The 43,397-nt window shown below is 67.6% G+C and carries 34 protein-coding genes; 15 read left to right on the top strand and 19 right to left on the bottom strand.

What is annotated here, in order from left to right:
• Positions 1 to 53: 53 nt before the first annotated feature.
• A complete protein-coding gene (locus ACFQ7Q_RS25470) occupies positions 54 to 1,241 on the bottom strand; it encodes a DUF4190 domain-containing protein (RefSeq protein WP_383559044.1) in 1,188 nt (395 codons plus the stop codon).
• Between the two features lie 132 nt (positions 1,242 to 1,373).
• On the opposite strand from ACFQ7Q_RS25470, the gene ACFQ7Q_RS25465 reads away from it, so the two are divergent.
• A complete protein-coding gene (locus ACFQ7Q_RS25465) occupies positions 1,374 to 2,609 on the top strand; it encodes a serpin family protein (RefSeq protein WP_383559042.1) in 1,236 nt (411 codons plus the stop codon).
• On the top strand, positions 2,606 to 4,042 hold the full coding sequence (locus ACFQ7Q_RS25460; protein WP_383559040.1) for a translation initiation factor 2: 1,437 nt from the start codon (positions 2,606 to 2,608) through the stop codon (positions 4,040 to 4,042). The genes ACFQ7Q_RS25465 and ACFQ7Q_RS25460 overlap by 4 nt, the downstream gene beginning before the upstream one ends.
• Before the next feature lie 70 nt (positions 4,043 to 4,112).
• Here ACFQ7Q_RS25460 and ACFQ7Q_RS25455 read toward each other — a convergent pair whose 3' ends face one another.
• On the bottom strand, positions 4,113 to 5,687 hold the full coding sequence (locus ACFQ7Q_RS25455) for a S8 family serine peptidase (protein WP_383559038.1): 1,575 nt from the start codon (positions 5,685 to 5,687) through the stop codon (positions 4,113 to 4,115).
• A 178-nt stretch (positions 5,688 to 5,865) separates the two neighbouring features.
• Between ACFQ7Q_RS25455 and ACFQ7Q_RS25450 the strand changes: the two genes are divergently transcribed.
• Entirely contained in the window at positions 5,866 to 7,008 is a 1,143-nt protein-coding gene (locus ACFQ7Q_RS25450; protein ID WP_383559036.1) for a threonine synthase, read from the top strand.
• Here ACFQ7Q_RS25450 and ACFQ7Q_RS25445 read toward each other — a convergent pair.
• Positions 6,980 to 7,468: a cupin domain-containing protein gene (locus ACFQ7Q_RS25445; RefSeq protein WP_383559045.1), complete on the bottom strand. Its 489-nt coding sequence runs from the start codon at positions 7,466 to 7,468 to the stop codon at positions 6,980 to 6,982. The genes ACFQ7Q_RS25450 and ACFQ7Q_RS25445 overlap by 29 nt on opposite strands.
• Positions 7,469 to 7,597: 129 nt before the next feature.
• Between ACFQ7Q_RS25445 and ACFQ7Q_RS25440 the strand changes: the two genes are divergently transcribed.
• Positions 7,598 to 8,029 carry an ester cyclase gene (locus ACFQ7Q_RS25440; protein WP_383559034.1) on the top strand — a complete coding sequence of 144 codons (432 nt, stop codon included), beginning with the start codon at positions 7,598 to 7,600 and terminating at the stop codon, positions 8,027 to 8,029.
• Between the two features lie 45 nt (positions 8,030 to 8,074).
• Here ACFQ7Q_RS25440 and ACFQ7Q_RS25435 read toward each other — a convergent pair whose 3' ends face one another.
• On the bottom strand, positions 8,075 to 8,383 hold the full coding sequence (locus ACFQ7Q_RS25435; RefSeq protein WP_383559032.1) for a hypothetical protein: 309 nt from the start codon (positions 8,381 to 8,383) through the stop codon (positions 8,075 to 8,077).
• A gap of 311 nt (positions 8,384 to 8,694) precedes the next feature.
• Between ACFQ7Q_RS25435 and ACFQ7Q_RS25430 the strand changes: the two genes are divergently transcribed.
• Together ACFQ7Q_RS25430 and ACFQ7Q_RS25425 are read left to right on the top strand one after the other, a co-directional pair.
• Positions 8,695 to 8,946 carry a hypothetical protein gene (locus ACFQ7Q_RS25430; protein ID WP_383559030.1) on the top strand — a complete coding sequence of 84 codons (252 nt, stop codon included), beginning with the start codon at positions 8,695 to 8,697 and terminating at the stop codon, positions 8,944 to 8,946.
• The gene (locus ACFQ7Q_RS25425; RefSeq protein WP_383559029.1) at positions 8,946 to 9,338 is read left to right on the top strand and encodes a DNA-binding protein; all 393 of its coding nucleotides are present in this window, start codon (positions 8,946 to 8,948) and stop codon (positions 9,336 to 9,338) included. The genes ACFQ7Q_RS25430 and ACFQ7Q_RS25425 overlap by 1 nt, the downstream gene beginning before the upstream one ends.
• Positions 9,339 to 9,599: 261 nt before the next feature.
• On the opposite strand, the gene ACFQ7Q_RS25420 is transcribed toward ACFQ7Q_RS25425, so the two are convergent.
• The 10 genes from ACFQ7Q_RS25420 to ychF form a co-directional block, all read right to left on the bottom strand.
• Complete coding sequence (locus ACFQ7Q_RS25420; protein ID WP_383559027.1) at positions 9,600 to 10,730, bottom strand: tyrosine-type recombinase/integrase; 1,131 nt, start codon at positions 10,728 to 10,730, stop codon at positions 9,600 to 9,602.
• Between the two features lie 479 nt (positions 10,731 to 11,209).
• The gene (locus ACFQ7Q_RS25415) at positions 11,210 to 11,692 is read right to left on the bottom strand and encodes a transposase (RefSeq protein WP_383559025.1); all 483 of its coding nucleotides are present in this window, start codon (positions 11,690 to 11,692) and stop codon (positions 11,210 to 11,212) included.
• A gap of 111 nt (positions 11,693 to 11,803) precedes the next feature.
• Positions 11,804 to 17,401, bottom strand: coding sequence for a hypothetical protein (locus ACFQ7Q_RS25410; RefSeq protein WP_383559024.1), 5,598 nt, complete (start codon positions 17,399 to 17,401; stop codon positions 11,804 to 11,806).
• Complete coding sequence (locus tag ACFQ7Q_RS25405; protein WP_383559022.1) at positions 17,398 to 19,047, bottom strand: hypothetical protein; 1,650 nt, start codon at positions 19,045 to 19,047, stop codon at positions 17,398 to 17,400. Before ACFQ7Q_RS25405 ends, ACFQ7Q_RS25410 begins: the two co-directional genes overlap by 4 nt.
• On the bottom strand, positions 19,038 to 23,324 hold the full coding sequence (locus ACFQ7Q_RS25400; protein WP_383559021.1) for a protein kinase: 4,287 nt from the start codon (positions 23,322 to 23,324) through the stop codon (positions 19,038 to 19,040). Before ACFQ7Q_RS25400 ends, ACFQ7Q_RS25405 begins: the two co-directional genes overlap by 10 nt.
• Positions 23,324 to 24,748, bottom strand: coding sequence for a restriction endonuclease subunit S (locus ACFQ7Q_RS25395; protein WP_383559019.1), 1,425 nt, complete (start codon positions 24,746 to 24,748; stop codon positions 23,324 to 23,326). Before ACFQ7Q_RS25395 ends, ACFQ7Q_RS25400 begins: the two co-directional genes overlap by 1 nt.
• A complete protein-coding gene (locus ACFQ7Q_RS25390; protein ID WP_383559017.1) occupies positions 24,745 to 25,386 on the bottom strand; it encodes a hypothetical protein in 642 nt (213 codons plus the stop codon). Before ACFQ7Q_RS25390 ends, ACFQ7Q_RS25395 begins: the two co-directional genes overlap by 4 nt.
• On the bottom strand, positions 25,383 to 26,675 hold the full coding sequence (locus ACFQ7Q_RS25385; protein WP_383559015.1) for an AAA family ATPase: 1,293 nt from the start codon (positions 26,673 to 26,675) through the stop codon (positions 25,383 to 25,385). The genes ACFQ7Q_RS25390 and ACFQ7Q_RS25385 overlap by 4 nt, the downstream gene beginning before the upstream one ends.
• Complete coding sequence (locus ACFQ7Q_RS25380; RefSeq protein ID WP_383559013.1) at positions 26,672 to 28,831, bottom strand: restriction endonuclease subunit M; 2,160 nt, start codon at positions 28,829 to 28,831, stop codon at positions 26,672 to 26,674. Before ACFQ7Q_RS25380 ends, ACFQ7Q_RS25385 begins: the two co-directional genes overlap by 4 nt.
• 777 nt (positions 28,832 to 29,608) lie before the next feature.
• Positions 29,609 to 30,697 (bottom strand): redox-regulated ATPase YchF, encoded by a 1,089-nt coding sequence (gene ychF, locus ACFQ7Q_RS25375; RefSeq protein ID WP_383559011.1) that lies wholly within the window; start codon positions 30,695 to 30,697, stop codon positions 29,609 to 29,611.
• 172 nt (positions 30,698 to 30,869) lie between these two features.
• On the opposite strand from ychF, the gene ACFQ7Q_RS25370 reads away from it, so the two are divergent.
• Positions 30,870 to 31,475 (top strand): DUF6542 domain-containing protein, encoded by a 606-nt coding sequence (locus tag ACFQ7Q_RS25370; RefSeq protein ID WP_383559009.1) that lies wholly within the window; start codon positions 30,870 to 30,872, stop codon positions 31,473 to 31,475.
• Positions 31,476 to 31,576: 101 nt separating this feature from the next.
• Here ACFQ7Q_RS25370 and ppgK read toward each other — a convergent pair whose 3' ends face one another.
• On the bottom strand, positions 31,577 to 32,320 hold the full coding sequence (ppgK, locus tag ACFQ7Q_RS25365; RefSeq protein WP_383559007.1) for a polyphosphate--glucose phosphotransferase: 744 nt from the start codon (positions 32,318 to 32,320) through the stop codon (positions 31,577 to 31,579).
• 66 nt (positions 32,321 to 32,386) lie between these two features.
• Positions 32,387 to 33,415: a 4-hydroxy-3-methylbut-2-enyl diphosphate reductase gene (locus ACFQ7Q_RS25360; protein WP_383559005.1), complete on the bottom strand. Its 1,029-nt coding sequence runs from the start codon at positions 33,413 to 33,415 to the stop codon at positions 32,387 to 32,389.
• 81 nt (positions 33,416 to 33,496) lie between these two features.
• Between ACFQ7Q_RS25360 and ACFQ7Q_RS25355 the strand changes: the two genes are divergently transcribed.
• The 4 genes from ACFQ7Q_RS25355 to ACFQ7Q_RS25340 all read left to right on the top strand — a co-directional run bounded on the left by ACFQ7Q_RS25355 (position 33,497) and on the right by ACFQ7Q_RS25340 (position 37,178).
• Positions 33,497 to 34,840, top strand: coding sequence for an APC family permease (locus ACFQ7Q_RS25355; protein WP_383559004.1), 1,344 nt, complete (start codon positions 33,497 to 33,499; stop codon positions 34,838 to 34,840).
• A 108-nt stretch (positions 34,841 to 34,948) separates the two neighbouring features.
• The gene (gene xseA / locus ACFQ7Q_RS25350; RefSeq protein ID WP_383559001.1) at positions 34,949 to 36,169 is read left to right on the top strand and encodes an exodeoxyribonuclease VII large subunit; all 1,221 of its coding nucleotides are present in this window, start codon (positions 34,949 to 34,951) and stop codon (positions 36,167 to 36,169) included.
• Between the two features lie 10 nt (positions 36,170 to 36,179).
• Positions 36,180 to 36,413: an exodeoxyribonuclease VII small subunit gene (locus tag ACFQ7Q_RS25345; RefSeq protein WP_362364016.1), complete on the top strand. Its 234-nt coding sequence runs from the start codon at positions 36,180 to 36,182 to the stop codon at positions 36,411 to 36,413.
• 174 nt (positions 36,414 to 36,587) lie between these two features.
• Positions 36,588 to 37,178 (top strand): malonic semialdehyde reductase, encoded by a 591-nt coding sequence (locus ACFQ7Q_RS25340; RefSeq protein WP_383558999.1) that lies wholly within the window; start codon positions 36,588 to 36,590, stop codon positions 37,176 to 37,178.
• Positions 37,179 to 37,289: 111 nt separating this feature from the next.
• Here ACFQ7Q_RS25340 and ACFQ7Q_RS25335 read toward each other — a convergent pair whose 3' ends face one another.
• Entirely contained in the window at positions 37,290 to 37,823 is a 534-nt protein-coding gene (locus ACFQ7Q_RS25335; RefSeq protein WP_383558997.1) for a DUF4245 domain-containing protein, read from the bottom strand.
• A 117-nt stretch (positions 37,824 to 37,940) separates the two neighbouring features.
• Between ACFQ7Q_RS25335 and glpX the strand changes: the two genes are divergently transcribed.
• Positions 37,941 to 38,972: a class II fructose-bisphosphatase gene (gene glpX / locus ACFQ7Q_RS25330; RefSeq protein ID WP_383558995.1), complete on the top strand. Its 1,032-nt coding sequence runs from the start codon at positions 37,941 to 37,943 to the stop codon at positions 38,970 to 38,972.
• Positions 38,973 to 39,182: 210 nt separating this feature from the next.
• On the opposite strand, the gene ACFQ7Q_RS25325 is transcribed toward glpX, so the two are convergent.
• Complete coding sequence (locus tag ACFQ7Q_RS25325) at positions 39,183 to 39,554, bottom strand: WhiB family transcriptional regulator (RefSeq protein WP_383558994.1); 372 nt, start codon at positions 39,552 to 39,554, stop codon at positions 39,183 to 39,185.
• Between the two features lie 229 nt (positions 39,555 to 39,783).
• Positions 39,784 to 40,482, bottom strand: coding sequence for a DUF1707 domain-containing protein (locus ACFQ7Q_RS25320; RefSeq protein WP_383558992.1), 699 nt, complete (start codon positions 40,480 to 40,482; stop codon positions 39,784 to 39,786).
• Positions 40,483 to 40,573: 91 nt separating this feature from the next.
• Between ACFQ7Q_RS25320 and ACFQ7Q_RS25315 the strand changes: the two genes are divergently transcribed.
• From ACFQ7Q_RS25315 to ACFQ7Q_RS25305, 3 genes are all read left to right on the top strand, one after another.
• Positions 40,574 to 40,939, top strand: coding sequence for a DUF1304 domain-containing protein (locus ACFQ7Q_RS25315; RefSeq protein WP_383558990.1), 366 nt, complete (start codon positions 40,574 to 40,576; stop codon positions 40,937 to 40,939).
• A complete protein-coding gene (locus ACFQ7Q_RS25310) occupies positions 40,936 to 41,502 on the top strand; it encodes a TetR/AcrR family transcriptional regulator (RefSeq protein ID WP_383558988.1) in 567 nt (188 codons plus the stop codon). The genes ACFQ7Q_RS25315 and ACFQ7Q_RS25310 overlap by 4 nt, the downstream gene beginning before the upstream one ends.
• Before the next feature lie 162 nt (positions 41,503 to 41,664).
• Positions 41,665 to 43,332 carry a fumarate hydratase gene (locus tag ACFQ7Q_RS25305; protein ID WP_383558986.1) on the top strand — a complete coding sequence of 556 codons (1,668 nt, stop codon included), beginning with the start codon at positions 41,665 to 41,667 and terminating at the stop codon, positions 43,330 to 43,332.
• The last annotated feature ends 65 nt before the right edge of the window (positions 43,333 to 43,397 follow it).

Genomic DNA, 43,397 nt, shown 5'->3' with positions numbered 1-43,397 from the left:
GGTCTCCCGAAGGAGGCCCGGCCCCGCCGACGTGCGCCCGACCGGCCCGCGTGTCAGGTGGTCCGGCTGTTCCCCGCGGGACCGGCGAGCCCCAGGGCCGCCCGCGCGTCCGCGCCGACGTCCTCGGGCAGGGCCTCGAAGGCCACCTCGTACATCTCCCAGTAGGCGTCCGCGTCCGCGGACCGGGCCAGCTTGTCCCACTGCTTCGCGGCCGCGTCGAGCTCCTTGCCCAGGTCGGCGACCGGCTTCACGGCCGTACCGGACCAGCGGTGGCTCCTGAGCCCCTCGCTCGCGTCCACGATCGACGTGTGGACCCGCGCCGCCCACGCCTTGTTGGCCGCGAAGTCCCCGTCGGCGTCCTCGTCCGGCTCCTCGAAGACGGCGTTCTCCATGGGGTTGAGGTTCTGCAGGTAGTACAGCTGGTCGGGGTCGAGGGTGGTCTCGTCGGCGCGCAGGGAGCCCTTCAGCGGCTCACCGTCCTCGACGGCGAGCGTGCAGGTCACGGAACGGTCGCCGGTACGCCAGCTCTGCCGGCTCGGGATGTAGTAGTAGTCCCAGACGTGCTCGGGAATCGCCCAGTTGTCCATGGCGTACGCGCTGCTGATCTCGGCACAGCGCTCCTCCGCGAGCTTGTCCAGCCGGTCCTCCCCCGGCCACTTGTCGAAGCCGGTGACCTTGTAGCCGCCGACGACCTCACCGTCGTGCGGCTTCGCGCAGTCGACGATCGCGACGTCGGTCGTGTACGACTCCAGCTTGCCGTCGACCTCGAAGCACTCGCCCTTGCGCAGCGAGAACGCGGACTTCGAGCTCGCCGCCTCGTCCATGCCCTCCTTGAAGCTCTTCCACGTCTCGCCGAAGCCTCCGGTGACCAGGCCGAGGACCATCAGGAGACAGCTGAGGGAGGACAGGACGACGCCGGCTATCGCGAGGCCCTTGCCGGTCTGGTTCTTCCTCTTGATCTGCGGAAGGGCGATCAGGCCGAAGATCAGGCCCAGGGGCGGGATGCAGCAGACGATGCCGGAGACCAGGGAGGCGATGGCCAGGCCGTTGGTGGTGGGCGGCGGCGCTCCGTACGGGCCGGGAGCCGCGCCGGGACCGTAGGGCGCGTACGGGCCGTAGGGGCCGGGAGCGGCGTACGGACCCGCCGCGGGCGGGACGGCTCCCATCGGGTTCGACGGCTCGGGTGCGGGCCAACCGCGCCGGGGCGGCTGAGAATCCTGGGGCGGCTGGGAGGGCTCCACGACTACGGTGCTCCTGTTGGGGCGGGTGCGGGACAGCTGGAACGGCGCGAACGGCCGGAAACAGCCGGAAACAGCCGGCACAGACATGCGAACGGGCGCGCGCATCGTACGTGGTCCGAGGGCGGGGGCGGTATGCGGTCGGCATCCACGGCAATACGGGCGGAGACGGTACGAGCGGTCAACCGGCTCACATCACGGTGGGCGGGCACGCTCGGCACCGGGAGCGATGTCCTGTCCGCGGCGGGAGTCTGGCCGCTGCTGGCCTTTCTGGCGGACGGCGCGGAGGGCCCGGCGCGGGAGGAGCTGGAGGACGCCCTCGGCATCCGCGCGGACGAGGCGGCGGAGGCGGCACGAGGGCTGCTCGGGGCCCTGGGAGCGATGCGGGGGTCGGCCGCGGCGATCGGGCTCTGGACGAGCCCCGAGGTGGAGCTGCGCGAGCGGTGGGTGAGCGGCCTTCCGGAGGCCGCCCTCGGCCGCTTCACCGGTGACGCCGACGCGGACCGCGCGGCTCTGGACGCATGGGCCGAGGAGCGTACGGGCGGGCTGATCCCGGCCATGCCGGTCGGCCTGGACGAGGAGACCCGGCTGGTCCTCGCCGCCGCCCAGGCCGTACGGACACGATGGCTCCAGCCCTTCGAGGACGGTGAACTGGCGCCCGAGTCCGGCCCGTGGGCGGGGCGGTACCTGAACGGCCTGCGGCGCCGCACCTCGCTCCTCGACCGGGTCGGGGTCGCCCGGACGGCCTCCGGTCCTCTGACGGTCCTCAAGGTGCTCGGTGACACCGGCGTCGATGTCCACCTCCTCCTCGGAGAGGAGGAGACGGAGCCGGGCTCGGTCCTGAAGGCCGGGATCGACGTCCTGTCGGGCGCGTCCAAGGCCGTGCCGGGCGACCTGCTCCCCCTCGGGGAGCAGGGACCCGGCCTGAACGTCCGCAACGCGCGCAGCTACGACCGCGCGCCGACGCTGTGCGTCACGACGTCCCCGTTCTCCCTCACCGCCGACCACGACCTGCTGAAGTCCCCCGAGGTGTTCGGCCTCACGTCGGCTACGGACCGCCGCCGTGGTCACTTCCCGGGCATCAGCGCGTTCCCGCTCGCGATCGCCGAAGCCCGCCAGTCGGGCATGGCCCGTTTCGACGCGGAGGGCTTCGAGGCGGCGTCGGTCTCCGCGATGGGCGCGGTCGCGGGCGGGGCCGCACCGCCTCCCCCGCCGTACGTGGTCCGGCGCATCGACGTCGACTTCGACCGCCCCTTCGGCTTCCTGACCGTGCACCGCACCTCGCGGCTGGTCCTGACGGCGGGCTGGGTCGCCGAGCCCGTGGACCATGTCTTCGAGGACGAAGAGGACGACGAGGGGTTCGAGGCGTGAGCGCGACCCTCCAGGGACTGGCCGCCAACCCGACCGCGCCCGTGGACGTGCTCCTGCGGCTGCTCGACTCCGGGGACGGGGCCGTCCACTCGTCCTTGTGCCGGGGTCGACGGGAGATCCCCGACGAGGTCGTGGCGGCGATCCTCGCCCACCCGAACCCCCGCACTCGCGGAGGACTGGCACGCAATCCGTACGTCTCCGGGGAGCTGCGCGGCCGGGTCGTGGACGACGAGTTCTGGCTCGTACGGTCGGGCCTGGCGAGCGGCCCCGGTGAGGACACGTGGCCGCGGCACCTGCCGGACCATGTGATCGACCGGATGTACGCGACCTACGACGGCCAGGAGCTGGATCAGCTGATCACCTCGCGCCAGGCTCCGCGCCGTACCCTCCTCCGGTACGCCACGCACCCCTCGGCCACACTCCGCCGGTACGGCATCAACATGTGGCGACGGCTCTCCGAGGAGCGCCGGGCGGCGCTCCTCGCCGACCCCGACCCGGAGATCCGGGCGTCCGCCGCGAGGCGTCTGGAGGAGGACGACGCGGAGGAGATGGAGCGGCGGCTGCGAGCCATGCCCGGGACCCGTTCGCACGCCCACAGCCACATCCTCGTGAACTGCCGGCTCTCGCGGGCGGTCGTCGACGAGCTGCTGCTCGAACGCGGGGACGACGACCTGTGGTGCCTCGCGCACAACTACAGCACTCCCCCGGACGTCGTCGCCCACGTCGCCCGCGTCGGCGACCCCAAGGCCCGGCTGGAGGTCGCCGGACGCGAGGATCTCCCCCGCGACCTGGTGGACCTCCTCGCGCGCGATCCCGACCCGGAGGTCCGTACCGCCGTCTCGATGCGTCCCGAACTGACCGAGGACGAACGCGCGGCCGTCGACTACGTCGTCCCCCCGCTCACGGACTTCCGGCTGGGAGAGGACCCGTACGGTGCGCCGCTCTCCCACGCCCGGTCCGCCCATCCCCTGCTGCGCCGCCGCGTCGCCCGCAACCCGGACCTCCCCGCCGATCTCGTCGCCCTCCTCGCGGCCGACGACGACCTCGGCGTACGGGTGCTCCTGGCGCAGTTCCATCCCGGAGCGCCGCCGGAGCTGCTGCTCCGGTGCTACCTGGAGTACACGGGGTGGTACCGCGACCGGCTGCTCGAACTGCCGCGGTTCCCGGCCGTCGGCCTCGGCCCCCGTTTCGCGGCCGCCGAGGACCCCGCCGAACGCCTGCTGGCCGCACGCGACCCGGAGCTGGACCCGGTCGTCGCCGACGCGCTCACCTGCGACGAGGATCCGAGGATCCGTGCGGCGGCGGCCCGGAACCCGGCTCTTCCGCAAACGCGGCTTCATCAACTCCTTGAAGACGAGGAGTTGTCGAAGGACGCGGCCGCCAACCCGGCGCTTCCCCCGGAGACGATGTACCGGCTCCTCGGGGAGGCATGACGAAGGGGCGGCCGCCCGTCGGCGACCGCCCCCTCACTGCTCACGTTCTACTGTGCGGAAGGACTCCCGTTCAGAACTGCAGCGCCCAGGAGTCGATCTTCCCGGTGTCGAGGCGCGCGTTGTCGCTGACCCGGAGCTTCCACGTGCCGTTGGCGACCTCGGAGGAGGCGTTCACCGTGTACGTGGTGTTGATGTTGTCGGAGCTGCCGCCGGTGCCGTACCCCTTCAGCGTGTACGCCGTGCCGTCGGGAGCGATCAGCTGGACCTGAAGGTCACCGATGTAGGTGTGAACGATGTTCACGGGCACCTGGAGGGCGGAGGGCGCGTTGCCCGTGACACCGCTGACGGTGACCGGGGACTCGACGGTCGTGTTGTCGGCGATGGCGAAGTCCGCGGTGTTCTCGAACTTCTTGCCGGGCGGCGGGGTCGTGCCGCCGCCACCGACGAAGAGGAGGCGGTTCGGCGAACCGGTGCCGGGGCTGCCGACGACGTTCGGCGTGGCGGCGTTGGTCAGCGCCGTCGACACCTGGGCCGGGGTGGCCGACGGGTTGTCCGCGAGGTAGACGGCGGCCGCGCCGGCGACGTGCGGGGTGGCCATCGACGTACCCGAGATGGTGTTGGTGGCGGTGTCGTTCGTGTTCCAGGACGAGGTGATCGAGGAGCCCGGGGCGAAGATGTCCAGCGCACTGCCGTAGTTGGAGAAGCTGGAGCGGGCGTCGGTGTTGGTCGTGGAGCCGACCGTGATCGCCTCGGTGACGCGCGCCGGCGAGTAGTTGGAGGCGTTGGAGTTGTCGTTGCCCGCGGCGACGGCGTAGGTGACGCCGGACGCGATGGAGTTGCGCACGGCCTGGTCGAGGGCGGTGTCGACCCCGCCGCCCAGGCTCATGTTGGCGACGGCCGGCTTGACGGCGTTCTGCGTGACCCAGTCGATGCCGGCGACGACCTGCGCGGTCGTGCCGGAGCCCTGGTTGTTGAGCACGCGGACACCGACGATCTTGGCCTTCTTGGCGACACCGTAGGAGGATCCCGCGACGGTGCCCGCGACGTGCGTGCCGTGACCGTGGCCGTCCTGGGCGACGTTGTCGTTGTCGATGGCGTCGTAGCCGTTGAAGGCCCGGCCGCCGAAGTCGCTGTGGGAGATGCGGACGCCGGTGTCGATGATGTACGCCGTCACGCCCTGGCCCGCGCTGTCCGGGTAGGTGTAGCTCTGGTTCAGCGGAAGGGCCCGCTGGTCGACCCGGTCCAGGCCCCAGGAGGGCGGGTTCGGCTGCGTGCCGGAGACCTTGAAGACGCGGTTCTGCACGACGGACTTGACCGCGGGGTCGGCGGCGAGCTTCCTGGCCTGCGCCTCGCTCAGCTCGACGTTGTAGCCGTTCAGCGCCGACGTGTACGTCCTCTTGATCGTCGCGCCGTGCTTGGCCGCGACCGCCCGGCCCTTCGAGGTCTCCGCCTGGGCGGACTCGTCGAGGGTGACGATGTAGCTGCCCTCGATCGTCCCGGGGGCCCCGGCGTTGACGATCACGCCTTCGGCGGCGGCCTCGGCCGCGGTGGCCGGGAGGGTGGAGGCGGTGCCGAGGGCCAGGGCGGCGACGGCTATGGCGCTGGCGGCGACGAGTCTGCGCCGCGAGTCACGCATCACGGACATGTGAGGGATCCTCCTCATTGGTGGTGCGCTGCTGTGGGGGTACGGCAGGGACATGTCAAGAAGACGCGGAAGGTCCACGTCGATTCGAAAGTCCGGCTGCCGAGCGAAAGATTGACGGATCCATAGGAATCACACAAGGCCTGCGAGCGCCCCGTCACATGCGCGACACACCGCTGCCATGCTGATGACCATGACCACGTATTCCTGCCCCCGATGCCGAGTCCAGGCCCCCGCCGATGCCCTCACCTGGTGTTGTCCACAGTGCCGCGGCCCCTGGGACCTGGAGTTCGCCAGTGCACCCGTGTCACTCAAGTCCCTGGCGTCACGCGTGAATTCATTGTGGCGTTACGAAGAGGCGCTGCCACTGGCGACCGAGATCCCGCATGTGACCCTCGGCGAGGGGCGCACGCCCCTGGTCCCGCTCACCGATGCGGTTTCGGCCAAACTCGACTTCCTCATGCCGACGTTGTCCTTCAAGGACCGGGGCGCGGTCATGCTCGCCGAGCTGGCCCGGCGCCTCGCGCAGGGCGGCGGCCTGCGCCGCGTCGTCGCCGACAGCAGCGGCAACGCGGGCACGGCGATCGCCGCGTACTGCGCGCGGGCGGGCCTCGACTGTGTGGTCTACGTACCGGACGGCACGTCCCCCAAGAAGCTGGAGCAGATCAGGGCGCACGGCGCACGGCTGACCGTCGTCCCCGGCGACCGCGAGGCGACGGCGCGGGCGGCCCGGGAGGCCGCCGACGAGCCGGGCACGTTCTACGCCTCGCACGTCCACAACCCGCACTTCCTGCACGGCACCAAGACCTACGTGTACGAGCTCTGGGAGGAGCTCGGCGGCGTGCTCCCGGACACGGTCGTGGTCCCGGTCGGCAACGGCACCCTGCTCCTGGGCGCCGCGCTGGCCATCGAGGAGCTGTACGGCCACGGGCTCGTCGACACCCGCCCGGCCCTGGTCGCCGTACAGGCCGAGGCGGTGTCCCCGCTGGCCGCCGCGTTCCACGCCGGCGCGGAGGAGCTGACGGAACCGGCACCCGTACGCCCAACCCTCGCCGAGGGCATCGCGATCCCGAACCCGCCCCGCGCCCGCCAGATCCTGCGCGCGGTCCGCGAGACGGGCGGCACGTTCCTGACGGTGACGGAGGATCAGATCCACGCGGCCCAGCTGGACCTGGCGCGCCGGGGCCTCTTCGTGGAGTCGACGGGCGTGGCCTGCTGGGCCGCCGTGCGCGCGACGGCCCCGCGCCCGGGCCTGACCGTCGTGCCGCTGTGCGGGGCGGGCGCGAAGACGGGGCTCAGTCCGTCCAGTACGTATCGTGCTTGAGGAAGAACTCGGCCCGCTCGTCGTCGGTCATCCGCGCGACCGTCGACACCTTCTCGAAGTACTCCTCACGGGGCGCGCCCGGCGCGAAGAGCAGGAGCATGGAGGCGGGCGCGTCGGAGTCGTTGCGGAAGGCGTGCAGCCCACCCGTCGGGACGTACAGGAAGTCGCCCTTCTCGGCGTCGACCCACTGAGCGCCGTCGTAGAGCCGAACCGTTCCGTCCAGGACGAAGAACGTCTCGGAGATCGTCTTGTGGAAGTGCGTGGCGGGGCCGCCGGCCTTGGGGGTCATGTCGACCCGGTAGAGCCCGAACTCGCCGCTGGTGGAGGCGGTGGTGGCCAGGTAGTGCGTCCGGGTCCCGTTGGCGGCGGTGAGGTCGGCGGGCGTGCCTGCCGGGCGGAAGGCGGCGCTGACCTCGCCTTTCTCGCCGTGGTAGCGGGGTTCTGGGTACGACACGGGGATGTCTCCGTTCGCTGCGCGTCTCAGGGGGCGTCGTCGACTCTCGATCATGATCCCCCGGTGAGAAAATAGAGGAACCGGACAACACCGGACTCCCGCACATCACCCGGATCCGAACCACGGAGGTGGATCATGGGAGAGGCACGCGCGGTCATGGACCGTCTCACCGAGGCGATGACGACGCCGGACCCGGACACCAAGGTGATCGCCGACCTCTATGCCGAGGACGCCGTCGCCATCACCCCTGACGTGGGCGAGGTACGGGGACGCGACGCGATCGTCGAGTACCTGCGCACGATGACGGACTCGGTCCCGGAGGCCACGTACACGTCCCTGCACAAGTACGAGATCGGCGACACCGCGATCGACGAGGGCATCTTCAGCGGCCGGAACACGGGTCCGATCCTGCTCCCGACCGGCGAGACGCTGCCGCCGACGGGCAAGGAGGTCAGCATCCGCGGGGTGGACATCGCGACGGTCAGGAACGGCCGGATCGAGAGCTACCGCCTGTACTACGACCAGATGCAGTTCCTGGACCAGCTGGGGCTGCTGCCGGATGCCTGAAGGCGTCCGGCGCGGTGAGCCCGCGTGCGCGCAACCGCCTTGGCGTCAGACCCGGTTCGAGAGGTAGTGGTGCAACACGGGGCCCAGTTGCGCCAGCCACTGGTGGAGTTGGGCCTTGCGCTTGGCGTCGACCCGGCACTCGTACATCATCCCGCTGGGGTGGACGACGGCCACCATGAGGATCGCGCCACCGTGCGGGGAGGGGGCGTGGTGCACGGTGGAGACGGCGGCCCAAGGGAAGTCCATGACCTGGCCGTTGATCTCCAGGGACACCCCGGACGGGTCCACGATCACGGAGTTGCGCCGGTCGTGCGCCACGAACTCCGGCGGCGGCGCCCCGTACGGCCCGGGCACGGGCGCCCCGTACGAAAAGGGCGGGGGACCACCGTACGAAGCCTGGGGCGCTCCGTACGAAGGCGGTGCCGGCACCTGGGGCGCTCCGTACGGGGGCGGTATCGGTGTCGGGGGGCCGAACCCGGGCGGTGTTGTCATGTCCCCAGTATGGCCACCCGTCCCCACCCGCCCCCGATCAGCCCGTCCGCTCCGGTGCGGGGCCGAACGACTGGAAGGAGCAGCGGCCCGACGGGCGTCCTCTGCGGATCGATCGAACCGCGCGGGAGCCATTCACACTCCCCAGCCTTACGACCGCCGGTAGGATAGGCACCATGAGCGGTAGCAGGAAGTATTCGATCAGCCTGCCCGAGGAGCTCGCCGAGGCCGTACGCGCCCACGTCGGGCACGGCGGTTTCTCCGCCTATGTCGCCGAGGCTCTCGAACAGCGAGTCGCCATGGACAAGCTGCGGGAGATCGTCGCCGACTTCGAGACGGACAACGAAGAACTCACCCGCGAGGAGATCGAGGCCGCCCGCGCGCTGCTGCGCCACGACCACCGACAAGCCGGCGGGGCCGCCGCCTGATGCCTGGCACCGTACTGCTCGACAGCGAAGGACTCTCGAAGCTCTACCGCAAGGACCGCACCGTTGTGACCCTGGTCCAGGCGGCGTCGGAGGAGGGCGTCCGCGTCGCCACCAGCGCCATGACCACCATCGAGGCCGACTACGAGCGCATCCACCCGGCTCGCATCAAGTGGGTCCTCTCCCGCGTCGACGTCCGCGACGTCACCAAGGAGATCGCCGACCAGGCCGCCGCCCTCCTTCGCACCCATCACCTCCACGGCCACAAGCACGCCATCGATGCCGCTCTCGCCGCCATCGCCCGCAACGCGCCTCAGCCGGTCACGGTCCTCACCTCCGACCCGGAGGACCTGACACTCCTGTGCGGCCCTTCCGTGGAGGTCGTCAAGGTCTGAGACCACGTGACCGCCACCCCGGCCGGCAGAGCATTGCCACCGCATCGCGGGATCGAGGACTCCCTGCGGACATACACCTGTGCCCGACCCGCCTATCGGCGAGTCGGGCACAGGTGTCGACATACCGTCAGACGTTGAAGCGGAACCTGTAGCGCAGAGCTCCCACCTGCGGAAACGCGCGTTCTACGGTGGGCATCCCAGCACCATCCCAGCACGGGCGTTCTATCCCAGCACCACTCAGGCCAGCCAGTCCTGGTACGCCTACACAGCCTGGTTGCCGACGCTCGGGCTCACCTCGTCCAACGGCAGGGACACTACCTCCGAGGTCACGGGCCTCATGGCATGCTGCAAGACTTCCCGGCAGCGCTCCCACGAGCCTGGCAGCAGATGCCCATAGATGTCCACCGTCGTCTTGACCGAACGGTGTCCGAGCCAGCGTGACACCTCGTGGATCGGCACACCATTGGCCAGGGCGGTAGACGCGAAGAAGTGTCGCAGGCTACGAGGCGAGTACTTGGCCTTGCCGTCCAGGTCCACCAGGTCGGCAAGGAGGCATGCCTTCTTGAACTGGTAGCCGTAGGACGCGATGGACGGCATCACTCCGGCGCCAGGCTGGCGCGGAGCGAAGAAGGTCTCGAGTCGTATCCGTTTGCCCTTCTGCCCAGTGAAGATCACAGGCACTGGCTTCCACCTGCGGAGATGAGTGTCAATCTCCTGCTCGACGAACAGGGCGGTGGGAACGTCTCGGCACTCCTTCTCCAGCCGATGCTTGAGGGGGACGAAGGGTGTCTGGCAGCCCATAAGGTGCGCCTTGGCACTGACCTGCCATCGGATCCTGACGAAGCCAGACCGCCTGCACTCGTTGGAGAAGGCCAGGGCCTCGCTTGGTCGCTGGCCTGTGCCGGCCTGAAGGTACACAGCGAGGCGGAACGGTGGTGTGATGTGCGCAGCGATCAAGTCCACCTCGGCTGGCGTCGGCACTGCGTCCTCGTCCACTGCCACAACATCCCTACGGGATATCCGGATGCCTCGGGCAGGGTTCTCCGTGATCCGCTTGTCTACGACGGCCGCCTCCATGATGGCGGCCACCATCACCATGCGGTCGTTCACCGTCGAAGCAGCCAGCCCTGCACCGCCCCGGTAGATGTCCTGGACGAACCTCTCAAAGTCCCGCCGCGCCAACCCAGCCAGCGGCTTACGACCAAGGCTCGGCACGAGATTGTTGCGAACGAACCCTTCGTAGTTACAGCGGGTCGCCTCAGCGACAACTCGTCGCTCGAGCCACTCCTCGGACCAGACCTCCAAAGACACAGCGCTGCGGGCAGGATCGACGGACAGGCGAGTCTGCTTATCTTGCTCCACGGCGGCAGCGAACGCGTCCGCACCGTCCAAGCCGATCCTCCGCGGAAACGACTTCTCCCGCTGCCGCCCCCGTCTGCCGCCCGACTCCCGATACCTCACAGTCCACGCATGGCCGCACCTTGGGCGCAAGCAGGGGTAGTTCCCGTCTCGGGCATCCCGCTTGCACCTCTGAAAAACGCTCGCCATCCGCCACCCCGATCTCCCGGACCCCTGCCCTTCAAATCGTGACCACCGCTGCACGCGTGAGCAAGAAGGACGCCACCAATCCACCCTTTTCGACGAACATGCACCTGTGCATATTGATCAGAAACCTATTGGTTTCGCCCGTCAAGGATGTGGCGGACATACGGGGGATTTGAAGTAGCCAGTGAAGAGGCGCGGTTGCCCCTGTCGGCCGTGGAGGAACCTGCAGGTCTCGGTGGCGAGTTCAGCCTGATTTCAGTCCCGTGGGTGTGAGGAAGATTGCGCCTAAGATCGGCGTTGACCAGCTCGTCGAGGTTCAGCTCGGGTCAATACGAGGGTAGGAAGTGCAGTTCGACCTGTTCCTTGTGGCCGACGAGCCAGGACCAGACGGCCTTCGAGCAGTGAGCCGGGTGCCAGTCGACGATCAGGTCCACCTTGCGGTCAAAGTGGCCGCCGAACCGGGCGAGGAAGCGGCACGTGGCCTTCGCCCAGAAGGTCTCGGTGAAGACGATCAAGTGCATACGGCCCTTGGCGCTGATCGCGAACATCGCGTTCACAGAAAACCGGATGCCGGTGCGGCGGACCACCGGCGTCGCGCCTTCGGCGCCCCAGGTGCGGCCGGTGACCTGGTCCGAGCGGATCCCGACCGGGTCACCAAAGAGGACTTCGGCGTTGTCCGCCTTCGCTCTGGCCCGGATCGCCGGCCAGGTCCCTCGCACCAGACGCGAACGGCCTCCGGATCTTGTTCGACGGCCCGCTTGTCCCGCCGCGAGAACCTCAGACCCCCACCGCTTGAGGTACTTGCCCACACCGGGCCGGTGAAGCGGACCCGGACCTGCTTCACTGACCGCCGTTTCGAGCGACCCTAGGGGTAGAACTGAGGAGCAGAGTCAGCAAAGTATAGAGCTCATCAAGCTGATCTACTTCCCTTCCGTGGCTGTTTTGGTTGCCCCTCCGTGCCTGGTGATGCGGGGACGGAATCGCATGCGGACTGCTCCATGACTGAACGCCGCATCAGTCGACCTGCTGGACCAGATGTACGCCTCACCAGGAGTGAGTCTTGCCATCGCCTCTGCGTTCAGACCGGACAGCGAGGCGTTGGCTTTCTGAACGTGCTTAAGCCACGCCGGAGAAGTGAACTTGTGCAAAATGATGTGGTTCGAGAGCTCAATGAGTTGGACAGGTACTGATGGGGGGTCCTGGCTAGCGACCAGAATACTCATTCCTTTGTGTCGCATTTCACGTACCGTCTCCACCAACCCTGCGACAAGATCCGGACTCTCGATGTACTTGTGCGCCTCATCGAAAACCACCAACTTGTTGAAGTGTTCGTCGTCATTCTTGGCCTCGGCGAACAGCTGCATGAGCACGACGAACAAGCCAAGGGCCTCGTCTTTTTCGATGAACTCATCCCGAAGGTCAACGATGATGAGTCGCCCAGGGCGAACCATGGCGGTGAGCTGAGTAGAGTCGTCGATGTACTCGGCCGCGAGGTTCAGGCGTTCCTGTGCAAGCTGCTTCAAATGGTCCTGGAGCCCTGACTCGGCGACTCCCTGTCGGATGGCGGCGAGACTGAGGTCTTGACGGTGTGTCCGCATAATCCGGGTGAGTTGGCGAATGTACGTCGACTGGTTTCCCACCGCCCCCATGAGGAAGCGCCAATGTGCAGCCTGGAGTTCCCGCGATGAGAACTTCAAGGGCTCTACCTCAATGTCGGGGTACTCCGCGCGACGTTGCTCCACCTGGTCTGCTGGCGCCAAGAGAAGGACATCTTTGAGCGCCCGTGGTCTGGCTCCGTATCGCTCTTCGAGGATCTTCAGTTGCTCTGTCTGATCATTGGGCCGGACCATGCTGGTGAACTCAGGTGCATAGTCCTGGGTTTGACTGTAGTGGAAGACGATGGTCGCGAGCGGGTGCGGAAGTCGATTGATCGGAGGCGCGGAAAGTGATGCCATCTCCATGATGCTTCCGAGGGTGTAGCTCTTCCCTCCGCCCTGGACGCCGAACAGACTAATGGTGTGCGTTTCATTGAGATCCAGGGCGATGGAGCGTCCTGCGACATCGCCAAGAACACCGTACTGAGGCGAAGGGTTCATCACCCCTAGGAAGACGTCGGGAACCGCAGCGGTCAACTGGGCTGGCGCGCCGACGGTCGGATCCGAGGGGAAACCGGCCGTGTCGACCACCGTGGGCGGGGAAAGTTCCGTCGCCGCGGTACCACTGTTGGCTACTTGGGATGCTCCGCTCCGCTCGGGTTCACATACCTCGGCAGGCTCGGGAGTATCTGAGAATGAAGGCTCCGCCGCACTCGCGGCAGACGGGTTCTCCGACGGTGCGGGAGCCGGCTCCGCATATGGGCCTCTCACCTCATCCGGAACGCATGCGAGGTCGCGAGGCATCTGCTCGTCCCACGTACCGTCATCCGGCACTCGGAATGCGGCGTCAGCAAGTCGGGGAACCGTTAGAGAAAGCGTTGAAAGCGTCACCGGCGCATGCGTGCTCTCGGCATTGGTGCCCGCTGAATCCGACTCGATATCTTCTCCCGAATCGCCCACGTGTGCCGGTGCGGGGTAAACCGTGGGAATGGCCTCGATGAGTTCTCTGATGAGGTTCAGACCGATCCGATGGAACTCTACTCCATGCTCGTCCTCACGGTCGGTGCCGGAGCGTGCGAGGTCGAAGATCAGGCCGCTTCGCGTGAAACTCAGCGTGTAACCCTTATCCAATCGGTCCAGCAGGTCTGATGCCTGCTCGTACGCAGTGGCAGACATCGAGCCGTGTCGCAAGGCTCGTTCGAGGTAGAAGCGCAGCATTGACTCCAGAGTGAGATTCTTAACGCTGCGATCCACTCGGTCAGGTACGGCGCGGTGCGGGTCGAACGCAGCCGCCAATACCTCCTGACTGCGATCGATCTGTTCAGCAACCTTCAACTTCAGCTGCTGGTAGGCGCCTACGTCATGCAGGGCGGTGTAGCACTTGACCTCGACAAGGCGGCAGGTGATTCCCTCAGTCTGTTCGTCAAGGTGGAACAGTGCGAGGTCACTGCGCTGAAAGGATAGGGCTTCACCCAGTTCCTTGGATTGTTTCCTGGTTTCGTTGTACAGGTCCAGATGGGCATCGAGCGGGACCACAATCTGATTGCTGAGCACACCCTGGTAGTCCAGGTAAAGCCTGGCTAGCGCAAGTCCGAGGACCTCGGTGCGCTGAGAGGTTGCTGAAGAGGCGAGTTTGAAACCAAGGTTCCCCGACAGCAGCCGCAGCTGCTCGAAGAACGTCTGCAGGTGCCGCTGCTCGACATCGAGTCCGTGCTGCGCGGCAGTGGGAGCGAGGAGCGCCCGCAGTTCCTCCACGGACCGAGAGCTAACGATGATCTGATGCGCAAGGCCGCTGCCCGTGCCAGGCGCGAAGTCGATCAGATACTCGGGCTGCCCGGTGTTGCCCGAGTGGTCGAAGTATTCGAGCCCAAGGGCCCGGTCGACGGTGACCACCCAGTCACTCACCTGGTGCGCCTGGTACAGCAGAGCCCGGTCCGCCGCCTCCAGGGTGAGTGTGGTGCAGGGGACGTGGAGCGCGGCGTTTCCTCCGGTTGCCACGGTCGCTGCCGCTATTGCCAACAGTTCGGGCAGCTGGCCCATCAGCTGTGCGAGGTCCTCGCCTTCCTCTACTGCCAGAGCGGGACCGAATCGGGGGATCTTTCGCCAGATCGCTTCGCCCGCGGATTCGGTGTATTCCGAGGTGGCGGCCTGCACCAGACCGTGGACAGGCGCGCCGGCAATCCGCCGACGCTCCGTGGACCCGTGGTGTTCACCGCCGAAGGCGTCCATCAGTACGGTGAGGTGGGCACTGAACTGCTCTGAGTTCTGCTCGAATTCCTCAATGGAACGCACCGAGAAGGCCAACTTCGAGCGGAGCGTGCTGCCCCCCGCGTCAAGGAACGCCTCAGCTTCCGCAGTCGTAGCCGCACGCTGAGCACTCAGAAGCTCACTGAGTGCACGTCCAGCCTCCGGAGCCTCGGGATCCGGCACACACAGCCGGATGTCGTAACTAAGGTCCCGAGTGAAGGGCCGGCGCTGCAGCTCGAGGAGCATGGCCGCGAGCAGCTCCCCGCTGTTCGCGTTGACGGCGTTGAGGACCAGCGTGTGCACATACGGATGGAGCCGGATATAGCGCTCCACCCGGTCGGCCAGGTGTTTGCCGGACAGCCCGCTGGCGCCGCTGCCCATACGCTCAGCCGCCTTGGGTACCTGCAAACCCTCGGCCAATCGGCCGAGCAGTCCACGCGGATCCTCGTGCTCGCTGGGTAGGAAGGCGCCCCAATAAGGGGTCAGATCTTCGGCCGCGACCATCAGCCGCCCATCGCGTCGGGGCACGGCGTAGGGGAACCCGAGCGGCGACAACGCGCTGAGCAGCGAGTCCCTGGCGCCTAGCATGTGCGCCCGGTCAGCTCCAGCTAGGCGGGCCAGCCAGTCCCGACCCAGATCTGCCCAGGTTGCCAACCATAGAGCCCGCAAGGGGTGTGTCGGGGAGACGAGCAACACGGTGTCCCGGCGCCCGACGCCGTCGGTGAGGGCCACCTCCACACAGTCGATCTGCTGAAGCTCAGCCAGCGCGGCAAGAGCTGCACCCCGGCCTTCGTCGACCACGCGCTCCATGTGCCGTAGCTGCTCGGCCACCAACTCGGTGTACGACTCCGCATACGCCACAAGGCTCGGCCGCAGGAGGTCGAGGTCGTGGGCTTCGGTGACGAGGCCCTCGCCCTCCGACTCTTCATTGCCAGCGCCGAGAACCGCGTCGAAGTAGGCTCGCCGGGCTCGGAGGAAGACCGCGTACGCCTCGGCTGCGCGTGGGCCAAGGCCAGCCCCCACTGCAGGAGCATCCTCGCGGCTCGCTTCTGTGTCCTCTCCTGGAGCAAGTGTGATGCGCCATTGTCCGATTGCCTCAGGCGCGACGAGGATCGACTGCTGCACGGCAGTCAGCCGGGGAGTAAGCCGGACCTCCGCCCCTCCCACCGAGCCGATGCGGGCCTGCAGTACGCCCGCCGGGCCGCGCCCGCCGGCCTTCCAGTAGATGTCCTTCAGCATGACACGAGCCGGGTCGTCGCCGTTGATGAGCGCATTGAACTGCAGGGTCCGCAGAGCCTGGGTGGCACCTTCGAACCGGCCAACGGACCGCTCTGGCGGTTCCTCGGTCTCCGCGTCGGGGACGACGTAGAAGCGCTCGCTCTCACCGCCCCGACCACCCAGGCCAGCCGATTCTGTATGGAACGCCTCGCCCTGGCCGTCGAGCGCCGTGACCTTGATGTAGTGCCAACCCTCGTCGAAGTCGACACGGTTCAGCTTCTTCAGAACGGGCTTGAACTCCTTCTTGGCCCTCTCGCCAACGGCCAAGTGCGTCATCTGCCCGATGGGCCCACTCCGCTCCGAGCAGATCTCCACACGGAACCGCTGGAGCCCATCCACTCTCCGAGGGTCGGGATCCACGGTGAAGCGAGCTGTGATCTGGCTTACACCTCTGGGGCCTGCCAGCAGATAAGGCTGTCCGGCGATCGACTGAAGCTCGACATGCTCGTTCAAATCTGCGGCGACATCACCAGCCCTGGGCAGCTCCAGTTCCTGAACGTCAATCGCGACTCCCACCAGCTGCCGCTCTTTCAGCCGCCAGTTCCCGAAAGACAGTCCCCAGTTCTCCCGATCGACGACGATGCGCCGGGTCCAAGATGCCGGGTCATCGAAACCCGAGCGCGTGGCAAAATCCGCGAACTTCTTGGTGAATTCCTCATCAGTGAAACCCAGTTCAAGGACTCTCTGTCGCTCTGAACGGGACGAGAAGGTGATCTTGGCAACAAGTTCGCTGTTGCGCCTGGCCCTGTCGGGCAGCTCACCAGGGTCGGAATAGAGCCCAAAATCGGGCACAAGTCCGAAATGAAACACTGCGGCGCCGGCCACCTCGAGGCTGAAGCCATTAGCCTTCAACGTGAGGAGATATCCGGAGCGTGCCCGCGCAGTTGCCTGATCCACGCCAAGCAGTTTGAAGAGCTCTTCCACGCTGCTCCGGACCTGCGGAGGTACCTCCTCCAACAGTTTTTCGGCCAGCAACTCGTACGTATCCGCCAGCAAGACCTCCTCAAAGGTGGCGATCCCGAAGGAATCCTCGGCGCTAGCCCGAAGCCCCGGCGGAACGAAGACCAGGAGCGGGCCCCCGTTGCCGGCCTGCTCCTCCTCGCTGCGGTTCCGCAGTTCCACCAGTTTGGTGCTGGTCACGGCGGCCTCGCTCAGCGGTCCGCCGGCGTGGATGTCCTTCGCCGCGGCGAGTAGACACACGGTGGCTCCGGTGACCGCGCCGCGCAGTCTGAGCACCAGCCGGGCGGCGATGTCCGAGTCGAGTTCAGTGACGCGCACGCAGTGGCCTGCACCCCGCTCGCGCAGGAGGCGTGCCAGGCGGGGCACAAGTACATCTTCCAGGGCGCCACGCAGGTCCTGTGCGGTCGGTTCGATCAGGCCGCTGGTGCTTCCGCTCATCGGGACGCCCCCGAAGCGGCCGGAGAGCCGATGACGTAGCGAGGAGTGATCGTCTGTGTCAGGTAGGCATCTGACATGTCCTGGTAGTAACCGATCTCTCTCAGGCGGTGGAGGAACGCCGCAGTGTTGGAGCGCAGGGCCGCCTGATCGGCGAGTTCGGCTCCGGAGAACCCGTCGCCGTGCGGAAGCCGGTCGATGTGAATGCCGTAGCGCTCAATGAGCAGGTCAATAAATTCATCGACGCGTAGTGGCGCAGTGTGGTGGTTCCCGTCAGGTCCTGGCCGCAGCAGGGAAATCTGGAGCAGCATTTCCAGCAGTCGGCTGTCGAGGACGAATCGCCGCTCTCCACGGGTGCCCCGCGGTTGGGCGAGTAGTGCGCCAGGGCGGTTCTTGAGCAGCATGGAGTCAAGGCTGTCGACGACGTAGCCGCGATGGTAGGCGCCCCGATAGTGCATCAGAGTCTCGATATAGGTCTGGAAGTCGTCCAGACTGAGCGAGGCGATCTGCTGCACTTCACCGGGCAGGTCCTCATCCGCTTCGAGTACAGCGGCGAGGCGGCTGGCGAAGTAGGCGTCGCGTTCGAGCTTCTGCGCCTTGCCGAGCAGAGGCAGGACCTCTGCTACGGAGAAGTGGCCGCGCCCTGTCGGATAGCTCAGCTTCTTCTTCTTCATCACCAGGTAGTCGGCAAACTCATCGAGCTTCCGTACGGTGTAGGTGGCTTGCACGAAGGCGGGAATGCGCCTATACCACAGTCCCGCGCTGCGCTGGGCGAGTGCCGCCGCTGGCGATTCGGGAACCCCGTCGACATCTACGAACATCAGGACCCGGTGGGGGCAGGGATGGCTGTGGTGCGCACCTCCATGCCCGGTGGCGCAGCCTGGCTCGACCCGCCCGTCCTCCACTGCTACGGGAAGCAACTTCATCATCCGCAGGTGGTAGAGGCCTAGGTGGAAGGCGAAGAGCACCTTCAGGTAGTCCACGAGTACTGTGCGCGGCATGTGCGTGCGGTGGTAAAGCAGCTTCATCACGTCGTCGGCGAGCAGTCTCGCCGGCTCAGCGCACAACTGTGGGTACGATGTTCGCTTCTTGCTGTCGTCCGGACGGTCCTCAACTTGGCCCGAGACGGCAGTCACCAGATGGAACAGCGCCTGGGTCTCCACGTCGGTGTCGGGTCCGGGCGTGATCCGACCGGTCTGCCGGTCCACGTCGGAGAAGAAAAAGCTCTGCAGCTCCTTGAGCGCGTATCCCCCGCCGATGGCGGCCAACATCTCGTAAAGCTGCTCGTCGGCACCGTAGGGCCGGGAGCGGCGGCTATTACGAAAGCGGTAGGTGAAGCCGTGCAGCGGCCGGGGTCCGGCCACCGCCTCGTTCGCGTTCCCCCGGTTCACGAGGTCCAGCAGATGAGTGCTCATCCACCGGGCGGTGGTGTCTTGGTCAAACCCCGCGAAGGACTCCGGGTGGTCAGTGACGAGGGAGACAAAGTCGTCGACGCTCAGCTCACCGGCCCGGCGGATCCGGCTGGGCCGCCCTTGGTGCCACAACCGAGCGAGAAAGGCCGTCAGCACCCGGTCCATGTCCAGAGTCTTATAGTCCAGGCGGCTCACCCCGGGATGCCGGAATTCCTTGTCCTTGCCCGTCAGCGCCATGGGGACTCCTCCTCCTGGGCGGAGCCCGCAATGGTCTCCATGTGCAGCATGCCGTTCTCCCCACGCCGGATCCGGTGCAGGTCATGGCCGTGGGTGGTCAGCAGCACCTCCTGATAGGGCACAGCTGCCAAGGTGTTCTTGAAGACAGCCAGGGCAAGCTGGCGCCCTCGCGCGTCGGCGGCAGTGGGACGGTACCCCTGCGCGAAGCGCTCAAGGAACTCGAACAAGTCGAGCCGGATGATGAGTTCAGCCAGTTCGGTCCCGGGTACGGCGGGGTCGCGGTAGCTCAACAGCAGCGACTGGCTGCTGCTCTCCACATACGATGAGGTCCCGGCCTGACTAGCGGCCAGGCTGAATCCATCCGCCGGGAACAGCCGGTAGCTGCGTACCGTGCCGCGCGGCACCTCCCGCACCTGCAGGGCGAGCGCGTCGCCCAACCGAGAGGGAGCCGCGAGTCCCTCCCCGCGGTTGAGAGCAGCCAGCAGCCCGGGCAGTGCCGCCCGGGCCTGCGCGGGAGAGGAGAGCAAGTCCAGGAAGCGCAGCGCGGAGCGGTATGGAAGCATCGCCTCGGAACGTTCCTCGTCGTACGCCTCGAAATACAACAGCCGCCGGACCCCATCCAGGTACGCCCGGTGCGCGGTGCGCTGCTCCGCTCCGGCGGAGGCCGACCGGGACAACCGCTCGAACTGAGCTGCCAGCAGCTGCCGATCGCGGTGCCCCCGTCCGTCGACAGCCACCATCGCCCGCTCGTCCAGAAGCCCCGTGTAGTCCAGCTTCCGGTCGAGCTGGGGTTGCGGAACGGAAGCGACATCGACCTGCCGCAGTAGCCCGAGTAGCCGGTCCTGCTCGACCGGGGCGCCTTCGGGGGTGGGCGATGCCCCCATGAAGGCCGAGAAATAGAAGCTGTCGATGGCCGGCTGTGCCTCGCCCGTGGTGTACAGCTCGTGGATCTCGACGCAGTCACGGCCGGAAGTAAGGGTGTAGGCGAGCGCGGAGCGCAGGTCGCGCAGGGTGATGTGTAGTTGTCCACGCAGTCGTGTCAGCTCGTAGATCCGCCGCAGCCGGCTCTTCACCTGGGGTCCTGCCACGGGGTGGCTGAAGGTCTGGGCATTGTGCCGGGCATAGCAGGTGGCGACGAGGTCGCAGGAGGCACAGGCGTCCCAGAACTGCTCGCGAGTCATCAGGTCGGCCATCCGCTCCAGGATTGACTCTCCGTCCTGAGCCTTGCCCTCAGCGTCCTCGACGCGGGCGGTGACGTCCCGGGCGTTGAGGTTGATGACGGCGACCGTGTCTCCTGTCGTGCTTCCGGCCAGCCCGGCGCCCACGAGGGCGGATAGCTTAGGGAAGCGGTCCTGCCTGTGGCTGAGAAAGTCCACGAGGCGGCCCTCGTTGACTGCGATCAGCCGGGTCTGCCCTGTCCCCCGCCAGGCAGATTCATCCTCTCCTGTGTACGGAGCGAAAAACTCCTCCAGGACCAGGTCGCTGTCGCTGTCCTCCTCGTCCTGACTGCCGTCGTGGTTGGTGCGGAACTCTTGCTTGCCGAGCTTGAAGTCCGCGCCGTTGGGGCGTGGCGGTCCGAAGACAGCTCCCGCGTCTCGCGCCTGCTGCTCGAAGCGCTCGAGGAACGCCGTCTTGCCGTCGCCCGCGTTCCCGGTCACGACGACCAGGGTGTGCTTCCCGTCTCTCAGGGCGGGCAGCAGCTTGTCGTCGAGAGCGGTCGCCACGTACACCTGCATGCCTTGCGGGTCCAGGCCCCGGGTGCCGCGGTTGCTGCGACGGCTCTGGCTGTAGAGGGTCTGTAGATGCGTGACATACGGGTTGGTGTTCGGTGCGGCAGCCTCGGCCTTATCCTGGACGATGGGCGCAGGTAGCGCCGGCCGTGGCGTGCTCAGCGGTTGGATCCGCGCCGATTCCAGCCGCTCCAGCGCTGCGAGCAGGTCCCCGGCGGAGGCGAATCGCTCGCTGCGGTATGGCGAGATCGCCTTCAGCAAGATCTCCACCAGGCCAGGCGCCACATTCCCGAAACCGCTGTACAGCTCCCTCGGGTCGATAGCGCGCACACCGGGCGGTGGGTTCGGTGTGGACTGCCACGGGTACTGCCCCTGGGTGAGCGCTTCGTACAGCGTAATGCCGAGCGCGTAGAGGTCGCGGTCGGTGTATGCACTGCCGTCCGCGGGAAAGTCCGCGAGGTCCGGCGGCAGGTAGCGGGGCGTGTTCCCGGTGTGTCCGGGCGAGGAGTCGGCCATCTTGGAGATGCCGAAGTCGATCAGCTTGACCCCGTCGTCGGTCCAGAGCAGATTGCTGGGCTTGATATCGCAGTGCCACACCCCATGAGCGTGGATGTGCGCGAGTCCCCGCGCGGTGTCCACCGCGAGCCGTCGCACGTCCTCGGGCCCCAGCCGGCCCGTACGGATGATCTCACCGACGTCCTTGCCCTCGACGTACTCGAAGACGATGTATGGATAAAGGTCCGGGTGCGGCAGCCGGTCCGCGTCAATGACCGCCACCACATTGGGGTGCGGGTCACCGCCCAGTCGCTCCAGCGCGGCGAACTCGCGCTGCAACGCCTCCATGGGCGAATCCCGGTCGCGCAGGACCAGCTTCACCGCCCGGTCAAGGTTCCTTATGGTGTCGTACATCTTGTAAGCAACACCGCTTGCCCCCGGCAACCCCATGCGGTTGCGCACCAGATACTTGGTGCCGAACTGGGACTCTGCGGGCAGGTTCTTGAAGAAGTTCGCGTCCCGGGGCGCATCTTCGCCGCCGCTGGCACCCCCGGCAGCAGGCGGTCCTGTGGGCGGCTGCCGAGGCGGCATGGCTCCTGCCGAACCACCCGTGCGCTTGACCGGCGTGCGCTGGGCGTTCACGGCCAGGTCGAAACGGCGCAGCGCCTCACCCACCGTGGGGGGCCGATCCCCGGGAGCGGCGGCACAGAGGAGTTGCAGCCAGTGCGTCAGCTCCAGCCGCACTCCGGCCTGTTCCAGCAGGCTGACGGGGAGACGGCTTCCGGGGTCCGCCTGCTCGGTGGCGGAGGCGAACGGCGTTGATCCGGCGAGCAGTTCGAAGGCGATCACACCAGCGGCGTACAGGTCCGCAGCGGGACCCATGGCTGTGGGATCGGCGTGGCACTCCGGGGCCAGATAGGCCAGGTCTGCGGCGGCCCGCGCTTCCCGCATCACCGTGTGGCCCCGCTTCTGGGCGGTCTTGGCGTAGTCGAAGCCGGTGAGCATCGCCCGGCCGTCCTGGGCCAGGAGGACCGTAGCGGGACTCAACTCCCGGTGGGTGATGTGGCGATGGTGCGCATGGGCCAGGCCGAGCAGAATGTGCCGGATCACTCGCAACTTGGCGTCAGCGGTGAGCGCGTCGGCAGACCCACTGAGATGAAGGCGCAAGGCATGCCCGGGCACGTCGTCGTAGACGGTGACCCAACCGCTCTCGTCCTCGGTCGAGAAGAAGTCCCGTACCCCGACGATGTGGGGGTGAGCGGGGAGCTTGCCGAGCGCTTCGTAGGCGACACCAATCTTCTTCTGCTGCAGCGCACGTTCGGCGGCGGGCGCGTACGGGTCAGCAGCGCGCACGGACAGCCGCACAGTCCCCGATCCGCGCACGGCCGCCGCGTTGCGGGCGCGGTATTCATCCAGGACGTCGATACCGGGGGCGCGCTGCGACTCACTGAGCCGCTCGATGACCTCCCAGCTACCGAAACGCAGCGGGCCGGATGGCGGCTGGGAAGCACCGGTGAGGGCGCTCACGATGGTTGCATGGTGCGCGGACACATCCGCGTCGACCGGGCGGGTACCGGTCGGTACGCTCGAGACGTCGGCGAGGCGAGGGATCAGGTCCGGCAAGATCACCGTCGCCTTCTCGTCTCGCTGATCGGCGGTACGGTCGATCAGCGCCGCATCCGGGGCGGACAGCACGACCAGCGCAGCGGTGTACACGCGGGACAGCCTCAGATCGGCGTCCTGCAACAAGCTCTTAAGCTGCTTGGCATGCCCGCGCAGCTTAGGCAACGGGCTCTTGAACGGGGCACGGCCGGCCGGACACCAACGGCCCCCCTCCACCTCGATCCGGCCCCGCGTGCCCTTCACGTCGATGGCGAACACGGCGTGGCCGGTGACCACTACAAGGTCAACCTCGAACAGTTCGCCCCGGCGCGGAATCTCCAAGGAGTGCAGCACGGTCCAGTCATCCGGGCCGTGATCGCGCAAGTACGCGATCACCTGACGCTCGGCGTCGTTGACGGCCTCCCCCACCGCGATGACCCTGGCACCCATCAGACAGCGGCCTCCTTTTCGATCGCCTCCGTAAGGAGTGCGAGAGCTTGGTCTTCGAGCACGTCGGCGCGGTCGCGGTCGCGGTATGCCTGTCGGACGGTCTCGGCAATGCGGGTGCGGTCGGCGGCGGTGGCGAGCGGAATGGGAAAGGCCTTCAACATTCCCCTATGCAAGCTCTGCGGACCTGAACCAGCCATCATACTTCTGAACACTCGAAGTGCCGCCTCTGACCGGAGAAAGCTAAAGAGAAATGCCCCCGAAATATCGCTAGAACCAGCAGAGATCCGGAGAAAATGCTGGCTGTATGCATGAGGAAGCCACCGCCCAGTCACCATCATTGCCCTGCCCAGCAGACCATTCTCACTAGGGAGCCCTTGAGCCCCAACCATGACGGTTTCATCAGGCACAAAGCATTGCCTGGGCGTGTGCGCACGACTCAGCACTCGACCATCCTCTGGACGATTCCACCACCCTTGACGCTGCCCCACCAAGAGCGTTCCACCGTGCTCGTAGTCGCTGTCAATTCTTTTAAACATGGGCCCAGTGGACAGGAGTCCTCCCTCACAGATGTCACCCAGAGTTCGAGCCTCCACCGAGGCCAAAGCAGCGGTAATCTCCGAAGCACGCCTGCCATAATTCATAGCTCGAAGCGACATCGACCCCAAGCCCGTAACGGCAAAGCCGAGGTCACGCTCCTGCTGGTGCCAGCGCAGGTCGTTCAGCTCGGGAAGGCCAACGCTCTTAAAGAAGTCCTCCGTCGCGGCTACGACCCCCTTCTGAAAGGCGGTACGCAACAGGGATGCTTCCTCAACCAGGTCGTGAATCTCCTGTTCCAGATTCTCGCCGAACCGCGGCACCGGAAGCCCCGCGATGTGATGCGGCTCGATGTGCTGAATGATCGCCCCATATGCCGAGCTTGCGATCATCGGGACGCCGTACGGACTCCGTAGGAACGTGTACAGGTAACCCGAGAGCATGCGGCCGTTCCTCGGGACGACCTTCATGACGTGCTGAGACGACCAAATCCCCTTCATGTCAGAGCGGACATAAGCCATGCGACCGATCGTTCCGGAGCACGAGATCAGGGTCATTCCCGGCTCGATCTCCAGATACGGAAACTTGTCCGCAACCTCTTTGCTCAGCCGCGGCAAGAAACTGAAGTCCGCCTCCATCATGTCCGCGCTACCAAGGAACGGCACCGTGTGCTCGGGATCATGCAGATAGATCCGGCTGAACTTCGGTCCGTTGAAGATCCCGCCGTTATGCCCTGCCGTCACCTGTGACAGCTTTTCCGTCCGCGAAAGCCGCTCCAGCAGCTTCTTAGCCTCCTGCGCCCCCGACAGATACGGCGCCGGGTCCAGACGGAAGCCCTGCTCGGCGAGCCAAGCCGAGGTAACGGGGTTGGATGGGTTGACGAGCTTCACGAGGCGTACTCCGGGGGGAACCAGGTGCGGAGAGTGGAGAGAAGGTGTTTGAATGCGGGGTCAGTGCAGCCCCGGAAAGACAGTTCAGCGGCCCGACGGAAGACGGCGTTGCTTTTGTCTGCGCGGTACTGCCGGGACTTGCGCAGGTATGTGAGCGCTTCCTTCGGGTCAGTCGGCTTGTCCTGCCCCGCCGGCCAGGACGCCGCACCCAAAGATGGCAGCAGCTCCCTCATCGGCTTACCTCGGTACTGGGCCGGGATCTTAAGAACACCGCCGAGCTCAGGACTGTCCCGCCAGAACCAGACTTCCAGCTCCGGATCGAGGACGATCACCGCAGAGTTCTGCCAGACACCGTCCAGTTGTCCCTCAACCTGCTCACGTATGGCATTCGCTCCCGGACTGCCCTCCCATGCTGCGTCCACCATGACCACAGCGTGTGACTCGGTCAGCTCGTACGGCCTGAGCAGCTCCCGGGCAGTGTTGTACACCCCGGGATCTTTGGTCGGCGCAACAATGATCTCGTGGGTGAACGGCGCGCAGCTCAACCTCGTATGCGCCTGGCCTCGCCCGAAGAAGCCACGCAGCATCTGTTCCATCCCCCCGTCCGCCACCAGGAAGACGACATTACGCTCGGTCAATTCAAAACCCCCGCCGCGAAGAGTGTGCCGACGTCCAGGGCACCCTGCCAGTCCTTCAAGCGCGGGTGCTCGTCACCACGGATCACCGTGACCTGGCCGTCACCGTTGAGTCGGGCGGCCAGCACATCGCTGAGATCGACGTGCGCGAGCACCAGCGGTGAGTGCGTGGAAATCCAGACCTGGGTGTCGTACATAGACTCCAGGGACTGCACTACCGTCTCGATCGCCCGGGGGTGGATGCCATTCTCCGGTTCCTCCGTCACCAACATCCGCGGTGCCTCGGGCAAGTACGGGAGAAGGGTGAGCGCGAGCACGCGAAGCGTGCCGTCCGAGAGTCCACTACTGGTCACCCGGTGGCCGCCGTGGTAGCGGACGTCGAAGTAGGCGTACCGGTCTTCTTCCCGTATCCGTACGTCAATGGCCTCGATCTGCGGAAGCGCGGTCTGTACGTGCTCTACCCACGCCTGGTAGCGCTCCTCGTCCGCCTCTCGGAGAGTCTTCGCAAGCCATGGAGTGTTCCGGGCGTCTGCCCGCAGCGGCTCACGCGCGCCGCCAGGAGGTGACGCGGTACGCAGCCCCGCCCAGTCCGGGGAGTAATTGACGGCGTTCTGCTGGAGTAGGTCAAGGAACCACAAGGCCGCCGGATACTGCTCGCGGTCCTCAGGCAACGTCGCCAGGGCCAAACGGTCAGGGCGAAGCGACCGAGGGCCAGCCTTCTGGCGGGAAAGCTCTGGCAGGAAGTACGGAGGCTCGCCCCGCTCGCGCCGGATGACGTAACGCCAGTCCTTGTACGTCGCCTCACGCCTGGAGCCCTGCGGCTGCCCTTGAAGGACCTGTCCGAGGACTGGCGGATTACGGTACTCGTTGAAGAGGAAGAGATACTCCTCGGCGATCTGCAGATCGGTCCCGTTGAAGACCTCAAAGCGGATCTCGTACCGCAGGTGAGTGGGCTGCAGCTGGCTGAGATGTCCGGTGGTCTCGTCTGCGTGCTTGCGCGCAATGTCGTCGTCGAGCTTGGCCTCCACAGTGAGCGTGAACTCGTTTCCGCGCCCGCAGTGCATGAGCTCGCTCAGCGTGTGTGCGCGCGGCGCGGCCGCGCCGCCTTGCGGCACGAGGAAGGCGTCGGAGACCGGCTGGCGCGGCTGGAGCAGGTCGCCGAGCAGGCCCGGGATGTCCAGGATCGTTGTCTTGCCCGCGCCGTTGGGCCCCGCGAGCACGTGAAAGCGCCCCAGGTCCACCGCCAATTTGCGGAAACACCGGTACTGGTATGCCTCGATCCGCGTGATCATGCGCTTCCGCCCCTGCGGAGCGCGGCCGGATCAGCGCCGGGCATCGGGTACTTCTTACGGAACTCCCGGTACTTCTGAGCGATAACTGGGAGGTCGTTGTCGATGACCGGAGTGCTGCGAGTGAGCCGCCGGATGACTTCCTCGCCCTTGATTCGAATCCGCTCGCGCTCCTCCGTTTCCTCCATCACGATCTCTCCTTCCGGAGTGCGCTTGTACAGCTCTTGCCCGCGGCGATCGAACCCGACCTTTTCGGCGACCGCCATAAAAACCTCGTACGGCCTCTCGCTGCCCATACGGAAGTTACTTACTTCCTGTGAGGTTTTTTTCTTGAGGAAGAGCAAGGTCGTGAGGATGTTGACGTTAGCGTCGACGATGAAGGTCTCCACTGGAAGTTCAACACTCGCCAGAACCCAGCAGTGTTCGAGGATGTATTCCCGGATCTTCTGGTCCGTCGGGCCTGGGTTGGAAAGGATGCCATTCGGTAGGACGATTCCGATTCGGCCACCCGGCTTGACCCACTCGATGCCGCGCTGGATGAATAGCTGCTCCGGCGCCATGCTGGACGGCCGGCTGACAAGGCTCTCTTCAATATCGCCGGTCTCCCGGTTCCTCGACCAGGATTTGGCCACACCATCGCGGAACTGGTTCAGGACCGCGTCGTCACTGATCGGAATGTCTGCACCGAAGGGTGGGTTGGTGAGCAGTACGTCGACTGTGGCATTGGTGGCAGGAGGGTTGTCCAACGGGATCGCTTTGAGGGCAGGTGCCGTACCTGGGAGGTGTTCACCAAGTGGGAAGGCCAGGGAGTCCATGTGGAAGACATTCCCGGTGGTGTCCGCGAGCGTCATGATGTTCATTGTGGTGGCCCGGACCAGGAATGGATCGAAGTCGGCCCCGAAGAGGTGCTTCTCCGCATAGGCCCGCAACCGGTCACGGAATCGCTCCTGCTGCTCCTCTGTGTCCGGGAACCCGTAGGTGCCCTCCTCCTTCTGCCAAGCATGGTGAAGGTGGTTGAGCGTCGCCTGGAGGAATCCGCCGGTACCGCAGGTGGGGTCGAGGACTGTCTCATCCTCCTGCGGGTCGAGGATCTCCACCATCAGGTTCACCGCGCCGCGAGGGGTGAAGTACTGGCCGCGGTCACCTCGCAGATTGGTGCCGACGAGTTCCTGATAGGCGATGCCCTTGGCGTCGATGTCCGTGCCGCCAAGGTCGTACGGAGCAAGTGCGGCAACGATGAAGGCCAACGCCTTGTCGGACAACGTGATCTCGTCACCGGGTCGGAAGACCGACTTGTACTCGCCCTTGACTTCCTCAAACAGGGCCTTGACTCGGTCGGCGATCCCCTTTCTGCCCTCTGCGGTGTTGTTCTCCGTCATGCCTACCTGGAAGCGCGCGCGCCCCGTTCCCCGACTCTTGCGCTCGTCGTACATCTTCGCGAAGAGCAAATAGAGGAACTGCCAGAAGGCAGCGTCCTTGGGCATGCCCTCGTTGCCGTGGATGTAGTTGTGGCAGCGGCGGAAGGAGACCTTGAGCATCTCCGGATCGGCTCGGCGAAGCCGCTGGTGGGAAACGACGGTGCGGCTACCAACACTCTCCTGCGCCACGTCCCAGTCGCTGCGATGCTCGAATGTGGTGCCGAACTTGGTAGCGATCTTCTTCAGGAAGAAGAAGTCGGTACCGTCCGTCCATAGTCCGTCCGCGCACTCCGGCCGGTCCTCAGCACCCAGCAAGTCCTTGAGCTCTTGGAGGTCCTTCTCAGCCTGCTCAGGCTCGCGGAGCTTGACCACGTTCTTGCCACGCTTGGGCTCGGGCTTACAGACCACCACCCGGCGTAGGTTCGCCACCTCGTGTCTGGCGTCGTGTACGAAGATCGCAATGTCGGCCTTCTTCGTCTTCTTCCGGGCACCGTCCGTGGCGACTGGCACCGGAAAGTCACGAGCCATGTCCCCGGGGGAGATCCCGTGCTCATGGAAGAGCGCGCGGGCGATGCGCTGGCGCACTCTTTCCTTGGCGCTGTCCTTGATCGCCTCACCCGTGATGTAGTCGACGATCTGACCTTCACCGAGCGAGGTCACCTTGGGCTCCGGCTCCACGGCAGACGACTCACCGGTCTTCCCGGTCGTCAGCATCTCCAGGTCCAAGGTCAGCTCCTCCATGGGTGGCCACTCTTCTCATTCTCGTTCTCGGTACCAGCGCCGACCGGGGCCGGGACCTGCTGCACATGCGATCTTAGGCCGCTCCGGTTGCGTCTGCGGCTCTGTCGGAATACTTGGCCGCCGGGCACCGGAAGCGCATTGAGGGGCACTGCCAATTGCCCCGGCCCTGGCGCTCCAGGGCCTCGAGAGCTTCCACCATCGATCATGCTGAGTGACCGTGTGCGGCCGTCGTCTCCCTGAACACCTTCCCGAGGAACCCTCTGGGGCAGTCCACAGCGTCACATCGAGGCAACTGAGCGCAGCCAGCCCGCCCTTCCGCACAGCAACACATCGCCATGACCTTGATCAGAGCCGGCGCCGAGGAGACGGACCCAGACCTCGGACCGTCGCCCCGTAGTGCTCCAGAAGCTCTTTGCGCTGCCAGCAGAAGGCGGCGTGCTTCTGTCGGATGCCGTTGCGGAGCCGCCACTCACCTTTCGTGAGGCCTTCGGGAGGGCAGGGAATGCCACGCAGAACGCGGTTGCACTTCTCCGAAGGTCAGGCTCATTGGTGCGAGGAGCCAACAAACGCGTCAACCAGCCCGCGCCCCGCCAGCTGAGCACCGCCTTCCCGACCAACGAGTTGGGGCGGCGCCGGCGGGAGCACACGACCACCCCTTGGGTACGAGTCCTGTCGAGGGCACACCGACTCCGCAAGCGACTCAGGACCACGCAAAGGGCTCGCCCAATCAGGCGAGCCCTTTGCGAGATTCCACAAGAGAAATGATTGAAGCTTCAATTAAACGTTGAAGCGGAACTCCACCACGTCGCCGTCCTGCATGACGTACTCCTTGCCCTCCATGCGGGCCTTGCCGGCCGAGCGGGCGTCGGCCACCGAGCCCGTTTCCACGAGGTCGGCGAAGGAGATGACCTCGGCCTTGATGAAGCCCTTCTGGAAGTCGGTGTGGATCACACCGGCCGCCTCCGGGGCCGTCGCGCCCTTCTTGATCGTCCAGGCGCGGGATTCCTTCGGGCCGGCCGTCAGGTACGTCTGGAGGCCCAGGGTGTCGAAGCCGACGCGGGCCAGGATCGCGAGGCCCGGCTCCTCCGCGCCGACGGACTGGAGGAGCTCCATGGCGTCCTCCTCGTCCAGCTCGGCGAGGTCCTGCTCCAGCTTGGCGTTGAGGAAGATCGCCTCCGCCGGGGCGACCAGCGCGCGCTGCTCGTCCTTGAAGGAGTCGTCGGTCAGCTCGTCCTCGTCGACGTTGAAGACGTAGAGGAACGGCTTCGTGGTGAGGAGGTGCAGGTCGTGCAGGAGCTCGGCCTTGTCCGAGCCCTGGAGGATGCCCTGCGAGAAGAGCGTGTCGCCCCGCTCCAGGATCTCCTTCGCCGCCTCGACCGCCGCGACCTTCGGGGCCACGTCCTTCTTGATGCGGGCTTCCTTCGCCAGCCGCGGCAGGACCTTCTCGATCGTCTGCAGGTCGGCGAGGATCAGCTCGGTGTTGATCGTCTCGATGTCGTCCTTCGGCGAGACCTTGCCGTCGACGTGCACGACGTTCTCGTCCTTGAAGGCGCGGATGACCTGGCAGATCGCGTCCGACTCACGGATGTTCGCCAGGAACTTGTTGCCCAGGCCCTCACCCTCGCTCGCGCCGCGGACGATGCCCGCGATGTCGACGAAGTCGACCGTCGCCGGGAGGACCCGCTGCGAGCTGAAGATCTCCGCCAACTTCGTCAGGCGGGGGTCGGGGACACCGACGACGCCGACGTTCGGCTCGATCGTGGCGAACGGGTAGTTGGCCGCCAGGACGTCGTTCTTGGTCAGGGCGTTGAACAGGGTCGACTTGCCGACATTCGGCAGACCGACGATTCCGATCGTGAGCGACACGGTGGCGACTTCCTGGAGTACGGATGGGGGTGCGGTGGTGGGCCGATCCCCCAGTTTACGGGGGGTCCGAACCGGCCTGCGACGCCGACCTTCGGCCGATCTCGACGGCAACGTCACCCAAAGGGCGTGTCCTGGACCGTCCCTGCGCCCCTTCCCGACCTACGTTGGTGTAGTGGAGCAGCAACGGACAAGTCAGCCTCAAGGCCGCCGACGGCCCCAAACGCCTCTCACGCCGCCCGGCGCGCTCGTGGAGGGCGCCGCCGTCTACCGCGTCGCCGCCCGTCCCGGCGGCCCCGGCAGCGGCCGGGTCGAGCGGGCCGTGCCCGTGCGCCGGCCAGTGCCGCCCGTCGTCCTCGCGCTGCGACGGCTGCCCAACCCGAGGCTGACCGGCCTCGGCGCCGGGCTCTTCGCCTCCGCCACCATGCTGCTGCTCGGCCTCCTCGACCAGCTGCTCCTCGACGGCTCCCCGCTCGCCTACGGCCTGCTGTTCCTGCCGGTCAGCGCCCTGACCGCGCTCTGGGTCCGCACCGCCGACCTCGTCACCGCCCCCATCAGCGTGCCGATCGCCTTCGCGGTCGGTGTCGTGCCGATCGCGGGCGGCACCGGGGGCTTTGGCGGACAGGCCATGGCCGTCGTCACCGCCCTCGCCGTACAGGCCGGGTGGCTGTACGGCGGCACCCTCGTCGCCGGTCTCATCACCTGCGTCCGGAAGGTACGGCACATGGCCCGCCGCCAGCGCCTCGCCACCCGCGCACCCCAACGGGTCCGCCGCCCGTAGGCCGGAGCCCGGCCACGCTCCCGGCCCGCCCCGCCGGTCCCGGACCCCCGCAAGTCCCCGCTCCCCCTGCAGCCCCCGGCCCCGCCCCTCGCGCGCGAGCCCTACCCCGCCCGCGCCGCCATCGCCGCGCCCACGATGCCCGCGTTGTTCTCCAGCTCGGCCGGAACGATCTCCGCCCTGATGCCCTCGATCAGCGGCAGGAACTTGTCCGCCTTCCGGCTCACTCCCCCGCCGATGATGAACAGCTCCGGCGAGAACAGCATCTCCACATGGGCCAGGTACTTCCGCACGCGTCGCGTCGCCCAGTGCTCCCAGCTGAGCTCCTCGTCCTCCTTGGCCTTCGTCGACGCCCGCTTCTCCGCGTCGTGGCCCTTCAGCTCCAGGTGGCCCAGCTCCGTGTTCGGCACGAGCCGGCCGTCCACGAAGAGCGCGGAGCCGATGCCCGTACCGAGCGTCAGCAGGATCACCGTGCCCTTGCGGCCCCGGCCCGCGCCGAAGGTCATCTCGGCCACACCGGCCGCGTCCGCGTCGTTGAGGATCGTCACCGGGAGCCCACCCAGGCGTTCGCCGATCAGCCGGCCCGCGTCGACGTCGATCCAGGACTTGTCGACGTTCGCGGCCGTACGGATCGTGGAGCCGGTCACGACACCCGGGAAGGTCACCCCGACCGGACCCGACCAGCCGAAGTTCTCCACGACCTCGACGACGCATCCCGCCACACCTTCGGGTGTGGCGGGATGCGGGGTCAGTACCTTGTGACGGGGCTCGGCCAGTTCACCGCGCTCCAGGTCCACCGGAGCGCCCTTGATGCCCGAGCCGCCGATGTCCACTCCGAAGACGTTCATGGACCCCACGGTAAGGGCTGTGGCCGGGAGTTACTCCTCGGACGCCACCCCTCGGCGGGGTGTGTCCTACTCCTGTACGAGCTTCGCCGCCTCGGCGCGCAGGTCCTTGTTCCGGAGCTCCTTCGGGAGCGAGAAGGTCAGCGACTCGTCGGCCGTCTTGACGATCTCCACGTCCGCGTAGCCACGCTCGGTGAGCCAGGCGAGGACCTCCTGGACCAGGACGTCCGGGACCGAGGCGCCCGACGACAGGCCGACCGAGGTGACGCCCTCGAGCCACGCCTCGTCGATCTCGCTGGCGAAGTCGACCAGGTACGCGGCGGGCACGCCGGCCTGCTTGGCGACCTCGACCATGCGGATCGAGTTCGAGGAGTTCTTCGAGCCGACCACGATCACCAGATCGGCCTGGCCGGCGAGCTCCTTGATGGCCAGCTGCCGGTTCTGTGTGGCGTAGCAGATGTCGTCGGACGGCGGGGAGATCAGCTGCGGGAACTTCTCCTTCAGCGCGTCCACCGTCTCCATCGTCTCGTCGACCGAGAGCGTGGTCTGGGAGAGCCAGACGACCCTCGACGGGTCGCGGACCTCGACCTTGGCCACGTCGCCGGGACCGTCGACGAGCTGGATGTGGTCGGGGGCCTCGCCGGAGGTGCCGATGACCTCCTCGTGGCCCTCGTGGCCGATCAGGAGGATGTCGAAGTCCTCGTTGGCGAACCGGACCGCTTCCTTGTGCACCTTCGTGACCAGCGGGCAGGTCGCGTCGATGGTCTTCAGGCGGCCCTCGCGGGCCTCCTCGTGCACGGTCGGGGCGACGCCGTGCGCGGAGAACATGACGATGTTGCCCGGCGGCACCTCGGTCGCCTGGTCGACGAAGATGGCACCCTTCCGCTCCAGCGTCTGGACGACGTACTTGTTGTGCACGATCTCGTGGCGAACGTAGATCGGGGCGCCGTACTGCTCGAGGGCCTTCTCCACGGCGATCACGGCACGGTCCACACCCGCGCAGTAGCCGCGGGGAGCGGCGAGCAGGACACGCTTCGGGCGGTTCGTCGTGGTCGCGGTCTCGGGCGTCGACGCGGGCGTAGCAGTCATGCGTCCCATCGTAAGGCCGTGTGATGGCGCGGCCGGCTACGGCCGCGTCGGTGCGGCGACTGATCGAGACCGTGGCCGAGACTGGGGCGCATGGCCGAGGAAGCACAGGTGGCGGGGCACACCGGACTGCGGCGAACTCTCGGGTTCCGCGACCTTGTCGTCTACGGGCTGCTCTTCATCGCGCCCATGGCCCCCGTCGGCGTCTTCGGCACCCTCGACGCCAAATCGCACGGCGCGGTGGCGCTCGTCTACATCGTCGCCACCGTCGCGATGGCATTCACCGCTTTCAGTTACGCCCAGATGGTGCGGGTCGCCCCGCAGGCCGGCTCGGTCTTCACGTACGCCCGCAAGGGCCTGGGCGAGGGGCCGGGGTTCGTCGCCGGGTGGATGGCGTTGCTCGACTACATGCTGATCCCGGCCGTGGCGTACCTCTTCGCCGGCATCGCGATGGAGGCGCTGGTCCCGGAGGTGGACCGGTGGGTGTGGACCGCGATCGCGGTGGTCGTCACGACGCTGCTCAATCTCTGGGGGGTACGGGCGGCCGCGCGGGTCGGCTTCGCGGTGCTCGCCATGGAGATCGTGGTGCTACTGACCTTCGTGGTGTCGTCGGTGGTCGCCCTCGTCCAGGACGGTGCGCGGCGGGACTGGTGGTCGCCGCTGGGCGGGGACGGGACGTTCTCGATGGCGGCCGTGATGGGCGCGGTGTCGGTCGCCGTCCTCTCGTACCTCGGCTTCGACGCGATCGCGTCGTTCGCCGAGGAGGTCACCGGAGGGTCGGAGAAGGTGGCGCGGGCGGTGCTGTTCTGTCTGGCGCTGGCGGGCGTGCTGTTCGTGGCCCAGACCTACCTGGTGGCGCTCCTCGAACCGCTCTCCTCGGCGGAGCTGGCGGCGGACCCGGAGAAGCAGGGTTCGGCGTTCTACGACGCGGTGGACGTGTCCGTGGGGACGTGGCTGCACGACCTGGTGGCGGTGTCGAAGGCGATCGGCGCGGCGTTCGCGGCGCTCGCCGGGCAGGCGGCGGCAGGCAGGCTGCTCTTCGCGATGGCCCGGGACCGCCGGCTGCCGCATCTCCTGGCCCGTACGGACTCGGGCGTACCGCGGATGGCGCTGCTGTTCGCCGCGACGGTGACGATGGTGGCGGCGGTGTGGGCGGCCCAGCGCGACGACGGTCTCGACCACCTGGTGTCGGTGGTCGACATCGGGGCGCTGACGGCCTTCGTGCTGCTGCACGCGAGCGTGGTGGGGTGGTTCGCGGTGCGCCGCATGGAGGGGCCGCCGCACTGGTTGTGGCATGTGGCCATGCCGGTGGTGGGGGCGGCGATCCTGATCGCGGTGATCGTGGAGGCGTCGGTGTCGGCGCAGGTGGTGGGCGTGATCTGGCTGGGGGTGGGTCTGGTGGTGCTCGCGATGCAGGGGACAACGCGCGTGCGGTGACCCCTGGGTTAGCCCACCCACCCCGGACTCCGTCCGGGGGTGCCCCACCGCCCTTGCGGAACGTACGCCCTCAACGGATTGTCCGTGTCCGCCGCTAGTCTCGGCCGCATGGGTCTCAATACGTCCGCCGAAGCGCCGCTGCCCGTCGGGGAGGTCTCCCGGCTGATCGGGGGGTGGATCGACCGGCTCGGTGCCGTGTGGGTCGAAGGGCAGATCACGCAGTTGTCCCGGCGCCCCGGGGCCGGAGTCGTCTTCCTGACGCTGCGGGATCCGTCGTACGACATCTCCATCGGCGTGACCTGCTACCGCCAGGTGTTCGACGCCGTCGCCGACGTCGTCTCCGAGGGCGCCCGGGTCGTCGTCCATGCGAAGCCCGAGTGGTACGCACCGCGCGGGCAGCTGTCCCTGCGGGCGGTGGAGATCAAGCCCGTCGGCATCGGGGAGCTGCTGGCCCGCCTGGAGCAGCTCAAGCGGAGCCTGGGCGCCGAGGGCCTCTTCGCGCTCGACCGCAAGAAGCCCCTGCCGTTCCTTCCCCAGCTCGTCGGCCTCGTCGTCGGACGCGCCTCGGCCGCCGAGCGGGACGTCCTGGAGAACGCGCGGCGCCGCTGGCCCGCCGTCCGCTTCGAGGTCCGTAACGTCGCCGTGCAGGGTGTGAAGGCCGTGCCCCAGGTCGTCCAGGCCGTCAAGGAGCTCGACGCCCATGACGGGGTGGACGTGATCATCGTGGCCCGGGGCGGCGGCAGCGTGGAGGACCTGCTGCCGTTCTCGGACGAGCAGCTGGTCCGGGCGGTCGCCGACTGCCGTACGCCGGTGGTCTCCGCGATCGGCCACGAGCCGGACTCGCCGCTGCTCGACCTCGTCGCCGACCTGCGCGCCTCCACGCCGACCGACGCCGCCAAGAAGGTCGTGCCGGACGTCGGCGAGGAGCTGGACCGGGTGCAGGGCCTGCGGGACCGGGCGCTGCGGACCGTACAGGGGCTGCTCGACCGGGAGGAGCGCGGACTCGCGCACGCGCTGGCACGGCCGGTCATGGAGCATCCGCAACGGATGGTGGAGCTGCGCGAGGACGAGCTCGACGCGCTGCTGGCCCGCAGCCGGCGGACGCTCGGGCATCTGCTCGACCGGGCCGACTCGGAGCTCGCGCACACCCGGGCGCGGGTCCGGGCCCTGTCGCCCGCCGCGACGATGGAGCGTGGGTACGCCGTGCTCCAGCGGGCGGACGGTTCGGTCGTGCGATCCCCGGAGGAGGTCGCGGTGGACGAGGAGCTGCGGGCCAGGGTCGCTGCGGGCGAGTTCGCGGTGCGGCGCGTTGTCGGACCGGACGCATAGGGTGGTTTCCATGGCAGCCACCACGGAAGAGGCGCTCGGATACGAGCAGGCACGCGACGAGCTGATCGAGGTCGTTCGACGTCTGGAGACGGGCGGAACGACCCTGGAGGAGTCGCTCGCGCTCTGGGAGCGTGGAGAGGAATTGGCGAAGGTCTGCCGGCGTTGGCTGGAAGGCGCGCGAGCACGGCTCGACGCCGCGATGTCCTCTTCCGAGGACGACGAGACCGAGGACGCCGCCGAGTAGCGGCTCCGAAGGCCGCGGCTTCGGGAGCGCCCCGCGCCTCGGAGTTCCGGTGGCTTCGGACACACGACGATGTGAAGCGGATCACTATCCGCATAGATTAGTTGAAAGTTAACCAATCAGCGTCGTACGGTGAGGACATCGCTAGACCCCGCAGCAGTTCGGAAGGTACGCAGCATGTCCCTCGCTCTTGACCCCGCCGCCCAGGACCTCCTCTTCCGTGAGGCCCGCACCGCCAACACCTTCACCGACGAGCCGGTGACCGACGAGCAGGTCCAGGCGATCTACGACCTGGTGAAGTACGGCCCCACCGCCTTCAACCAGACCCCGCTGCGCATCACCCTGGTCCGCTCCCCCGAGGCCCGCGAGCGCCTGGTCAAGCACATGGCCGAGGGCAACCAGCCCAAGACCGCCGGTGCCCCGCTGGTCGCGATCCTGTCCGCCGACAACGAGTTCCACGAGGAGCTCCCGGCCCTGCTCCCGCACTTCCCGCAGGCCAAGGACATGTTCTTCTCCGAGCGCCCGGCCCGCGAGAGCGCCGCGCTCCTGAACTCGGCCCTCCAGGCCGCGTACTTCATCATCGGCGTCCGTGCCGCCGGCCTGGCCGCAGGCCCGATGACCGGCCTCGACTTCGCCGGCGTCCAGAAGGAGTTCCTGGACGACGACCACACCCCGCTGATGGTGATCAACATCGGCAAGCCCGGCGAGGACGCCTGGTTCCCCCGCTCCCCGCGCCTGGCCTTCGACGAGGTCGTCACCACCGTCTGACCCGTACGGCGTACGGCAGAACCCCCGGACTCATGGAGTCCGGGGGTTCCCGCGTTTCCGGGGCCCACATCGGAGCCGGCCCGTGTTCCAGCCCGTTTCCGAGCCGTACGTCTACGCCTTCTTGGACTGCAGCGCGCCCGCCATCTCGGCGAGCCGCTCGAACGAGGCCGTCCCGGTCACGACCGTCGTGGCGCCGCCTTCCGTGCGGACCAGGGCGTCGTACTTCGGCCCCTCCCAGCGCTGCCAGACCTGACCGGCGACCGTCTGGGTCTTCCCGGAGTCCGTGGCCTGCTGGGTGACGTCGGGGACGTACTGCTTCGGCTCCTCCGTCGACTGGTGGATCGCCACGTACTGGGTGTCCGGGTCGAGGAAGCCCAGCTGCCAGGCGTCGTGCTGCTCGCGCTTGTACGAGACCACGGTCGCCTTCCAGTCCTCACCGAGCCCCTCGGGAGCCAGCACCGCGTACGGCGCCGCCCGCTGTGCCGTCAGGAGCTCGACCCGGTAGTCCTTCGCCTGGACCGGGTTCGCGTCCTCGTCGTGCGGGATGAAGAGATACATCACGCCCGCGGCGACCATGATCACGCCGAGGGACTGGAACATCCCGCGTACCGTCTGCCTGCCTCGCATACCTGCCACGCCCCCCATGGTCGCATCATGGTGTTGTGCTCATACGTGGGCCCCTCTGCTCAATTTGTCGACGTACCGATAGAGTCGCAGCACCCTCTTTATTCCGGCCGTCGCCGTACAGAAAGGTGCGCTCCGATGACCGAGCATTCCCTGCCGTCCGAGCTTGAGGTCTCCCCCGAGGCCCCTGACCGCAACCTCGCCCTGGAGCTCGTCCGGGTGACCGAGGCCGCCGCCATGGCAGCCGGCCGCTGGGTCGGGCGCGGTGACAAGATCGGCGCGGACGGCGCCGCGGTCAATGCGATGCGGACGCTGATCTCCACCGTCTCGATGAACGGCGTCGTCGTCATCGGCGAGGGCGAGAAGGACGAAGCCCCCATGCTGTTCAACGGCGAGCGGGTCGGTGACGGGACCGGCGCCGAGGTGGACATCGCCGTGGACCCGATCGACGGCACCACGCTCAACGCCAAGGGCATGCCGAACGCGATCGCCGTCCTGGCCGCCGCCGACCGCGGCACCATGTTCGACCCGTCCGCGGTCTTCTACATGGACAAGCTGGTCACCGGCCCCGAGGCCGCCGACTTCGTCGACATCAACGCGCCCGTCTCGGTCAACATCCGTCGGGTCGCCAAGGCCAAGAACATGTCCCCCGAGGACGTCACGGTCGTGATCCTGGACCGCCCGCGCCACGAGGGCATCGTCAAGGAGATCCGCGAGACCGGCGCCCGGATCAAGTTCATCACCGACGGCGACGTCGCCGGCTCGATCATGGCCGTCCGCGAGGGCACCGGCGTCGACCTGCTCCTCGGCATCGGCGGCACCCCCGAGGGCATCATCTCGGCCTGCGCCATCAAGTGTCTCGGCGGTGTCATCCAGGGCAAGCTGTGGCCCAAGGACGAAGCCGAGCGCCAGAAGGCGATCGACGCGGGGCACGACCTGGACCGCGTGCTGTCCACGAACGACCTGGTCAGCGGCGACAACGTGTTCTTCGTCGCCACCGGCATCACCGACGGCGAGCTGCTGCGCGGCGTCCGCTACCGCTCGGAGACCGCGACCACCTCGTCGCTGGTGATGCGGTCGAAGTCCGGCACGATCCGGCAGATCGACTCCACGCACCGGCTGTCGAAGCTGCGCGCCTACAGCAAGATCGACTTCGACCGGGCGAAGTAGCGGAGCAACCGCCGCGACGAGCGGCCGGGGTACGAAGAGGGGCGCCCCCATGTGCGGTGGGGGCGCCCCTTCCCGTACGACAGGAAGCCGCGAGCCTGATCCGGGAGCTTGAGCCACGAGTCTGATCCGGGAGCGTGATCCTGGGACCTGGGCCGGAAGCCCGAGCAGTCGGCCCCGGGCCTCGACCCGGAGCCGGAAGCCGGCGAGCCGTCAGCCCGCCGCGGCGATCCGGTCCGCCGCCGCCGCCTTCTTGAGCTCCACCTCGCGGCGCCGGCGCCGGGCGAGGACGACACGGCGCTCGGCCGCCGTCAGTCCGCCCCAGACTCCGTACGGCTCCGGCTGGAGCAGTGCATGCTCCCGGCACTCGACCATGACGGGACAGCGGGCACAGACCTGCTTGGCGGCCTCCTCACGTGACAGTCTGGCGGCGGTCGGCTCCTTGGAGGGGGCGAAGAACAGCCCGGCTTCGTCCCGGCGGCACACCGCCTCCGTGTGCCAGGGGCCGGCCTCGTCCTCCCGCGCGGGGGCGCGCTGGGACGGCACGGCGGCGACCTGGAGGGGCTGATGCGGCAGTTGCAGCACGGTCTACTCCTGACGACGGCTTCGCGAGCGAGAGACGATGCACCAGCCCTACCCGCTGTGCGCACGCCTATGCACTGCGTGCCGCCGAGTTCCGGAGTGCGGAACGTCAGGAGCGAATTCCGGTCAGCGGCACCCGCGGATCCGGTCAGCGGCCGAGGTGCTCCCGGCGCGGATCAGCGCCGAGGGCGCTCCCCGAGCCGATCAGCGGCCGAGGTGATCCCCCAGCGGATCAGTGGCCGAGGTGCTTGCGGAGCCGCTCCTGGAGGTCGGTGATCCACTTGCCGCGCTTGGGCTTCGCCTCGACGTTGCCGAAGACCGAGTAGCCGTTGATCACGACGACCGGGGCCTGCGGGTCGGCGGCCTCCAGGTTCACGACCTCGAAGTTGCCGAAGACCCCGGTGCCGTTGCCGCGCAGGCTGATGTTCTCCGGGACCCGCACCTCGACGTTGCCGAAGATCGACGTGGCGTTGATGGTGGTCAGCCGCTGGGCGAAGAGCGCCTCGGTCAGGTCGATCTCGATGTTGCCGAAGAGCGCGAAGGCGTTGGTCCTGCGGCCCACCCGCCAGCGGCCCTTGCGGGTGGTGCTGGAGAAGACGGCGATCAGGTTGTCGGCGGGGCCCGAGGCGTCGTCGGGGCCGTACGAGTAGGAGTGCTCGGGCTCGCGGCGGACGCCGGAACCGGCGGGGAGGTCGCGGACGATCGGCTCCAGCTCGCCGACGGTCTTGGCGCGGTAGACCGCGTCGATCCGCTCCGAGTGCTCCTCGGCGTCGAGCCGCCCCTCGGCCAGAGCGTCGCGGAGGATGTCCGCGATCCGGTCCCGGTCGGCGTCCGAGGCGCGCAGTGAGCCCCCCGGCGCGGCGGGCGCCGGCGGAGCGGGAGCAGGCTCGGCGGGAGCGACCGGCTTCTGGGGCTGCTTTTCGAGGTCCACGACGCCAGCGTAGCGAAACGCGATAGATCGCGACTAGGGGGCACGACCGAGAGTCGCCACTCCTGGACACCTGTCCATGTATTCTGGACACATGTCCAACATTCTTGCGAACGTCGCCGTCGGCCTGGTCGCCGCCCTGCACGCGTACATCCTGGTTCTGGAGATGTTCCTCTGGGAGCGCCGACCCGGGCGCGAACTGTCCGGTTTCGACGCCGGCATGGCCCGCGCCACGGCGCCCCTCGCCGCCAACCAGGGCCTGTACAACGGCTTCCTCTCCGCCGGTCTGGTGTGGGGCCTGATCGCCGACGACCCCACCGGGTACCGGGTCCGGATCTTCTTCCTCTCCTGCGTGGTCATCGCCGGGGTGTACGGGGGCCTCACCGCCAACCGCCGGATCCTGCTCGTCCAGGCCCTGCCCGGGGCCCTCGCCCTGGCGGCCGTACTGTGGGCGGGGTGACCAGCCCGACCACCGACCCCCGCGCCGCCCGTACCCGCGCCAAGCTGCGCGCCGCCCTCCTGGAGGAGTGCGCCGAACGCCCCCTGGACGAGGTCGGGGTCGCCGCGGTGGTCCGCCGGGCCGGGATCGGCCGGGCCACGTTCTACCTGCACTACGCCGACCTCCAGGCCCTCGCCGTCGACGCCTGCGCCGGTGTCGTGAGGGAAGCGGTCGACGCCCTGCACGCCTGGCGCGGCACACCGGCCCCGGACGCCCCGCCGGCCGCCCTGCCCGCCTTCTTCGCCGAGGTCGCCCCGCACGCACCGCTCTACCGGGGCCTGCTGCGCCCCGGGGGTGGCGGCCCGCTCGGCGAACTGCTCCACCGGGAGCTCCGCGCCTACAGCCGCCGCGAGCGCGAACTGGCCGGGGCCCCCGAGCCCGGTCTCGTGGCGTCGGCGGTGGCGGCGACGTTCGCGGGCCTGCTGGCGGACTGGCTGCACGGCCTGATCGAAGCGACGCCGGAGGAGATCGCGGCCCGCACCTGGCGCCTGCTGATCGCCCTGCACCGGACGCCGCTGGGGTGAGGTCCCCCAGGCCGTACGCGCCTCGTGCTCCACATCGGCAGGGTCCGCGCTCCAAGTGAGCCTTACCTCACAGGATCGGGCCCCCGGCCGCGCTCTACGCTGGAAGGCGCGCCGCCAATGGAGGTGGCGCTGCTGTCTGCCGAGTGAGGAATGGCTGCCGTCATGCCAGAGTTTGCGTACTCCGATCTGCTCCCGCTGGGAGAGGACACCACGCCCTACCGCCTGGTGACCTCCGAAGGTGTCTCCACCTTCGAGGCCGACGGCCGTACGTTCCTCAAGGTCGAGCCGGAGGCGCTGCGCACGCTGGCCGCCGAGGCCATCCACGACATCCAGCACTACCTGCGCCCGGCCCACCTGGCCCAGCTGCGCCGGATCATCGACGACCCGGAGGCGTCGAGCAACGACAAGTTCGTCGCCCTCGACCTCCTCAAGAACGCGAACATCGCCGCCGCGGGCGTCCTCCCGATGTGCCAGGACACCGGCACCGCGATCGTCATGGGCAAGCGCGGCCAGAACGTGCTCACCCAGGGCGGCGACGAGGAAGCCCTGTCGCACGGCATCTACGACGCGTACACCAAGCTCAACCTGCGGTACTCGCAGATGGCCCCGCTGACCATGTGGGAGGAGAAGAACACCGGCTCGAACCTGCCCGCGCAGATCGAGCTGTACGCGACGGACGGCGGCGCGTACAAGTTCCTCTTCATGGCCAAGGGCGGCGGCTCCGCCAACAAGTCCTTCCTCTACCAGGAGACGAAGGCCGTGCTCAACGAGGCGAGCATGATGAAGTTCCTGGAGGAGAAGATCCGCTCGCTCGGTACGGCCGCCTGCCCGCCGTACCACCTGGCGATCGTCGTCGGCGGCACGTCGGCCGAGTTCGCGCTGAAGACCGCGAAGTACGCCTCCGCCCACTACCTGGACGAGCTGCCGGCCGAGGGCTCCGAGCTCGGCCACGGCTTCCGGGACAAGGAGCTGGAGGACAAGGTCTTCGAGCTGACGCAGAAGATCGGCATCGGCGCGCAGTTCGGCGGAAAGTACTTCTGCCACGACGTCCGGGTCGTCCGTCTGCCGCGCCACGGCGCCTCGCTGCCCGTCGCGATCGCCGTCTCCTGCTCGGCCGACCGCCAGGCCGTCGCGAAGATCACCGCCGAGGGCGTCTTCCTCGAGCAGCTGGAGACCGACCCGGCGCGCTTCCTTCCGGAGACGACGGACGAGCACCTCGACGAGTCCTCCGACGTCGTGAAGATCGACCTCAACCAGCCGATGGACGAGATCCTCGCCGAGCTGACGAAGTACCCGGTCAAGACCCGCCTCTCGCTCACCGGCCCGCTGGTCGTGGCGCGCGACATCGCGCACGCCAAGATCAAGGAGCGGCTGGACGCCGGCGAGGAGATGCCGCAGTACCTGAAGGACCACCCGGTCTACTACGCCGGCCCGGCGAAGACCCCCGAGGGCTACGCCTCCGGCTCCTTCGGCCCGACGACGGCCGGCCGGATGGACTCGTACGTCGAGCAGTTCCAGGCGGCGGGCGGCTCGAAGGTCATGCTGGCCAAGGGCAACCGCAGCAAGCAGGTCACGGACGCGTGCGGCGGCCACGGCGGCTTCTACCTGGGCTCGATCGGCGGCCCGGCGGCGCGGCTGGCGCAGGACTGCATCAAGAAGGTCGAGGTCGTCGAGTACGAGGAGCTCGGCATGGAGGCGGTCTGGAAGATCGAGGTCGAGGACTTCCCCGCGTTCATCGTGGTGGACGACAAGGGCAACGACTTCTTCCAGAACCCGGCCCCGGAACCGACGTTCACCCACATCCCGGTGCGGGGTCCGGGGCTGGTCTAGGAGAGCCGGGGCCGTTTCGGGGCCCTGACATCCGAAGCCTTCCGGGGGGCTGGGCCGCCTTGGCG

Origin of the sequence: Streptomyces sp. NPDC056527, from assembly GCF_042794475.1 — a bacterium.
Classification (GTDB): domain Bacteria; phylum Actinomycetota; class Actinomycetes; order Streptomycetales; family Streptomycetaceae; genus Streptomyces.
Note: the sequence above shows the minus strand (reverse complement) of the source record. Positions and strands in the feature narration are given on the sequence as shown.

Coding starts and splice junctions, on each gene's coding strand:
- ACFQ7Q_RS25360 (WP_383559005.1), bottom strand. CDS start 33,415: ATGGGACGCATGACTGCTACGCCCGCGTCGACGCCCGAGACCGCGACC.
- xseA (WP_383559001.1), top strand. CDS start 34,949: ATGGGTCTCAATACGTCCGCCGAAGCGCCGCTGCCCGTCGGGGAGGTC.
- ACFQ7Q_RS25455 (WP_383559038.1), bottom strand. CDS start 5,687: ATGTCCGTGATGCGTGACTCGCGGCGCAGACTCGTCGCCGCCAGCGCC.
- ACFQ7Q_RS25405 (WP_383559022.1), bottom strand. CDS start 19,047: ATGGCGCTGACGGGCAAGGACAAGGAATTCCGGCATCCCGGGGTGAGC.
- ACFQ7Q_RS25385 (WP_383559015.1), bottom strand. CDS start 26,675: ATGATCACGCGGATCGAGGCATACCAGTACCGGTGTTTCCGCAAATTG.
- ACFQ7Q_RS25450 (WP_383559036.1), top strand. CDS start 5,866: ATGCTGATGACCATGACCACGTATTCCTGCCCCCGATGCCGAGTCCAG.
- ACFQ7Q_RS25400 (WP_383559021.1), bottom strand. CDS start 23,324: ATGGGTGCCAGGGTCATCGCGGTGGGGGAGGCCGTCAACGACGCCGAG.
- ACFQ7Q_RS25345 (WP_362364016.1), top strand. CDS start 36,180: ATGGCAGCCACCACGGAAGAGGCGCTCGGATACGAGCAGGCACGCGAC.
- ACFQ7Q_RS25335 (WP_383558997.1), bottom strand. CDS start 37,823: ATGGGGGGCGTGGCAGGTATGCGAGGCAGGCAGACGGTACGCGGGATG.
- ACFQ7Q_RS25355 (WP_383559004.1), top strand. CDS start 33,497: ATGGCCGAGGAAGCACAGGTGGCGGGGCACACCGGACTGCGGCGAACT.
- ACFQ7Q_RS25305 (WP_383558986.1), top strand. CDS start 41,665: ATGCCAGAGTTTGCGTACTCCGATCTGCTCCCGCTGGGAGAGGACACC.
- ACFQ7Q_RS25430 (WP_383559030.1), top strand. CDS start 8,695: ATGAGCGGTAGCAGGAAGTATTCGATCAGCCTGCCCGAGGAGCTCGCC.
- glpX (WP_383558995.1), top strand. CDS start 37,941: ATGACCGAGCATTCCCTGCCGTCCGAGCTTGAGGTCTCCCCCGAGGCC.
- ACFQ7Q_RS25465 (WP_383559042.1), top strand. CDS start 1,374: ATGCGGTCGGCATCCACGGCAATACGGGCGGAGACGGTACGAGCGGTC.
- ACFQ7Q_RS25380 (WP_383559013.1), bottom strand. CDS start 28,831: ATGGAGGAGCTGACCTTGGACCTGGAGATGCTGACGACCGGGAAGACC.
- ACFQ7Q_RS25425 (WP_383559029.1), top strand. CDS start 8,946: ATGCCTGGCACCGTACTGCTCGACAGCGAAGGACTCTCGAAGCTCTAC.
- ACFQ7Q_RS25410 (WP_383559024.1), bottom strand. CDS start 17,401: ATGAGCGGAAGCACCAGCGGCCTGATCGAACCGACCGCACAGGACCTG.
- ACFQ7Q_RS25315 (WP_383558990.1), top strand. CDS start 40,574: ATGTCCAACATTCTTGCGAACGTCGCCGTCGGCCTGGTCGCCGCCCTG.
- ppgK (WP_383559007.1), bottom strand. CDS start 32,320: ATGAACGTCTTCGGAGTGGACATCGGCGGCTCGGGCATCAAGGGCGCT.
- ACFQ7Q_RS25340 (WP_383558999.1), top strand. CDS start 36,588: ATGTCCCTCGCTCTTGACCCCGCCGCCCAGGACCTCCTCTTCCGTGAG.
- ACFQ7Q_RS25440 (WP_383559034.1), top strand. CDS start 7,598: ATGGGAGAGGCACGCGCGGTCATGGACCGTCTCACCGAGGCGATGACG.